Below are 55,599 nucleotides of genomic sequence, written 5' to 3' on the forward strand. Positions count from 1 at the left end.
GTTAAATCGGACGCAACAATTTTCAGCGAATCTTTTTTGAGGTCTCCAAACACGGTGACCCCTTTTCGTTTTAGCACATCAGTCAGCCATTTTTCCAGCCGGTCTCCTTTATAAAGACCAAGACGCCAGTAAATGGATACCCACCTAAGCATTTTGAACGGGATGAATTGACATCTTCTATCAAGCAATTGATGCTCATCCATTTCATCTAAAAGCTCCCGAATTTCCTGGCTTGTAAAACCTGCTGCGATGAGTGAAGCAATGATTGCTCCAGCACTTGTACCAGCAAGGCGGACAAATTGAAAACCTCTTGCTTCAAGCGCTTCATAGGCACCTAAAAGCGCTGCCCCCTTAATGCCTCCACCTGAGAACACACCATCTATTTTCATCAAGGAGCCCCCTTTGATTTCACGCTATTAATAGTGTAGGAGCATTTACTTTCAATTAGAACTTTAATCAAAAAGGACACCCATGCGCAGGGTGTCCTTTTTGATTAAGATTCTTGATTTGTTTGTTCGTTTTTCTTTTGAATCGCTTTCAGCTGAACAGAACGCTCATCGTTTTCTTCAAAAAATTGAACGAGATCACCGATGCGGTCAATGCTATTCCAGCTGAGATGATGTTCAATGCCTTCTACATCATCATAAATTTTCTCTTCATCTACACCAATGATTCTTAAAAATTGCTCTAGCAGTTCATGTCTGTATACGAGACGTTTTCCAATTTTTTTGCCTTTCGGGGTTAAAATTAGACCACGATACTTCTCATAAATGAGGTATTCATCTTTATCTAGCTTCTGAACCATTTTTGTTACAGAGGAGGGATGGACAGCGAGTGCTTCTGCAATATCAGAGACTCTGGCATATCCTTTTTCTTCTATCAGCATATAAATTTGTTCAATGTAATCTTCCATACTAGGTGTAGTCATAAAACCCCTCCATAATGCACCTTTACTTAATAATCATCCCAATTCTACACCATCGCTCATTAAAAAACAAGGAGTGTCCCTCGTCTTAACGCTTGTAATTCCAATCATCTGAGGCATATTTCGTTTTGGCGAGATGATGGACAAACGCTAATTCTTCATCTGTCAGCTCATAAGGTACAAGCTCAATATTTAACCCTTTTTCAAACCCTCTTTTAAACGCAGTACGTGCATCGTCAATTGTACATGTTCGGTCTGAGATTTCATTGATAGCGACCGCTTTGTTTTTAAAGCTTCGCTGCATCCGCTCTCTTACCCGGTCACTTGGATAAAGGAACAAATCGAACAATTTGTCCTCATCGAGGTCAATTAAAATAGAGCCATGCTGGAGGATGACACCTTTTTGTCTCGTCTGAGCACTGCCTGCTACCTTTCTGCCTTCAACAACAAGCTCGTACCACGAAGGGGCATCAAAGCATACAGATGATCTTGGATTTTTTAAGCTTTCCTTTTCTTTATCAGTACGAGGAATGGCAAAATATGCATCGAGTCCCAGCTCTTTAAAGCCCTCTAAAATACCTTCTGAAATGACGCGGTACGCTTCTGTCACCGTTGCAGGCATTTCTGGATGTTCCTCTGACACAATGACGCTGTAGGTCAGCTCCTGGTCATGAAGTACCCCCCGTCCTCCGGTTGGTCTGCGGACAAAACCAAGACCATAGCGTTTGACGGCTTCTAGGTTGATTTCTTTTTCAACGTTCTGAAAATACCCAACAGACAATGTCGCCGGATTCCATCCATAAAAGCGGATGACAGGTGGGATAAGCTTCTCGCTATGCCAATAAAGCAAAGCTTCGTCCATTGCCATGTTAAAGGCAGGGTCTTGGTTTCCTGAATCAATGAAACACCATTTCTCTTTTTGCATATAAAAATCCCTTCTCTTTTACGTAGTCAATGTTAGATGATGGTCGTGACCACCGGTTTTCTCTCTTCATCAGTCTATCAAATAGGGAAGGAATTGAAAATAATTCTTCCCATTTATGATGACAAGTTTCTTTTGCTTTACTATAATAGTATTTGTCTAAAACGTACCATCAGACAGGCTACTGTGCTGATGCTCAAGAAGGAGTCGAGTTGTATTGTCAATATTCAACTATATCGTCCTCTCACTTTGTGGACTTTTCGTTCTTTATTCCATCGGCAGCTACATTTATCAGCAGCGCATTATGAAAACGCTGACGGAAGCAGAATTTATTAAAGGTTACCGCAAAGCTCAACTCATTGATGTGAGAGAGCCAAATGAGTTTGAAGGCGGACATATTTTAGGGGCAAGAAATATCCCTCTTTCCCAACTAAAGCAGCGCAAAAATGAAATACGTCCTGACAAGCCTGTTTATCTCTATTGCCAAAACAACCTTAGAAGCGGTAAAGCAGCCCAAACTTTACGTAAAAACGGCTGCCGTGAGATTTATAATTTAAAAGGCGGCTTTAAAAAATGGGGCGGCCGCATTAAAACGAAGAACTAACAAAAAAGACTCTGGGAGCATCATTCCCCCTGAGTCTTTTTTCTTTATTTTCTTTCATAAACGAGAACAGGGTTCCGAGCGGCCTTTGTTTCGTCCATTCGTTTCACAACCGTTGTATGCGGCGCTTCCTGTACCACTTCAGGATTCTCTTCTGCTTCTTTGGCAATTTGAATCATTGCTTCAATGAATGCATCAAGCGTTTCTTTCGATTCTGTTTCAGTCGGTTCAATCATGATACATTCCTCTACATTAAGCGGGAAGTAGATTGTTGGCGGATGGTAGCCAAAATCAAGTAATCGTTTGGCAATATCCAGTGTCCGCACACCTAATTTTTTCTGACGTCTACCTGAAAGGACAAATTCATGCTTACAGTGACGATCAAACGGCAAATCGTAATGAGCACTTAAGCGGCGCATCATATAGTTCGCATTTAACACCGCATTATCAGTTACAGCCTTTAAGCCGTCTGGTCCCATAGAGCGGATATACGCATATGCTCTGACGTTGATGCCAAAGTTTCCGTAAAATGGCTTCACGCGTCCAATTGATTCTGGACGATCATCATCAAAGTAATAACGCCCTTCCTTCTTCACAAGCACCGGCTTTGGCAAGTAAGGAATCAAATCCTTTTTCACACCTACAGGACCTGAACCAGGACCTCCGCCTCCGTGTGGGCCTGTAAAGGTTTTATGAAGGTTCAAGTGAACGACATCAAACCCCATATCCCCCGGTCTTGCTCTGCTTAAAACGGCATTCAAGTTAGCTCCGTCATAATAAAGCTTACCGCCAGCTCCGTGAACAATTTCCGCCATTTCTAAAATATTTTCTTCAAATAGCCCAAGTGTATTTGGATTTGTAAGCATTAAAGCAGCTGTTTCTTCATTGACAACACGGCGTAAATCCTCTAAATCAACAAGCCCGTTTTCATCAGACGCAACCGTAATGGTTTCAAATCCAGCCACTGTCGCAGATGCCGGGTTCGTTCCATGAGCAGAATCAGGTACGATGACCTTCGTACGCTCATGATCTCCTCTTGCTTCATGGTACGCGCGGATCATCATAAGTCCCGTCCATTCGCCGTGTGCTCCTGCCGCAGGCTGCAAGGTCACAGCGTCCATTCCCGTAATTTCTTCTAGGTGATCACCTAGGTCATACAGCAATTCTAATGCCCCTTGCACAGTGTCTGCCTCCTGTAGCGGATGGACTTGCGAGAAGCCTGCAAGGCGTGCGACCTTTTCATTAATCTTCGGATTATATTTCATCGTACAAGAGCCAAGAGGGTAAAATCCGGAATCGACCCCATGATTGCGTCTTGATAATGCGGTATAATGACGCATGATATCAAGCTCAGAAACTTCAGGAAGCTCAGCATGCTCATGACGAATGTACGTTTCATCAAATAAAGACGGGATCTCCTGTTCAGGTACATCTAAATCAGGCAGGCTGTACCCAATTCTTCCTACTTTGGATAATTCAAAAATAAGCGGCTGATCTTGTTTATTCATGGCGATCCCCCAATTCCTTTATAAACGTATCAATTTCTTCCTTTGTTCTTAGCTCTGTCACAGCTACAAGCATGTGATGCTGAAGCTCTGGATAGTCCAGCCCTAAGTCGTATCCACCGATGATTCCTTTTTCAAGCAATCGTTTATTGGCCTCTTTCACAGGCTCCTGTAACTTGATCACAAATTCATTAAAATGGGCCCCTTCTACATCAGCCTTCAAACCATATTTTTCTGCCTGCGTTTTGGCATAGTGGGCTTTTTGTACGTTTTGATAGGCGATCTCTTTGATACCTGCTTTTCCAAGTGCAGTCATGGCTACAGAAGCGGCTAACGCATTTAATGCTTGGTTTGAGCAAATATTTGACGTCGCTTTATCTCTTCGAATATGCTGCTCACGTGCTTGAAGGGTCAGCACAAATCCACGAACCCCATTTTCGTCCTCTGTCTGTCCGACTAAACGACCTGGCACTTTTCTCATTAATTTTTTCGTCACGGCAAAATACCCGCAATGCGGTCCGCCAAAAGCTGCCGGAATACCGAACGGCTGTGCATCACCAACAACAATGTCTGCCCCAAGTTTTCCAGGTGGTGTTAATAGCCCGAGTGCGAGTGGATTACTAGAGACAATGAACAGGCTTTTTCCTTTATGTGCAATAGGTTCAATGTCTTTTAACGGCTCGACTACACCAAAGAAGCTTGGATATTGCACAAGAACTGCTGCAGTATCATCGCAGACAGCCTTTTCCAATGCAGCTAAATCGGTCTGCCCTTTTTTCGCAGGTACTTCAACAACTTCAATGTTTTGTCCTTTGGCGTATGTTTTCAGTACCGCTCTTGATTCAGGGTGAACCGTTTCAGAAACAACCACTTTTTTCTGCTTTGTGTGACCCGCAGCCAGCATCGCCGCTTCAGCTAGTGCCGTCCCGCCATCATACATCGAGGAGTTGGCAAGGTCCATACCAGTCAGCTCAGCAATCATTGTTTGAAATTCAAAGATGGCTTGCAGTTCACCTTGGGATATCTCAGGCTGATAAGGAGTATACGCTGTATAAAATTCAGAACGCGAGATGACATGATCGACAATGACAGGCTGATAATGATCATATACACCTGCACCAAGAAACGATGCATAGGAAACTGTATCCTTATTTTTTGCAGCTAATCGGGACAATTCTCTTAGAAGCTCTGTTTCCGATGCGGCTTCTTTGATGTTGTATGCTCCTTTGAATCTGACCTTCTCTGGGATATCTGAAAAAAGCTCATCAATCGACTGAACGCCGATGACATCCAGCATATCTTTTTGATCTTGCTCTGTTTGCGGCAAATACCTATGCTTCATCCTCTATTCCCCCTCGTTATTTGGCTCTTTTATAAAATGGTGTTGCGACGATTTTGGCTTTTAGACGTTTTTTGCGAACTTGAACTTCCACCTCTGCCCCAAGCTTTGCCTCTGAGGATTCGATTAAAGCAAGCCCGACATTTTTCTTTAATGTTGGGGATTGTGTGCCCGTTGTAACAACCCCGATCTGCTTTTCTCCTGCAAAGACCGGATAGTCAGTACGCGGAATTCCTTTATCGATCATTTCAATGCCGACAAGCTTTCGCTTCGGTCCCTCTTCTTTTTGTTTTTTGAGTGCGGCTTTTCCGATAAAATCAGCTTCTTTATCCGTTTTGACAGCAAAACCAATACCGCCTTCTAATGGAGAGATCTCCTTAGTCAGCTCCTGACCATAAAGCGGGAGTCTTGCTTCAAATCTCAAGGTGTCACGTGCACCGAGTCCGCACGGTATTAATCCTTTTGGCTGCCCTGCTTCTAATAAAGCTGACCAAAGATGGACGGCATCTTCTGACTGACAGTAGATTTCAAAACCGTCTTCTCCTGTGTAGCCTGTTCTGGAAACAAGCACTTCTTTATTTGCGATCACAGCTTTTGATAAAAACGTAAATGGCTTAAGGGATGTCACCTCTTCATCTGCCACCTCTTTGATGATGTCAGCAGCGAGAGGTCCTTGAAACGCTAGCAAGGCGGTTTGATCGGACATATTTTTGATCAATACGTCATCTTCACCTTGATGCTTAAAGAGCCAATCCACGTCTTTTTCGATATTTGATGCATTGATGACAAGCAAATAGTCATTCTTTTCTTTTTGATAGACGAGCAGGTCATCTACCGTTCCGCCATCTTCATAACACATGGCTGTATATAGTGCCTTACCGTCTGTCAGCTTAGACACATCATTGGTTAATAACCTTTGTAAAAAAGGAAGGGCATCTTGACCTTTAACCTCCACCTCACCCATGTGAGACACATCAAAAAGCCCAGCCTTTGTTCGAACAGCTTCATGTTCTTCTTTAATGGAAGAAAATTGGACAGGTAATTCCCAGCCCCCGAAGTCAATGGTTTTTGCGCCAAACGTTTCATACGCATGAAAAAGCGGTGTTCGTTTCAACATCAATCGTTTCCCCCTTTTTTCTTACAGTGCAGATGACAAGCTGAATTTTCAGAAAAAATCACAGCAAAAAAGGACAGAGCGCTCCCTTTTATCAAAAAGAAGTCTCTGTCCTTGCACCTGAAAGTTTACAGCACAATATCATTGTGCGCTTTCCCCTTTGGTGGTTTGCTAAAACCCTTGAGCAAACACTCTCCAGAGTTGCGTCCGGTAAGAGTACTTTTGCCTGAGAGATTCACTGAATCCATTCAGCTTGCTCCTTCGGCGCCTGTCAGTGCAAAATAACCGCCAAGTCTCTCCCCATACCATCATCCGCTCATATTCTTCACATTTATTGGACATACTATCAAAATGGGTGACTTATTCTCTAGATCACTTACCAACATCCTACCACTAGAAATGGATGAAGAGCAACATAAAAATCATTAACATTTTTAAAATAATCTTTCAATATCGTTCGCTTTTATTCATATATCTAGTCTTTTAAAGACCTATAAAAAAATGAAGCGTTTGAAAACAGAACAATTTCATTAGAACCCTACTAGAAAGGCAGGCGGTCACATTGAATATTCAAACGATTTTTGATCAGGAATGGGCAAGTGAATTTCAGCAGCGGCTTTCTGCAGACGGCCCTTGGGCGAACTGGGATATGTATCGTTTAGCGGCGCAGGTTCAAAACATCACAGCCATTGATTCATTTGAAGGGCTGCAAGCTCCCGCGCACCTACCTGCATTCACGCCTTTAAAGCACCAGCTCGAAGTAGCCAGAAGAGTCGTAGAAGAGATGAATGGGAAAGCCATTCTGGCTGATGAAGTGGGACTTGGGAAAACCGTAGAAGCAGGACTCATAATGAAAGAATACATGATTCGTGGACTTGCCAAAAAGATTCTCATTCTCGTCCCTGCCTCCCTTGTGTCTCAGTGGGTACAGGAGCTGCGGACGAAATTTTATATTGATGCTGTTGAACAAAAAAAGAGCTATGTGTGGGAGCAATGTGACGTTGTCGTTTCCTCCATTGATACAGCCAAAAGACAGCCGCATCGAGACACGATTTTATCGATTGCCTACGATATGGTTATTATCGATGAAGCACACAAACTGAAAAACAATAAAACGAAAAACTATGAATTTGTGAGAAACCTGAATAAGAAGTTCTGTCTGCTGCTGACAGCGACACCTATTCAAAACCGAATCGGGGAAATATTTAATCTCGTTTCCCTTCTGAAGCCAGGCCACCTGGGAAATGAACATCAGTTTAAAGATGCCTTTGCCAAAAAAGACTTGCAGCTTGAAGACCATGATCGATTAAAACAGCTAGTCAATAAAGTCATGATTCGTAACCGAAGAGAGGACACTGGCATCGAGTGGACAAAACGGCATGTCAAAACAATTTCCATTGATTTCTCTCCAACAGAACAAGCATTGTATGATGAAATCTGCAAGCTGAAAGAGAATCCGTCTTATACAAAGCACATGTTTTCCATTATGACCTTAGAACGAGAATGCTGTTCCAGCCGTGAGGCGGTGTATATGACAATTAAAAAAATGCAAGAAGAAGAAAAACATATTCTAGGATCTTCTGCTATAGCGCAAATCATGGAGAAAATCAACCAAGTTGAGCAAAACTCTAAGGCGCTTGAAGTGGTGAAGCTCATTCAGCAGTTAAATGAAAAGGTCATTATTTTCACCGAATACCGCGCGACACAAATTTATTTACAATGGTTTCTTCAGCAAAATGGCATCAGCTCCGTTCCTTTTCGGGGCGGCTTTAAGCGGGGCAAAAAAGATTGGATGAAAGATTTATTTAGAGAACGGGCGCAAGTGTTAATAGCGACAGAAGCTGGCGGCGAAGGAATTAACCTTCAGTTTTGTAACCAAATCATCAACTATGATCTTCCCTGGAACCCGATGCGTTTAGAACAGAGAATTGGACGTATCCACCGTCTTGGCCAAGAGCGGGATGTCCACATTTACAATATGGCAACGAACGGAACCGTTGAGGAACATATTTTAAAGCTTTTATATGAAAAAATTCAGCTGTTTGAAAACGTCATAGGCGATTTAGATGATATTTTAACAAAGATTGATATAAATGATGCCGAAACAGAATTGCATCAGATTCTCTTCCAGCATGAATCGGATGGAGACATGAAAAAGAAATTAACCCAGTTTGCTTCTTATTTAACAGAAGCTCAGACACCACTTTTAGAAAAAAGACAGCAAGGCTCATAAAGGAGAGTTGATCAATGGAGCAGCATGACATTCACACCTTTCTTCTCCGTTTCTTCCAGGCGAATCAATGCAGCATATTAGAAGAAAGTGCAGGACATATGACCGTACAGCTGACAACTGAAATGGATAAATTGATTATGAACCGCCCTTTTTACTGGCACTGGCTTGAAAAAACTGGCGGTATCCCTGAACCGCGGCAACTGACTTTCATCACAGATCAAAAAAAAGCTGGTGATGCGGCCAGTGGTGAATTTATTCACTTCGGCTCCCCTCGATTATTTCAAATATTTGAGGCAGTCAAACAACAGGGCCGTTTTATCCGGCTTTATGAACGAGTCAGCCCGCTCACAAACAACCAAATCGCACTTGAGCCGTGGCTGGGTCTCAATGTAAAAATTTCTTACCTTGCAGATCGGAAAAAGGATAAGCTTTTATCACTAGGCCTTCACCTCATACGCGGAGAAGTCATTGAACAATTTCAAGAAAAGCTGGAAACTCGTGAGCTGTCGTCTCAAATTCCCGATTATTGCTTTACGATGAGTACAATGATTAAACCAGAAAGCGGAGTCAAACGGCTCTATAGCCTAATGGAGCGTTATGCCTATGAGGAACCGAACGATTGGGCAGTGAGAGCTGTTCAAAAATGGAAAGAAGACTCCGAACTTTTAAACCAATTTTATGAAGGGACTTCAGACACATCTGTAGAATATGAAATAGAAAGACAAGCACTCAAAACTTTATACGAACCAAAAATCAGTCTTACGATTGAAAATGGGGGTCTTTTTTACTTACAGCAAAAAAGAGGAGGTTGACTCATGGTCCCTCCCTTTTATGTGACATACAATTTTCGATCAGTCTAAAGCACAGTTTGTCTGTTTGTATTGGGCGGAAACATGACGCAAGCAAACTATGAGGTCTTACCACCTTTGTCTTTCCATTTCATGCGTTAAGTGCCTGAAATACATCATTCAGTATTTTAGGAGGGTATTTGTATGGAAAAGAAAACGAACAAATTAGACAGTGAATGGGTTCAATTATTACGCAAAGCCCGCAATGCAGGACTAACAGTCGAAGAAGTCCGTCAATTCCTCAAATCAAATGAAAAGTCCTCTGAGTCAACCCCTCTGGTAAGAAGTCATTCTATCAAACCTTTCTGAATGTGCTATAATATCGAAAGGAAGGTGATGACATTGATTGGCCAGCGTATTAAACAATACCGCAATGAAAAAGGCTACTCACTATCAGAACTGGCCGAAAAGGCTGGGGTAGCGAAGTCTTATTTAAGCTCAATAGAAAGAAACTTGCAAACAAACCCCTCCATTCAATTTCTTGAAAAAGTCTCCGCTGTTCTGGACGTCTCGGTTCATACACTTTTAAACGAAAAAGATGAAACCGAATACGATGGTCAATTAGATAGTGAATGGGAAAAACTAGTTCGAGATGCAATGACATCAGGGGTTTCGAAAAAGCAATTTCGTGAATTTTTAGATTATCAAATCTGGAAAAAAAAGCAAGAAGAGGAGTAAAGCGCACGTTTTAGCGCATACTCCTCCAATTGCTATGCAGACCTTGATATCAGTCTAAAGACTGTCTTTATTTTTTATCTTCGCTGTGTGCTTTTTCGTTTTCTTTCACGTAGCCTTTTTCATCCGTATGCTTATTTGGATTGATCGTTAAACCATTCCACTGAGTCGCTTCGAAGGAAAGATCAATTTGAATCGCATCGCCTTGGTATTTATTTTGGATATATTGACCCGCTTTATCCTTCGTTTGGTCATTAACAAATTCAATGGTCATTTCCATTTTATCGTAATCAAACGGATTCTTTGGAATGCCGTCATACTCTGGAGCCACTGTTCCATCAACAGTTGCTACATTAATTTTTCCACTTTCATGTAAAAACTTCTCATCGACGGCATGACGAAGCTTATCAAATGCGGTCTGATCCTGTTTTGACGTTAATTGATGCAAGTCAAGCAGGTTTGCATCGTCTAAAATAATATTTTTTGGATAACCATTTCCACCTTCGGCTCCAACCGTCAGAACACTTACCTGAAATTGACTGAGAAATTCTTCAGCTGTATTATTACCGCCATTCTTTGCGGAACTTCCATCTGTAAACTGGCTATAATCAAGACTCATCAGCACTTGATTTATCGCAAGTGACCCCTTATTTTCAAAATGAAATTCTTTTTTGATTCGATCTCCAGGTTTTAAGTTCGCAAGGTTGATGGCGCCAGAGTTCTCTTTAGCAGATAAATCCAGCTCTCCTGTCGAGTAGACCGCGTTTGCCTTTTCAATATCATTAAACGCCGCCCATGTTCCCCCGCCGATTAATGCAAGACCTAAAGCCCCTGATAAAACACCTAAACGAATTGATTTTTTCATTGCCATGAATAAACCCCCTAATAAATTGTTTTATTGAAACCTAATTAGGTTACAAACGAGAATTTAAGCTTGTTCCTCTGACATATGTAAATCAGCTTTGTGTCTACGATGTTTTGCTGCGCCCACAAAATGAATTGTTGAATAAACGAGCAGCATCACACCTGGTATAATGAGCAGCAAAGCTGTTCCTGCTGATGTCCCTGCATACGAAAGAAGCTTTCCTGCATAAGGGATGTTCACTCCCATATACTGCGCAGTCACTTGATCCGCTTTTACGAGCGTACCGTCCTGATACATATTGTGGTCACCCTTGGTCTCAAAAGCTTTATTTGCTCCCTTTCCTTTTACTCCAATAATGCGGTGGGTCACAAAGGACTGTTCCTGCTTCGTTTGAAACGTGATAATATCACCTTTTTTGAGCTTCTCAGGCGAGGCCACCTGCTTTACGACAATCAGTGACCCAGCTGAAAATTCTGGTTCCATCGATCCAGATAATACTTCCTTCAATTGATAACCGAAAATTTGAGGATCTCCTCCTGTTGTTCTCGATGACAACACGACAATAATACAGGCAATCATCATCGTGAACACCAACACATAAAGAATACTCCCAGACATTTTCATCCATTTTTTCATGACTATTCTCCCCTTCGCCTATCATTTTTTCATCCAAAAGACGCTCTATTTAGGACGCCTTTTCTTCACACTTTGAGAGCTGCATCTGTTTAGACCAAAAGTAAGACTTATCAGATGCGCCAAATCCTTCAGGATAATAGATTTTAAAAGCATAGATTCCATTTGTTTTTGCTTTATCTGTCGTGACAGTTGTCGTTTCTTTCGACAAGAGGGACTGTATAGAGCCCTTTTCAAGAACATGACCATCTTGTAACGGCTTCTGATCACTTTCCAATTTATGTAATTCCCACTTCCATTCAGAGTGCGCGATAGGCTGTCCACTATTTTTTAGTGTCATGCTTAGCCTTTGAGGTGCGCAAACTGTTCCTTTGATTATCGTTTGATCGATGAGATCTAATTGACTTCGATCCCATTTTAGAGGCTGACAATGCTTGTCTGTCTGTTCAAATTGAGTACATGTTCTCATGACAAAGTTTGTGTGCTCAACATCGTTAAAAGAGGCGTTCGTCGGTGTCATGAGCAAAGACGTCAAAAGCAAACAAATGGTACAAAAGAGTACAAAGAGCGGCTGTTTCATTAATCCCTTCAACTCCTTGAACAGTTGTTCTTTAAAAAGAACGATTACATACAGTATAAGGAAATACCTATAAAACCCAAAACGCCAAATTAGTCCAATTTGTTCTTAAACAAGAACCATTACGAGAAAATTCTTCCATTTTCTCATTCTTTCGCCATATTCAATATTTTTTTGTGTGACATTTGTACTTCTTAAAAACTTACATAAAAATGGAGGATTTGGTCAGAATAATAATAGGTGAGGTGATGTGAAATGAAATATAGAACAATCATTATCATGCTCAGTTTACTGCTGGGCCCTTTGCTTCAAAACGTCAAACCTGCGGATGCGGATAGTTTCACTGTTGCCGCCGCAGATCAATGGGAAACTCGGGCAGTCAAAGAAGCAAAGAAGAGGTACCCGCTGGCACAAGTCCTATTTAAACAAAAAGTATGGGACCGGCATCGTGATAAGGAATCTGTGAAACAGTATCATATTACGTTAAAAGACAATACCAAGGAATTTGGGGTATTTGTCACCATTTCCTATAACCCTTACTCAAACAAGGTCAATAAAGTAATTGTTGTAGAGGAATACAGCTAAAGGTGCATAAAAAAACCGCCTGCTGGCGGCTTTTTACTTTCGTCGGTGTCGCTGACGTTTTTTTAGCATCATGGAGAAGCCAAACGGCAGAACCCCAAATAAACGCTGTGAAAATGGAGGTTTCGTTTCTATTTTTTCTTGTTTGTGTTCCTTCCGTTCGTCACGTGGGGTATTCATATATTTAATAATTTCCTGCGTCATATATTTTACATAGTCATTTGTTTTCAAGCACACTCACCTCTTCTTTCTTCAAGTGTTACCAGGAAGAGGATGATTTTATACACTAGCTAATCAGGGTTTGCCCATTTCATGATTTCACCAGTTCTCCAATCCAGCATCAGTTCCCTTTCATCCGATAAACCGTCCTTTGTTTTCACACTCACTAAAACGAAGACATGCTGTTTCTTTTGATCACAGTTCATCCGCTTCAGTGTCACACGACCTTCTTCAGTATCAATATGGATCTTCTGCTTTTCACAAATACGTTTGACTGTGCTGACAGCTTCACTTACACCCACCCTAAAAAGCTGCTGTTTTTGATAAAAAGAAATCGTTAGCTCTGCACTTTTCAGCTCTTTTTGAAACCCCATCGTTATCGATCCTAAAATTAAGAGGAAAAATAGAATCGCAGCAAGCACATGTGGATAGATAAACCCTTCCTCTCTTTTCACGATGTAGGAACCACCCCTTTATATGTGAAAAAAACGGCTTCATACACCTTACCAGATTCATCTGTGACTTTAAGGATAGTTCTATGCTGGCTCGTTCTCACACGGAATTGTGTCACCTTTTGCAGTAAAGGAAGATGTCCAGCTTGATCCGTTCGTTTTCGAAGCATCTCTTTGTATAGCTCAATGGTTACCACTCGCCCTTGATCGGACATATATTCTAACGCTTCTCCTCCTTTCACCGAATGAACAGCAGTTGCACGACTTAATTCCTCATCTAATTGCAGGACAGTCTGTTTCCACTCCATTTGTGAAAAGCGGTTGATGTCTTCAAATGGATGGGCTTTCTCTGCTGCTGAAAAGAGCAGCACACAGCCAAGAGAAAGAAACAGAAATAGCTTCAATTGCCACAAAGCTTGTACAAGAGTAAAAGCTTGTTCATCGTTCCACATGTTGAAAGCATATCGTCTGCTTTTTTTGTACTTTGTATGAAACACACCCCTTCTGATTACGCCAATTGAGTACATACGTGATCTCGCCTCTTTTCTTTTTGACAGAAGATGTTGTACCATCTATGAACGCTTCATTCATCTGTTCATGCAAGACCTGATAAGCTTCAAGCTTAGCTCTTATTTCCTTTTTCCCCATCATGAGTTTTTCATAGGCTGGCATGAGCACAAGGGCAGCAAATAGAAAGAGATGACAAGCAAACAGCGTCTCAAATGTACTAAACCCTCTATTGTTTTTGAACATGGATTCGCCCGCTTCCTAAATAAATGGTGAGTTTATACGTTTGACTGCCAAATTTGACAATGAGAGATCCGCCGCTGCTTGGATGTCCGTTTACATTAAAATAGATTCCTTGCGGAAATGTAGAAGCCTTGATGCTCCCCTTTTTATGCTGATAAGAAGCAAGGACTTCGCCACTCTTTTGATCGATTACCTGATAAGATACTTGTGGCGGATGGATCTCAACATGCACTCGTGTTTTTTTGATAAATGCTGCATAAGCAGCCAATTGGAGATCTTGTTTCATCATATTAACTTGTCTTTTGGCTTCAGTGCTTTCTATGATATTGGGAATTTTTCCTCCTATCATCGACAGTAAAGCTGATAAAACAAGGAGAATCATCAGCTGTTCAATGAGGGTAAAGCCCTTTTCATGCGAAAGCAATTTATTCATGTTTCACGTCGCCGTTTTGAATGACAATCGCTTTTCCATTAGGACAAGTTAATCCCTTTTTGACATAGCCTTCTTTTTCTAATTCAGCCAAAGATGGTGTCTTCCCATCATGCTCTAATTCATATGCCATCACTTGAGTGCTGACCATTGATTTAAGCCCTTCACAGCCCTTTGCTTGAATTGATTGGTGATGACGTGTGATATTCGGGATGGTAATGAGTAAAAGAATGGAAATCACGAGCATGACAATTAACATTTCTAGTAGGGTAAATCCTTTATCATTCATGTCTCTGTCCTCCTTCTTACACTTGCTCCATTAGTTGATACATTGGTAAAAGAATAGATAAATACACGATGAGTATAAGAAGTGCTGTCACACCATATATCACCGGCTGCAGCCAAGACATCCATTTTTCAATTTTCAGCTCTGCATTCTCTAAAAGGAATTGGCTATACGTGTACATTTCTCTTGCAAGCATTCCGCTGGCTTCACCATGCTTAATCACAGATGCAAAATGTTTTTCGAAAAAAGGAGATTCCTTTACTTGATGCGCCATGCTTTCTCCTTTTCTTAACTCTTCAATCATTTGTTCACCTATTTCTTGAAGAAAGGGTAAGTAGCTTTGCTGTTTAAAAGCCCGCAAACTTTCATACATCGATAATCCAGCATGGAGCAGCCCACTTAGCTGAAGAGAAAAAAGATACGTATGCATCATCTGCATCCCTTTGTATAAAAAGGGCAGTCTGCTCATCACCTTTAGTTTCTCAAGGGTCGACTTTTTCCTAAAAAAGAAAGCATAATACCCGATAAGACAGATGCACATACAGGCGATGATGAGCAGAAAAGCATGAAGAAATTGAAAAAGTCCAAACATCCCTTGAATCAGCCATGACATGCGGGTATCCATCGATGAGTATAAAACAGAAAATTGAGGAATGATCATTTGCTGAACGAGTATCAGCACGGTTAAAACCGTAAAGATGAGGAAGAGCGGGTAACGTAACATACGTTTAAATGTGTCTAGCTGTTTGATTTTTTTCTCTAAAAAACGGGCGCTTTGTTCTAGAGCACGGGCTAGACTCCCATGCTTCTCAGAAAAAGAAAGGATGGCGATCACTTCCCGCTGAAAATGGAGTCTCTCTAGTACCACATAAAAAGGCTCTCCTTTGAGCAGCCACTGAATACCTCGTGTTAATTGCTGCTGTTGTTGTTTCGATAACTGGATATTCACCATCGTTAATGCCTCAATTAATGTATATCCAGCCTGAATCAATTGAGCCAGTTTTGATAGACATTCGGCTTGGGCCTGTTTAGACCATACTTTAGAGGCTCGCTTCTTCATAAACCCAGCGATGATATGTGTTTTTCGATAGATAGCCGAGTGCCACTCCTTTACGAATTAATCTTTGCAGTGTTTCATATGACGAATGAATATATTCTCCTCTGGCCTCTTTTATACACTCCCCAAGCTCCTTTCCGAAAAGCAATTCAAATACATTTGTTCGTCTGACAGGCCGATTTAGTTTACAGTAAAGCTGACAGGTTTCCCCACAAAAAGGACATGTGAGCTCAATTAATCGCTGAGCAGCAATCGCAACCATGGTTTGTTCGAGTTCATTCATCGTGACACCAAATTCAAGCATGCGGTAAAGGGCTCCTTTTGCATTTTTTGCATGAAGCGTACTCAGCACTAAATGACCTGTCAGTGCTGCTCTAATCGCCGTTCTGGCCGTTTCAGCATCTCTTATTTCTCCAAGCACAATCATATCTGGATCATGCCTCAAAATAGCGCGTAACCCTGCGGCATACGTGATGCCGGCTTTTTCATTTACTTGAACCTGTAACACTTCTTCATTTCTTGTTTCTACAGGATCTTCAAGGGTAATAATGTTTCGGTTAAAATTCTTTTTTGCAAACTGAATCAATGAATATAATGTTGTTGTTTTTCCTGAATTTGTTGGCCCAGTAAATAAAATGAGTCCATGTGAGTGATTCAAAAATGATAATAATCTGGCAGAGGCTTTCGGAAATAATGACAAATGTTTTATTTTTGGAACATGATCCTGCGGTAAAATTCTAATCACTAAGCTCTCATCATTCACAGTCGGCAAGGTTGACATCCGAATAAACACTTGACAGCTTCTTAATTTCACAGCCAGTGAGCCATTTTGCGGTCTCCTTTTTTCCCCGATATCCATAGAAGATAAAAATTTAAAATGGGCAATGAGCCGCTCCCCTCTCTTTTTATCAATGGTACGCTGCTGGATTAAATCAGAGTCTACACGGAAAGAGACCGAAGCTTCCTTTTCTTTTGGCACAATATGCACATCTGATGCCCTCATGCGGCACGCTTCTTCTAGTAGCTCTTGTCCCAAATATTCAATACCATACAAGTGGTTCACTCCTTTCTCTGACCACATTGTAAGATGGAGAAACCAAAATCACAAAAGAGCATTTTATTATTTTCATGACTAATCAAGCACGAAAACAATCAACTCACGATGTATCACAGCATTTTTTAGTAAAGAGCATACAAAAAAACCTGACTTTTACAAGTACAGGTTTTTTGATCATGATGTGGCTTCTTGCGGCTGCTCTTCAAAGATACGAAATCCTCTTTTTTCTAACGCTTTTGCAAGACTATGCTCAGTATTTACTTTTGAGAAATCAATGCCCAATTTCACGACCGTTTGAGCAATTTCTGGGCGGATGCCTGAAATAATTGTCTCAATTCCTAAAAGCTTCGCACTATCCACCACTTTAAATAGCTGATAAGCCACCATCGTATCAACAACTGGTACGCCTGATATATCAATGAATAAGTGCGTCAGACGCAGTCTCGATGCCTGTTCTAATACGGATTCCAGAATGATTTTGGCCCGGTATGTATCAATCTCGCCGATCAGCGGCAAAATCCCGATTTCCTTTGATACTGGAATAACAGGAGCACTCAGTTCTTGAATCATCTCTCTTTGTGCATTGAGCTGACTGAGTGTTACTCGATCATATTCTTCTGATAAACGTTCAATCATATCATCAAATGTGGCGTGAAAATGCTGATTCCATCCACACACATCTTGCAGCGTCACTACAAGCTCTGTTTCTTGTGTGAATTTCTCAATTCTCGAACAGAAAATCTGGCGGAATATCTTAAATTGTCCAATGATTTCATATAAAGGAACCTCGTGCACTGCTCGATCACGCGCAATATCAACTGACCACTTTTTCAAATGGTTTTCTACTTTGTCTGATAGCGTCACAAGCGTTGCTGCAATGGTTTGAATAAACGCTGTGTTCTGTTCCTTCAGCTTCTTTTCCGTTTCCTCTGAAGCATGTATAGAATATAATGAGCCTTTTTCAGTTCTTGTCTTTAGCCATTCTTCGGTCATGACAGGGGCTTCTTTTAGGATAAATTCGTATAATTGCTTTGATTTCTCATTTTTCATTTACTTCTTTCGCTCCTTTTTCACTACTAGTGACATATAACTTTTATGTATAAATGACCGCAGATGGTAAACAATATCATTATACGTTTGATATTGGGCTATAGCCAAGTGGTAAGGCAATGGACTTTGACTCCGTGATCGTTGGTTCGAACCCAGCTAGCCCAGTTCAGCACAAAAACGAAGACGGCTGAAGCATGTTTCAGCTGATCTTCGTTTTTTATTAGGATACCGATTGATGAATTGCTTTTTTCTTTGATATTTTCATGAGTTCCCCGGGATTATAGCCAACCACTAATTTATTTCCATCAATGATGATTGGTCTTCGGAGCAGCTTTGGTTTTTCAATGAGAAGCTGAAGAACCTCATTTACTTTTAAGTCGTTAATATTTAAATTTAAGCTTTTAAAAGCTTGACTTCGTGTCGCTAAAATTTCATCCATTCCTTCTGTTGTTAGAGAAAGAATCTTTTTTAATTCATCTAGAGTTGGTGTTTCTCTGAAAAGGTGACGCTCTTTAAAATCAATTTGATTCGCCTTTAACCAATGTTTTGTTTTGCGGCAAGACGTGCAGCTTGGGTATGAATAAAAAGTAATGTCACTCATTAGTCTTCCTCCTTAGGTCGTTAACCTTTTCTCTTATGGAGTAAGTACCCTCATGTATTTCGGCATAAACACTTTTTCATCTTTTTTTCAAAAAATTTTTTTCTACATTCAAAAAAATGTTCACACGTTGTCAAAAATGTAAATGTTTACATAACAAGTAATGATCGGCTATAATATGAATCAAAGGGGTTTTTTTAAGGGGAGGGAAAGAAATGAATCGCATGTTCCGCGTGCTTGGCTTTTGGACGGGTATTTTTGCTGTCATGTTCTATTTAGGACATATGAAAGATGCATCGCTGCTGTTCTTCGGTCAAACCGTTCTTTTTGTATTTTTATCCTACTTGAATTTATCCGAAAGAATGTATATTTACATTTTCGGAGCGTACTTGACGATTTTCTTTGCCGGATTTACATATTACTCGATTTTCATCATGGTTCCCGGTACCGGACATTAATTGAAAAAAGCATCTCTTTAGAAGAGATGCTCCGATTGTTGACAAAGGGCTAAAATGTTTTTTATTTTAGCCCTTTGTCTTCCTTTTTTTCAGCGTGATAGAAAACCTTTGAAGTCGAGGAAGGACGAGCACTGGCGCGGAGCGAATATAAGATTCGTGAGCACCAGCGCGCAAGACTGACAAAGAATGCGAGGGTTTGTCTACACGCTGATCATCTCTTTAGAAGAGATGCTTTTTTTATGCCTTGTTTAAAGAGAAAATCCATTAATAAACGGATTTTGTTCCTGCTCCGTAAGCACAGTGGTTTCCCCGCCATGTCCGCTTAAAACAAGCGTGGATTCTGGCAATGACAATAATTTGTTATGGATTGATTGAAGCAGCACTTCCTGACTGCCGCCTGCTAAATCTGTTCTCCCTATGCCACCTGCAAATAGCGTGTCACCAGAAATAACAAATCCCTCTTCGGCAGAGTAGTAAGACACACTGCCGGGCGAATGCCCAGGTGTATGGAACATGTCTAATGTAAATGATCCAATTTGAAGCGTTCCTTCTTGCGTAATCAATTTTTCAGCTTCTTTGACCGTAATGCCATTCCCAATCAATCGAGCTGAACCGTTTAATTCAGCGTTCGTAAGCCATTCTTTTTCATTTTCGTGTACGTATAGCGGAATTCCCCACTCTTCGCGCACCTCATCTGCCGCACCAATATGATCAAAATGAGCATGTGTTAATAAGACAGCAAGCGGTGTGAGCTGTTTTTCTTTTATATATGAAATCAGCTTTTGTGCTTCACCGCCTGGATCAAAAATTAAGCATTCTCCTTGCTCATTCTTCCAAATATATGCATTTGCTTGTACATAGCCAAGTGGCATTCTTCTCCAATTCATTTTCATCACCTACTTTATTCATTCTTTTTTATTATGAAGGCTATTCAAAAAAAATTCAAACAATCGTCAACTGGAATCTACTCGACAAGCTTTATGAAAACGGTTAAAATGAAAAGAAAGGAAATCAAGGGGATTGATGACAAAGGGGGACGTTCATATGATGCTCGTCATTATTTTTGGTCTAGTCACGATTTTAGCTGCGCTCGGCATCTATCGCTCACTTAAAAAAGTGAACGTACTTGCCATCGCTTTTGCTGGCGCTACATTTTTGGTTTTTGGATGGTTCACTGTCATGACCATCATCTATAGCGGTTATCCAACAGCACATTAAAAGCCTGCATATAGCAGGCTTTTTTTATTGATTCAAATGCTTATTGACGCTTTCTAATTTGCTTGTAAGTGTTGTGGTTTGATCACGTCTGTCATCGATGCGGATATTGGTTGCTACCCGGTGCAGTCCCTTTTCAAAAGGAGCTTTATGAATGCGCTGAATGACCTCAAATAAAACGGATAATTCGCCCTCAATTAACGTATTCATCGGTGTTAATTGATATTTGATTTTCCCTTCTTGTTGAAAGCCCTCTAAAATTCGTTGTACATCTGCTACATAAGCACTGACACTTGGTGTTTCAGTACCTATTGGAATGATCGTGACGTCTGCTATAGCCAAAGTTTCTTGCCCCTTTCAATCGAATTCTCATGTTTTCTCGTCCTCATTGTAACCTATTCCCATTCCATCACGCTATGCTTACGTTGCGTTTAACGAAGGTTTGTCTCGTTCTATCGTCAAGTCCGCTCTCTCTACCTTTCCAATCTTTGTGAACAGAAGCAGACATATACCTGAAACAGCTTCAATGATGCCGCCCGCCGCAATGACATACCCAGACCCAAATCGTGTTGCCATATAGCCGCCTAAGAGGGCGCCTAACGGAATCATTAAGTAGGATATCATGTTGATGATCGCATACACCTGCGGCTGATCCTCTGCCTTTACTGACAATTGAATCATCGTATGTTCGGGTACGTTGACTGCACTAATGGCTGCCCCTAAAGCAAAAGCTGATATAAATACAAGTGGCAATAATGCGTTCATGCCTGTGATGAAGAAGGCGATTCCATCAACAATTCCAGCACCTATAAACAGCAATCCATACCGATTCACTTTTACCTTTGTCAAAACAAATCCCATCAAAAATGCGCCTAATGCCGTTGTGACTTTAATGAAAGAATAAACGACCGGCCCGCTATGTAAGTCTTCTGTTAAATAAATAACAGACAATGCTTCCCATGGTGCCGCAGCAAAGTTTGAGCAGACACAAAAAATCGCTAATGGAAACAAAATATGATGACCTCTCACAAGTGAAAAGCCCCGAATTAACCTTTTCCCGTAAGATAATCCTTTTTTGGCTGTATTCATAATAGCTTCTGTTTGATAGGTAATCATGAAAACCAATAAAGCAGACAAGAGGTAAAGCGGAATAATCACAAGCATTGTATACCCTACCCCTACAAATGCAATCATCACACCACAAATGGTTACCGTCACAAGTCTTACCACATGGCTTGCTGATTGGATGGTTGCATTCGCTTTTTGTATGAGATCCTCATGAACAAGCTTTGGAATAATGGAAACGGATGCCGGTTCATAAGAGCCGCCAGTCGCCGAATGCAGCAGCATACAGCCAATGATGAGGACTAGCGGTGTGAAGCCATAAAAGTAACCGACTACGATCACAAGGATAATCGCTCCTCGTGTTAAATCAGCAAAACACATCCAAAATTTCAATTGATGCGGCTTCATCATGGGCGTAATAAATGGCCCAACAATCGCTTGAGGCACAAAGCTGACCGCAATAAAAAAAGCTGTCCCTATAGCGCCTTTCCCGCCTAATACCAACAACCACAAGATAGAGTTGAAAGATAAACTATCCGCTGTGATTTTACACATTTTAGAAACAAATAAGTAAGTAAAATTCCTTTTCCACAGGCTTTGAGCATTCAATGATCGACATCTCCCCAAAACATATCCTTTTTTTTACACCCATATCTTTCACAATAGCTCACAAGCAAGTCTTCGTCAATTCCTTCAACACTGTTTTTATTGACAATAAGCAATTGATTGTTTTTCAAATATGAAAAAGCACCTGTTCGGTGCTTTTTTTAACATTTACACGCTTCCCATAAAAGACGCTTTGTTTTTTCATAGATCGTATCAAATTGATTCATGGAAAGAGGATTTTTCCCTAGACCAAGCTCGACTGTATAACCCTCATTATGACATTGATAAATAAACCAATCACGGTAGCCGGCATAGCTGTCGAGGTATTGGACCGGTTTGTAGCCGCTCACTTGTTCGAGTCGTTTGACGGTTTCTTTTGAGATGGCTGGCTCGTGACCAAGAAAGCCCCAATATATCTCTTCTCCTTGTGTATGAAGGGCAATCAGCCGGTCAAATCGTTTTCGTAACGCTAGATTTGCCATCGCTTTCGCTTCTGGTTCTGTTAACGGTTGATAACCAGGAAAATCCCGGTAGGAAGGCGCTTTTCGCTGATGACGATAGTACTCAATCTCCCAATAAGCAGGGAATTGATTGTTTAAATCCACCCCCCGAATATTTGCTTTCCATTCCCGATAATCGGAATTCCCACCATTTAGCGGTGCGAATTCTTCAGTTCTGAGACCTAATGACTCTGGACCATTCCGAACCAAATCCACTCCATCTGGATTAACCATTGGCACAATAGATAAAGCGGTGGTTTGCAGGATATGAACCGCTTCATAATGTTTTGCTTGCACCGGGTCAGACGCTGCTAAGCAAAGCGATTTCAGCCATTTTAATAAAACAGACGTCGTAATCCATTCATTTGCATGAAAAGAGGCATTGAGATGAATAGAATGTAAATGCTGAACAGGCTCTGTTCGGATTTCATAAATAGGTGTATCAAGCACTGAATGGCCAATAACGCTGATATGAAGGAAAGGAAATGCCGCTTTCAAACATCTCAGCTCTTCTTCTAATTGAGCACTGTCATATTCAAAGGTCCCACTGATCCAATCATCGGATTGCTGCAGCCTGTAAGGTGCAATGAATCTCTGCACATCACCTATAGAATCAAATACATGGACTCCTTCTGGAAGTCTATATCCCGGTAAAACAAGGTCATCAGTGCTTGCTTGATTAGATAAATGAAAAGCCGCTTTACCTATGCCAAGCCGCTTTGCCACACCATCCCTCCCCGCTTCATCCAGCTCCCATGCAATTTTTCCAAACGACGTTGTCTTCATCTACATCCCTCCTCTCATACTATATGAGCCGGCACATAAAAAAAGAAAACCTCTGCTTCTAAAATAGCAGAGGTTTTCTCATATATTAGGACGCCTTTTTCAGCTCCGTTTTATCTTCTTTTTTGGATGGTGAATGGTCCGGGCTGTTTCTGTCATAAAATCTAAGGAGGTCCCCATAGATGATTTGATCAGAGAATTGAAGCTCCTGCTTCGCCTTTTCTTCATAAGACTGACAAACAGCTTTATCATCTGCTGGCTCGCCCGTCTCTTTATTGTAGCAAACACCATCTGTAAAGATGCTGTCCTTCGTAATAAAGCTTCCATCACGGAGGACTGTAAAGTCATTCGTATCTTTCGATAAAAGGTCATGACCAAATTGAATTTGTTTACTTGTATCTATTCCTAGAAGGTTCAGTACTGTTGGACGGATATCGACTTGACCGCCTACCGTATCAATTTCTTGTGGATGTTGATCAGTTACCCCTGGAATGTGTACAACAAACGGGACTTTTTGAAGCTGCACTTCTTCAAACGGCGTAATCTCTTTATTTAAAAATTGTCCCATCGCTTCGTTATGGTTTTCAGAAATTCCGTAGTGATCCCCATACAAAACAAAAATGGAGTTATCGTATAACCCAGCTTCCTTCATCTTTTTGAAGAAAAGCTTAAGTGCTTCATCTTGATAACGCACTGTAGGGAAATACTTGTTTAGCGTTTTGCTCTTTGAATCATATTCATCAATAAGCTTATCTTCTTCATCTAAATCAAATGGAAAATGGTTCGTTAATGTAATTAATCTCGTATAGAAAGGCTGTGGGATTGATTTCATTAATTCAGCGGACTGCTCAAAGAACGGACCATCTTTCAGTCCCCAGCCAACTGAGTTCTCTTCATTCACATCAAATGATTTAATATCGAAGAACTTGTCATAGCCAAAACTATCGTAGATAAGGTCGCGGTTCCAAAAGCTTTTGTTATTCGCATGAATAACAGAAGAGTGATAACCTTCATCCTTTAACAGCTCAGGTGTCGCTGTAAATTCATTGCTTGGATTTGTAAAGAACACAGCGCCTCTTCCAAGTGGATAAAGAGAATTATCTACAATAAACTCTGAATCAGAAGTTTTCCCTTGACCTGTTTGATGGTAAAAATTTGTAAAGTTATAGCTTTTCTTGATCAATTTGTTTAAAAACGGGGTAATTTCTTTCCCATTTAATTTTTCATTGATCACGAAACTCTGTGTAGACTCAAGTGATACTAAAATGACATTTCGTCCTTTTGCTTGACCAAATGTCTTTTCATTACGGTCGGTTTGATTTGCGCTTACATAGTTTTCAATTTCCGTTAAGCTATTGCTGTCAGCAAGGGCTCTTTGAGCGGACTGCTTCGATTGCAATACCCCATCATAAATATGGAAGTTATATAAGCTGATATTTTTCACCAGCATCTCACGGTCAAATGAGCGAGTAAGCAGTTCTGGTCTTTCTGTTTCAGCTAAACCAAGGTTAAAGAAGAAAGTGGCTGCCACAAATAAGTAATATGCTGCTCGTTCTTTTCGTGAAACTGTGACATCTGTTCTAAAGGAAGGCTGTTTTTTATAGAGCCAAATTAAAATGATGATATCAACGAACATCAGAAAATCGACTGGTTCAATCAAAGAGGTAATACTTGACCCGAGGTCACCCATATTGTTTGTTTGAAATAGGACGGGGATGGTTAGAAAGTCACTATAGAATCGATAAAACACAATGTTGGCTAACAAAATGAATGTCAGGATAAAGCTCGTCACGATGATATATCGATTGCGATTTTTTTCTTTTAGAAATAAACCGATACCGAAGATAAACAAGAGAAAGCTAAGCGGATTAATAAACAGGATAAACTCCTGCATGAAATTTTCAATTTTTATATTGAAGCTAGATTTATAGATAACGTAGGTTTTGACCCACATTAGCAATGTCGCAATCAGTAAAAATGAAATCGCCTTTAATCTTTTCTTTCGCATTGTAACCTCCTTATGCTAAGCACGCACCTTCTCTGGGGATACACCCCAATTATTGGTGCTTCTGCAAAAATAACTAAAGTATATCTTATCCTGTATATGCTGGAAAATCAATGTCTTTTTCCTCATGACAAACTTATGAATATGCTAAACTTTTAAATTCATGCCCATCTATCGGTTTTTTTAATAAAAATGACATCATTATGACTTTTTTGTTCAAGACAGCCATTTGTTTTTTGCCATCCATGCACCGCCGATGACACCCGCATCGTTTCCGAGTGATGCAATGACTACTTCGACATCGTCCGCGCAAGGCGGGAATGCATGGTGTTTGACAACACGCTCTACTTTACACCGAAGAAGCTCACCTGCTTTTGAAACACCGCCGCCAATCACAATTTTTGTTGGGTTTAAAGCACTGGCAAGATTGGCTAGGACAAGTCCAAGATGTGTCGTTACTTCTTCTACGACACGCATTGCAAGATCATCTCCGTTTTCTGCCGCCTCAAACACATCCTTTGCAGACAGCCGCGTGAGCGGACGAAGTGAAGATGTCTGCTGCTCGGCTGCTAATCGATCCTTTGCAAGCCTGACGATGCCAGTCGCAGATGCGATCGTTTCAATACAGCCTGTTCTCCCGCAGTTACACGGTGCTCCTTGGAATGGAACGGCACAAATATGACCAATTTCACCGCCAGCACCTGTCTCCCCTTGAATAACTTCACCGTTTACGATGATGCCGCCGCCAACACCCGTTCCAAGTGTCACCATCAGGATATTTTTTGCACCATCTCCTGCACCCTTCCACATTTCACCGAGTGCGGCAATATTCGCATCATTTTCAATGACAGATGGAAGTCCCGTCTCTGCCTCTAGGTGATCCTTCAAGGGATAGTTGGTCCAGCCCAGATTCGTTGTTTTATAGACAATTCCAGATACTTTATCTACAGGTCCAGGTGCACCCATTCCGATCCCAATAAGTGTTGATTTTGGCATACTGATCTCAACCAGTTTATGGTCAATTGATTTGGCAATATCGACTGTAATCGTCTGCCCAGATTTATCCGTAGGAATCTCCCACTTATGCTGAATTTCTCCATATAAATTAATGAACGCAAGCTTGATTGTCGTACCGCCAAGATCAATCCCTACAAACCAATCCCCTGTCATATGCCCTCCACCTTCACATTGTTTTTCGATTTAATTTGGCTAGTTCCATTTGAAGGATGGTCATTGCGTTTGACAATTCGGTTCGGTCAATGACGCCCGATGTATACATTTCCTTCAATTCGTCTGCCATAAATTCTAATTCTACTTCACGATCTCCGAAATATACATAATTTCCAAATCTCATGAGCAGCTGCTGTACATCATATAACGTTTTCATTGTTTCCACCATTTCTTCTCATCACCAGATAGGATAAGCGTATTCATAAATGCGCTTTCAGTCAAGTCATTCAACGTGTTTGACTATTTTCGATATATTGTTTCAGCTTTAAAAATTGATCATTTTGAGGATCCTGTTTTAACGCTTTCTCTAATAGTTCCTCTGCTTTCGCTGTGTCCCCTTTTTCTACGAACAACAACGATAAATGATACAGTTTATTTGGTTCATCTGGATCTTTTTCAAGCGACTTTTGCAAAAATTGAATGGCTTTATCAAGGCGCCCCTGCTGCGCTTCTGATAGTGCATAGATATGAAGCGCCTCCGCTGATGCATCCTTTTCGTGCACATATTCCTCTAAACGTTTACTTGCTTCGTTATAATTCTTCTCATCAAATAAACTCGCTGCCTCACTTACTGCCGCTGCTTCCTTTTGATCGTCTGAATGAAACCCTGTATACAATCCAAAGCCTCCAATCAAGAGCAGAACAGCACTCGCAAGAAGCATTTTGACTGGCTGCACCTGTTTAGGCAGCCGGACAGCTAAAGCGGTGAAAAATCCGCCAACAAGGCCGCCAAGATGACCTGCATTGTCAATACCTGACACGGTGAAGCCAATCCCTAAGTTGATGAGGATAATTACAATAATATTTGTTCCCATCGTCCGAAAGAAAAGCTTTCGGTTAGAAATTGCTAAATATAACAGTGCACCTAAACAGCCAAAGATCGCACCTGATGCACCTGCTGCAATCGCCGTATTAAACACAAAGCTCGCAATCGAGCCAAAAATACCGGAGATCAAATAGATAAGCAAAAATCGCCCCGAACCATAAATTCTCTCAACGGCCGCTCCGACGGACCAAAGAGCAAATGTATTAAAGAGTAAATGTGTCAAGCCAATGTGTAAAAACATTGGTGTAATGAGGCGCCACCATTCTCCATCTAAGATTAGCGCATTATTTTTCGCACCAAACGCAGTTAAAGTCGCCGTATTGGTACTTCCACCAGACAGCTCAAGTAAAAGAAACATCACCACTTGAACAGCGATCAGCAAATATGTAAAGATGGGTCTGCCATTTTGAAAAACGGCCCGTTCTCGTTCACGCTGCTTTTCCTGATCATGAAAGGCTCGAAGCACGTTCATTTTAAGCTGCATTGTATCCTCAAGTGTGTCTCTCTTCGCTTCTTCTACATCAACTGTAAGCGATGTATTCAACCATTTTTGCAGTTCGTTTACATCGTTTTGAAGAGCATCTGCGCTCAGTAATACAGGGGTAACTGTCACCTTTTTCTCTTTTTGCGGGTGACCGTTTAGGTCTTCCCAATCATCTACTGGAACATCAGTTGTAAATTGCAGCTGTAAGAGATGAAGAGATCGTTTACGCATAGCTTCTCTCAGCTGATCGATCCGATACGTTTGCTCCTCTATATCTCGAACGATCTCCTGTCTAAAATTCACATCTTTTCTATATAGACGGATGAGATCATACCCTGAGTTTCGTGGTGCTTCAAAAAAGATTTCATCTTCTGGATACGGACTTTGAATCATCTCGTATCCTTTTCGTCTTAGTTCATCAACAACTCGCCAAAATAGACTATCTATGACATTCATTCATTCGCGCTCCATTTTTTACATTATTATAACAAGAATCGTTCTGATCCGCATTTCTAAACAAAAAAATCCCGGCGTTTGCGGGATTAGAATGCTTGGCGAATAAATTTCGTCCGAAAATATGGAATTTTCATCAGCCATTTAATAAAAAAGTGACGCACTTGATTTTGACCTAAAATCAAATTCATCAGCCGATAACGATTTTGCACGAGTACGAATGCAAAAAGTGTGAACACAATGCTCCAAATCATTTTATTCATCATATTCCCTCCTATGTTCGTATCGTGGCTTAAATAGGATTTGTTTATGCATGAACCAGTGTTTTTATCGCTTGCAATGGTTCCATTCGTTAGCCAGCCTTCACAAACTAATCCCTTGTTCTTTTGATTGAATATAATAGACCTCTTCACACTCTGATCGATAACAGGAAACATCAAATTGATGAAGGTCCACTAAATCCTTGAACGTATGAGGCAGCTTACAATTCGGGTCTAACTCTTCAAGCTTGTGCGGGAAGTCATCATCATTTGGATTTGGTGAATGGACATACACAGCATCTAACATTGGATCTTGTTCGTGAATACAGATCCATGTTTGGTATGGCTTTTCAAATGCTTCAAGCTGCTTTAGCAGTCTATTGTATAAAGAGATATGAGCTTTAATATGCTCTCTTCTTATTTTCAAACTATTTTTCCCAACACCAAAAAAATCAAGATGGGTATGAAAAAAATCGAACCAATAATCATGATCCAGCTGTAAGTCAAAAGTATTAACTTCCTTCCACAAATTACGGAAGTATCTTTTCTTTCCTCGAAATTTTTTCAATATATGCCTCCTAATAGCTAAAAAGTCATTAAATGAATAAACGCAAACTATTATTAAAATCGGTTAAATTACAGACAAGTGAAGCCGCAACTTAAATTTAAAGAGATATCAACTCAACATTCACTTCGACCAACTCATAAATCAAACCAAACGGTCTCAACACAAAAAAGCCCGTTCTTACGCATAAGCAGCGGACTTTTACTTTTGATAAAATGCGCCTTTCTCACTGACCATTATAGATACTGGTATGTCATGCGGTTCAGCTGGAAGATGGTCTACTTGCTGTACAGACAAACAAAGAGCAAGCGTGGCGCCGTGATAATCAGCTAAATAGCGGTCATAATAGCCGCCTCCGTAACCGATACGGTAGCCGTGCTGATCGAAGCACACCCCAGGAACAATGATCAGATCGATCGCTTTTTTATGTACAGCTGACGATGACGCAGGATCGGGTTCCAACAGCCCAAAGTAGCGGGATATCATCTTCGTTTCCGGTGTATATTCATAAAACGTCATCTCTTTTGTTTCCGGGAAACAGGTCGGTACACATACTGTTTTCCCCTCCTGCCATGCTTTTTCAATCAGAGGCATTGTCGGTATCTCTTTTCCTCTAGACATGGTGAGTGCAATCGTATTTGCATGTTTCCATGCTGGCAGCTGAAACAAGTGCTCATGAAGGAAAGCGGTGCTTCGCTCAAATTCCTCATCAGTCATCTGATCAAGCTTAGCTAATGTTTGAAGGCGAAGCTCTTTTTTCACACAGTTCATCTCCCATCATAAAAAAACAGCAGGAAAATTCCCTGCTGCTTACTTTGTTTCACGATGTAAAGTTTGTTTTTTATCACGTGAGCAATACTTTTTGAATTCAACGCGATCTGGATTGTTTCGCTTATTCTTTTTAGTAATATAGTTACGCTCACCGCATTCAGTGCAAGCTAGAGTAATATTTACGCGCATGTTTTTCCCTCCAAACTAAAATCAATTCACATTCAGACCTAACTATAATACCACTTATAGCTTAGGAATGCTAGAATGTTTTTTCACCAATTTCATTTTCAGTGCAATCTGTCCGCCTTCTTATCCATATCGCACAGTCATTTCATGAAAAATGGCCTGCTCCCCTATAAAACCTCAACCTTTGTCGTACTGTATACATGAGAATCCCTCTTTAACCCCACTTTTATTTTGACAGCGGGCAAGGTTTTCATACTCGTTTTACATATAAAAAGAAAAAAGATGAAAAAAAGGTGATTTTTTCACCAATTCCTTTTGAAACTAGCTTTTTTATGGTATAAAAAAGAAGGGTCGAAAACTGTCTGAAACAATCATGAAAGCCTTTTATGGCTTTCCGCATTAAAATATGAATAAAAGGTGATGAAACATGGAAATTGCAATTATCGGATTGCTTGTTGTCAGTATCGTACTGATCGCATTCTCATATTTTCAAAGAGAGCCAATTAAAGAAGTCGAGCAGGAACTTGAAACACTTCAACTATCTGCAATGCAAGAAATCTATAAACTGAAAAAGAAAATGAAGGTTCTTGAAGAAGAATTGCTTGAAACAAACATCGTCGTCCGCAAACATTCAGAAATTGATCCATCTATTGCAAGACAAATCATTTCAAAGCACCAAAATGGCATGTCTCCTGAAGCCATTGCGCGTGCTGAGCATGTATCTGTAGAAGAGGTCAACATGATCATTAAAGACAACGAGAAGGTGCTTGTATGACGAAAAAAAGCATCCAAACGTTTGCAGCAGGTATGATTCTTGCAACTGGTGTTCTGGCGATCGTCTTTTTCCTCACTGGGAAAGATGAAGCGGAAGCTGATACAACAACAAAAGAAACCCTTGCAGCAAAAGTTACAGACACTGACGTGAAGAACTATTTAGACTCTAAAAAAGAAGTCTCCGTCAGCCGTGAAACATATCAGCAGCTTCTTGATTATAAAGAAAAAGCACTGAAGGCAAATGAAGACGGCGATTCAACGAATGATAAACAAGCATCGGACAAGCCTAAAGGCAAATCGATCAAATTCGTGATTAAAAACGGGATGAGCACAAGTGATGTTTCAGACATGCTTGAAAAGGACGGAATCATCAATTCGTCTAAAGATTTTAATGATTACGTGATTGACGCCGGCTATCATAAAGAAATTCGTGCAGGCAAGTTCAATTTAAAAACAGGGATGACGTTTAAACAAATCGTCAAAGCCTTAACAAAATAACAACAAAACCCTCTGGCGGCGCGGACCTCCAGAGGGTTTTTTATTATCCAAATCGACCAGATATATAATCATTCGTTCTTTGATCGTTTGGCTCAGAGAACATCACATTCGTATCATTGGTCTCAACAAGCTCCCCCATTAAGAAGAAAGCCGTTCGGTCTGATACCCTAGCCGCTTGCTGCATGTTATGCGTCACAATGGCAATCGTGTATTTCTCTTTTAATTTCATAATCAGTTCTTCAATCTTTAATGTTGAGACAGGATCAAGCGCTGATGTTGGTTCATCCATTAATAAGATGTCTGGGCTTGTGGCAATCGCTCTTGCAATGCAAAGCCGCTGCTGCTGACCGCCGGAAAGACCTAGTGCAGGCGCACTTAATCGATCCTTCACTTCATCCCAAAGCGCAACATCACGTAGCGCTTTTTCAGCGATTTCTTTCAATTGCTGCTTGCTCTTTACTCCATGAATTCTTGGTCCGTAGACGACATTATCAAAGATAGATTGAGGGAATGGGTTTCCTTTTTGAAAGACCATCCCGACGTTTTTACGCAGTTCCACTAAGTCAACACGGCCTTTTAAAATGTTGTCGCCGTTATACATCATATCCCCAGTGATTTTCACACCTGGCACTGTTTTGACCATGAGATTTAAGGTCTTAATAAATGTTGATTTTCCGCAGCCAGACGGGCCGATAATCGCTGTGACTTCATGCTCTCTAATGTCTAAATCAATATGTTTCAGTGCGTGATGCTGCCCGTACCATAGGTTCATATCATTCACACGAAACACTTCTTTTTTAGCTGTTTCAGTTGCTACTGCATTCATCAAAATCACCCGCCTTATCCAAATCGACCATTGATATAGTCTTCTGTTTTTTGCTGCGCAGGACGTGTAAAAATACGTTCTGTAGCATCATATTCCACTAGATCACCGTTTAAGAAAAAGGCTGTACGGTCAGATACACGAAGCGCCTGCTGCATGTTGTGCGTCACAATGACGATTGAATAATCATTTTTTAATTGTGTAAGCAGTTCTTCAATTTTTGCATTTGAGATCGGGTCTAAGGCAGAAGCAGGTTCGTCTAATAGAAGCACACTAGGTTTCATCGCAAGTGTACGCGCAATACAAAGGCGCTGCTGCTGACCGCCTGATAATGACAAAGCAGAGCGGTGCAGACGGTCTTTCACCTCATCCCATAGCGCCGCCTTTGTTAAGCTTTCCTCCACCGCATCATCAAGTACAGATTTTCTTTTTTCACCCGCATATTTTAACGCATGTGTAATGTTGTTGTAGATTGATTTAGGAAATGGATTTGGCTTTTGGAAGACCATGCCGATTTCTCTTCTTAAATTCACCACATTGATACGGTCATCTAAAATATTTAACCCTTCGTACATAATTGCCCCTTCACTTCTCGCACCTGGAATCAAGTCATTCATGCGGTTAATGCTTCGTAAAAAGGTTGATTTCCCGCAGCCTGATGGGCCAATCAATGCTGTAATAGCGTTCTTCTCAATTTCAAATGATATTTGATTAACCGCTCTTTTTTCACCATAATAAATGCTTAAATCCTGCACCTGTAAAATCTGTTCTGATTGAAGTGGAGCCTTTTTTGCTGCAATCTCTTTTTTTTCTGCTAGCATTTGAACCATATCCCCTTCACACCTCTCTCACATTATTTTGACGTAAGCTTTTTATGAATAAATGAACCAAGCCATCTAGCTGCTAAGTTGAATACTAAAACGGAAAGCACAAGTACGGCTGATGCACCATTTGCAATGGCCTCTGCATCTGGAATAATTCCTTGTGTATTGACGTTCCATATATGAACGGCTAATGTTTCTGCCGGTCTGAAAATATTCAGCGGTGACGTATCAGAAAATGGGCTCCAGTTTGTAAAATCAAGACGCGGTGTCGTGAGACCTGCTGTGAAAAGAAGCGCAGCCGCCTCCCCGAAGACTCTTCCTGATGCTAATATCGCACCGGTAATAATAGAAGGAATCGCACCTGGAATGAGGACTGTCTTCACTGTATGCCATTTCGTCACACCAAGCGCAAGTGATGCTTCTTTTTGATCCTTCGGTACAGAGCGAAGCGCATCTTCTGTCACCCTGACCATCACCGGCAGGTTAAACACCGTGAGCGCAAGAGCTCCTCCGATGATCCTATAGCCCCAGCCTGTTAAATTAACAAACATGAGTAAACCAAACATACCAATGACAATGGAAGGAAGTGAAGACAGCACTTCAATACATGTACGAATAAAATCAGTGACTTTGTTTTGAGGTGCATACTCTGCCATATACACTCCACCGCCGACACCGAGTGGCACTGTAATCAGCATTGTAATAAACAAAATGTAAAACGAGTTAAACAGCTGATCCCTAATGCCACCGCCAGAGCCAATCGCACTTGAGCGAGTTGTCAAAAAGTCAAAGTTTAATTCTTTTGCACCGTTGAAAATGATATAAGAAAACAAACCAACTAGGATCGCCGTAATAATGGCGGCGCATAGCCCAAAAACAAATGTGGCAAAACGATCGGTCATTTTGCTATTCATTAAATCTTCCTCCTAGACGACAAGTATCTGATAATGAGTATGAACATAAACGATACAACTAGAAGGACAAGACCCATTGACCAAAGTGTATTGTTTTCAACACTTCCATACGTTGTGTGACCCATGTTTAACGTAATAATGGTTGTTAATGTACCAGCTGTATCCATAATGCTCTCTGGTAAATTACGCGTATTTCCAATGACCATTTGAACGGCAAGGGCTTCTCCAAACGCTCTTGCCATTCCAAGAACGACTGCTGTCATTAATGTTGGAAGAGCTGCCGGTACAAGCACACGTCTAATCGTTTGCCATCTTGTTGCCCCTAGTGCATAAGAGCCCTCACGTAAACTTTTTGGAAGAGAGGCCATTGCATCTGTTGCAATAGATGTAACGGTCGGCAGAATCATAATAGAGAGGACAATCGTTCCTGCTAACACGCTATGTCCTGAGCCGCTTGACTTGAAATGTCCGATAAACGGCACCAATACTGTAAGACCTATGAATCCGTAAACAACGGATGGAATCCCTACAAGCAATTCAATGACTGGCTGGAGAATTTTCCGGCCCCATGCAGGTGCAATTTCTGTCATAAAGATCGCTCCTGCTATGCCTAGCGGCGCTGCAATGAGTGCCGATAGAAGCGTGACGGCGATTGATCCAAAGATAAAAGGAAATGCGCCGTACTCCGGATTTTCTGCTGTGGGGTTCCAATTGATACTGGTTAAGAACTCAATTGGGCTTACACCATTTACGATGAAAGATTGTAAACCCTTAATGCTAAGGAAGATCGTGATGGCGATGGATACTGCAATCATTAAGAATGCGCAGAACCTGACCAAAATACTTCCTCTTACTTCATCCATTTGCCTATTTTTCTTCGAGCTGATCAGTCGATCGCTCGCTTCTGTCTGTTCTATCTGCTTCATCTTTTTCTACACTCCTATGAATGTCATAAAAGGAAAAGTGAAAAGCTCCACTTTTCCTTCATCAGCAATTCAAGACCTCTTACTTATCTGATTGTTTGCCTGCTGCGTCTCTTTCTACTTTCATATTAGAGACTGAGATGTAGCCTTGATCTTTGACGATTTCTTTTTGTACTTCGTCACTCATGAGGTAATCTAAAAATTGTTTTGCTAGACCTTCTGGCTCACCTTTTGTATAAGAGTGCTCGTATGCCCAAATTTTATATTTACCGCTTTCTACATTGCTTTCTTCTGGCTTCACACCATCAATGCTAAGCGGTGTAATTTTGTCATCTGTTAAATAAGAGAATGCTAGGTATCCAATCGCACCTGGTGTTTCTGCAATCAGTTTTTTCACTGTGTTTGAAGAATCTTCTGTGATTCCTTCTGCAGGTGTTGCACCATCAAGTGCATATTTCACAAATGTTGCACGAGTTCCTGAAGAATCAGGTCTGTTTACAAGCGTGATTTTTTGGTCTTTCCCGCCAAGCTCTTTCCAGTTCTTGATTTTACCAGTGAAGATTTTTTTCAATTCGTCCTTTGTGATGTCTTTGACACCAACTTCAGGGTTTACAGCTGCTGCCATTCCAACAACTGCTACTTTGTGGTCTTTTAAAGCTTTTGCGTCGATTCCGTCTTTCTCTTCTGCGAATACATCTGAGTTACCAATTTGTACAGATCCTTCTGAAACTTGAGAAAGTCCTGTTCCTGAACCGCCGGCTTGTACTTGAATATCGGCTTTTGGATGTTTATCCATGAATTTTTCTGCTGCCGCAAGAACTAAAGGCTGCATCGCAGATGATCCTGAGATGGTAATGGAACCTGATGCCTCATCTTTGTTTGAAGCATTTCCTTTACTGTCTTTTGAATCTCCGCTTGAGCTGCTGTTTCCGCATGCTGTGACGAATGCTAACAATGCGATAGTAAGGAAAGTAAGCAGCCATAATTTGTTCTTTTTCATTTCAAGAATACCCCCTGAATAATTTGTCCTACGAGTAATACATTAAAGGTTCTTTATTAATTTCGTTTAAATGGAATGTTAAGGTTTTGTAAATGTCGAAGTTTTGTAGAGATCTTGCGGCGTTTTTTATGAATTTTGTCAATTTATATCGGAATTTTTGAAGATAACGTAAAAAAACGCCCACAAAAAGTGAGCGTTTTTACCTAGTAAAGGTCTAGTTATTTGTTTCTGCTTCATTTTCAATTTTGTTTTTATTTTTCTCCTGTGTATCATTGCTTTCCTGTTTTGATTTCAGTTCAAAGTATTTGTCTAATACTTGTTCACCAATATCGTTTGTAATCGGATAGCGCTGGTTGTAGTCTTGATACACCCATGGTACAACAACAGAAATGGCCACTTCTGGATTATCGGCAGGCGCATACGCAACAAGAGTTGTGTTATACGTCGGGGTTCCACGTTTGCTTTTAATTGGGCCGTCATAGAATGATTGAGCAGTCCCTGTTTTGCCAGCTGGATTGTACTTTTTGTTGCCAAAGTTTGAATAGGCTGTCCCTCTTGGATTCTGCATCACAAGCTTGAAGCCTTGCTGGACACGCTTGATTTGATCACTTGTCATGTCTAGCTTATTCAATACATCCGGTTTGACTGATTCTGTCACAGCTCCAATGCCGCGCTGCGGGTCTGGCTCTCTTACTTCCTTGACAAGCTGCGGACGTAAACGATATCCGCCATTTGCAATCGTTGAAACGTACTGCGCCATTTGCAGCGGTGTAAACGTATCATACTGACCAATTGCATAGTCAAGTAAGAGACCCGATTGTGTAGACGTTCCCCGGTAGCCTGTTGCTTCGTTTGGCAGGTCAATACCTGTTTTGATTCCAAGACCAAATTTACTGAAATTGTAGCGGAACGTATCAAATGCTTTCGTATCAATTGGGAGCGCCTGGTTCTTACGGTATTCCCCTTTTCCGATAGCGATCGCTGTTTTGAACATATACACGTTTGATGAACGCTCTAGCGCTGTTAAATCATTAATGAGTCCCATATTGGCATAGGATTTCTTTGGCGGTGACTGCGCGATATAGAGCGGTTCATCGTATTGTGTACTTCCGATGTGAATAGCCCCTGTTTTATATCCTGTCAGTACAGTTGCCCCTTTTACAGCTGATCCCATCGCATATGAGGATGTCATTGTTCCTAATGCGTAGTCATCGAATTTGTATTTTCCGTTTTTATTTGAGATCTGTTTACCCGCTACAGAGAGAACCTCTCCATTTCTCGGGTCCATCATGACCACAAAGGCGCGATCAAGTAGCTCGGTTCCCCCTCTTTGTTTCGCACTTCTCAAGTTCTTCTCAATAATTTTTTCAACCGCTTTTTGCAGCTGAATATCAATTGTAAGTACAAGGTCTTTTCCGCTCTTTCCTTCTGTTAACACTTTAGAGCTTGTAACATTGCCTTGTTTATCAGTTGTACTTTGTTCTTTTTCCTTTTGGCCCTGCAGGACATCTTCATATTGATATTCAAGATAACTTTTTCCTACACGGTCATTTCGGCTGTAGCCGAGTGATAGATAATGCTCAAGAAGTGACTGCGGAAGACCTTCATCACTTGAAGACACACTGCCGAGCATACTGCGGAGCAGTCCTTTATAAGGATAGCTGCGGGACCAATCTGTCGTCACATCTACACCTGGCAGCTCGTCCAAATGCTCAGAGACGTAAGCAATTTCGCTTGGCTTTACATCTTCATTTTTAATGAATTGAGGCGTAAGTGCATAGCCTCCGTCCATCTGTCTTTTAATCGCAAGCACTTGTAAGTCTTTTTTCGTCAGTTGATTTAATTCCTTGTCTGTGATGCGTTTCAGCTGAAGCGCATATAGTTTATCATCAGAGACCTTATTGTCACCCTTTAAATCTGATTCCTTTTGAACAAGCTTTTTCGCTTCATTCGGATGCGTTAAGATCCAGAAATCTTTTTTGTCGCGATCTGTGATTTTTTTCGTACTCACATGAATCATATCCGCTAATTTTGATGCCACTTTGAGCCGCTCTTCTTGTGAAGTCGTCGAGGTTCTCGTATATGTAATGGCATTTAGCGCTTTATTGCTGACAATCGTATTGTAGTTTCGATCGTAAATTTTTCCGCGTGGAGCAGATGAGCTGACATTTACATCCTCTTGTTTTTCTGCCTGCTTTTTATAATCTTCTCCATTGACAATTTGCACAAACCCGAGTCTAACGACAACACCAGTAAAAATAATAAACGCAGCTAAAAATAACAAATTCAGCCGGATCGGAAGTGTTTTGCGCCCTTCCTTCGCGTCTTTTTTGTTTTTCTTGTTTCTCATCACATCACCTTTTCTATCAAGAAAGAAATGGCACCCCTTTTTCTGTATAAAAGGTGCCATCATCATTTTAGCGGTTTTTCTATTATTTATCTAGAAATTTGATGTTCCATTGGTAAGAAATTTTACCTTTCTCCCTTAATAAGGTTCGTGTGAGATACTGGCTTTTGACCGTCAGCCTCTTTCATATCAGCTGTTTTTTCTTTTAAATGAATATCTTTTACAAAATAATAAATGAGGGTATGTCCCGCCCCGAGCACAACAAGAGATGCCGGAATTCCGATCTCATCACCTAGTAAGGTGACAGACAGCAGGAACAAAACAATCGAACTAATACGGCCAGCATTTAAAAATAACTCTCTGACCACAATGTATTCAATTCGGGCTTTTCTAGCATACCTTGCATGTCCGATGACATCATATGTTAGGGATACATAAGGAACAAGCAGGAGCGGATATCCTATCGCAATCGCTACCGCATACATGAGAAGTGATACATAGGACAAGTGAAAGACGATTAAAAACAAGGCGCCATATAAAATCAGCCCACCTAGCATAATGGCCTTCTTCCGCCATTTTTTCTTAATCAAACGTGTTGCGAAGAAATATGCAAAAAAGGCAACACCAGAGTTCACTAAACCAAACGTCCCGAGAGCAAGCTCACTGTTTGTTGCAATAAACACAAAGACACTGATTAAGAACACAAAGACCCCTTCGCGAAGCCCTTGAAAGAAGTGAGCAGTGGTAATTTTACGCCAATTCTCGTCTGCATGGCGTTCTTTCCAAATTTGTTTAATGATAAATTTGCCTTTTGACTGCCTTCTCTTGAGAAAAAAGCTCATCACAACCGCTAGTGAAAACAAGAAAAGCGATAACGTGAAAATCACTGTATAGCCTGTATCATCCGTTAATTGAGAAATAACAATTCCCGCAATGAGAGGACCGATCATACCAGCAGTTGAAGTAAGCACCCCGAGAAATCCATTAAAGAAATCTCTTGTTTCAGGCTCGGTGATCTCAAAGGTGAGTACGTTAAAAGCAAGCCAGTAAAAACCATAGCCGATCCCAAGCACACTTCCCAATAAAACAAGGCGCGCGGCCGCTTGCTCTCCTGCCATTAAGACGATTAAGTAAAAAGCGGCTAAGAAGATGACTCCGAAACGGAGGACAAACGCCCGGTCTATTTTTTTAGCGAGCCGGCCAGCGAATAAAAACGTAATGGGCTGGAGCACCACAATGGCCAAGTTATAAATCGCAAGGTCTGTGAATTTTCCAGACTGTTTCCATAAGTACACATTTACAAATGTATTCGAAAGCGCAATGGCAAGTGCGTATAATCCACCAATCGTGAGGAGGAGCAATAAATCTCTTGTGACATCCATGTCCCCGAACATTTTCTTTAATTTGCTCATACAATTCATTCTCCTTTTCTACACAATAGTCTGTCTCATCAAAAGGCAGATATGTAAAAAAAGGAGGGGAAAATATAAAAAGACCTGCTTCTCTTGAAAGCAGGTCTCAGCGTGTAGACAAACCCTTGCATTCGTTGTCAGGTCTGTGCGCTGGTGCTCACGAATGTTCAATTCGCTCCGCTCCAGTGCTCGTCCTTCCTAGACTTCAAAGGTTTTCTATCACGCTGAAAAAGAAGACAAAGGGCTAAAATAAAAATCATTTTAGCCCTTTGTCAAAAATCTGAAGACCTGCTTCTCTTGAAAGCAGGTCTTTTCGACTCAAATCATTATTTTGCTTCGCTGTAAAGGCGAGCTACTTCATCCCAGTTTACAACATTCCAGAATGCTGAAATGTAATCAGGACGACGGTTTTGGTAGTTTAGGTAGTATGCATGCTCCCAAACGTCTAGTCCTAGGATTGGCGTTTTTCCTTCAGTTAAAGGAGAATCTTGGTTTGGCGTGCTTGTGACTTCAAGTTTTCCGTTGTTCACAACTAGCCATGCCCAACCAGAACCAAAGCGTCCTGCAGCTGCTGCAGCGAAATCAGATTTGAATTTTTCAAATCCGCCTAATTCTTTTTCGATTGCATCTGCAAGTTCACCAGTTGGTGCGCCGCCACCGTTTGGTGAAAGAAGCGTCCAGAATAATGAGTGGTTCGCATGTCCTCCGCCATTGTTACGTACAGCTGTACGGATGTTTTCTGGTACAGAGTTTAAGTTAGCCACTAACTCTTCAATTGATTGATCTTCAAGAGCTGATACACCTTCGATTGCTTTGTTTAAGTTTGTTACATATGTGTTGTGGTGTTTTGTGTGGTGAATCGTCATTGTTTCCTTGTCGATATGTGGTTCTAATGCATCGTAAGCATATGGTAATTCTGGAAGTTTAAAAGCCATGGTTAATTTCCTCCTTAAAATGTATGTACTGAAATGCTTCCTTTGTAAGTCAGCAATTCACCCTACTCAAAGAGTATCAAAAGAAACAGCTTGTTTCAACGTTATTGCTCATGTTCTGAAACATTTCAGTGTTTATTTTGTATTTATCCCTTTAGAAAAAGTTTTAAACACCCTTTTTCAACTTAGCGAAGGACATAAAATAAAAAGATACCCAGCATCAGCGCTTGAATCAATCCTTTTGCAAAGACACCTGATACAAAACCAATTAAAGAGCCTAATCCTACTTTCACACTCGTTTTCAGATCTTTTTGATGAACAAGGAGCTCAGCAATGACACTGCCGATAAATGGACCAATGATAATTCCTGCAATGGGAATCACAAAAGGACCAGCTAATAACCCAATGGTGCTTCCCCAAATTGCTGCCCGGCTGCCGCCAAAGCGCTTTACTCCAATGAGGTTTGAAACATAATCTGCCGCAAATAATACCGCAGTAAACATGGCTTGAATGAGCCAGAACGTCAGTGTAAGCGGCTCGAAGCTGAAAAAGAAACCATATAGAATAAATCCGAGAACCATAAAAACCACGCTAGGGATGATTGGATAAACAAGTCCAACAAACGCAATGATAAATGCACAGCCAATCAATATCCAATACAGCACGTCCAAGACCTTGCCGCCTCCTTTTTATATGCTGTATACATTATGCCTCATTCCTTCTTTCTTAACCAGCGATGAAGGCCATACTTGTACTGGATGGATAGACATTGATACAATATGAGAAATAGAAAAGAATGTAGGAAGTGAATGGGTATTGAACGTATTTAATCTATTGATAAAAGGAATTTACTCACCAAAAGATATTGCAAAAGCAAGATTTACAGGGATCGGAAAAGCGATTTTATTCATTTTTATCCTTTCGATCATCGCAGCAGTTCCTCAGGGGTATCATATGAGTCAGGAGATCTCGAATGCGATGTCAGGATTTCAGCACGTGATCAAAAAAGATTTACCCGAATTTTCAATTGAAAAAGGAAAGCTACAGGCCGATCAAAGTACACCGATAGAAAAAGAAGAAAACGGCATCACCATCATCTTTGATCCTGCTGAAAAAATAAAAGCAAGTGAGCTTGAATCAAAGCAAACCGCCATCGCTTTATTAAAGGAAAAAGCAGTGATTGCCATTGATGGGCAAATGACAGATATTCCATACCAGCTCCTTGGTGGAACACTGACAAAAGACGAGCTCGCTCGCGTCACAAATCAGAACCAAGCAATTATTATCCCGGTCATCTGTGTACTGCTATATCTATCAACTGCGGCTCTCATGTTTATCAGCGCAACATTCCTTGCGATGCTAGGTACATTTATTAAACGAATGCAGCAAAAAGAGCTGTCCTTCCAAATGCTTTGGAAGCTCTCTGCTTATTCACTCACATTAACAACGGTCTTTTTCGCGATCATGAGTGCATTAAACACGCCTGTTGCAAACTCATTTTTATTAAATTGGGTCATTAACTTTATCTTCTTATATCTTGTGGTAAAAGAAATACCTGCAAAAAAATAAACCGCTTGTCGAATTCAACAAGGGTTTGTCTACACATTGAAAGCTCCTCCGACTTGGAGGAGCTTTTTATGTATGCTCATGCTCTATAACTCGTCTGGATGGATGATGGCAAACAAATAGTGATCCTCCCACACTCCATTAATCTTTACTTTTTTACGATTCAGTCCCTCATTTTCAAAACCTGTCTTTTCAAGCACTCGAATGGAACCCATGTTATCCGGCTTCACTCCTGCCTCAATTCGATGGAGATTCAATTCAAAAAAGGCATAATCAATGATTAAACGGATTGCCTCGGTCATATATCCATTTCCACCTTGCTTTTGATCGAGGACATACCCGAGCAAAGCTCCTTCTATCGGGCCTCTTACGACTGAACTTAATGAAATCGTCCCAATTAAAGCATCTGTTTCATTTAAGAAAATACCGTGCATGTAAGCTTCATCTTGTGCACTTCTATGTACGCTGCGCTGAATACGTTCAATTTGACGAGGTAACGTGAAGAAATCATCGTTGACCAAAGGTGTAAATTGCTGAAAATATGAACGATTCTCAAGCTCTAATGTTAATAGTGATTCTGCATCATGTTCTGTTAATGTTCTCACATATATATGCTGACTAACTTTCTTCATAAGATCTCCCCCTTTTTTTATTTTATCATAATAGCCCTATGAGGATGCTCACCTGTTGCTTCAGCCTCCAGATGACATTCACAAACTGGCATCTGTTATCTAACTGTTTTTTTATTACAAGACGAACTAGAGCGAACTAGAACCCCTCTTTCCAGCTTTTCTCCTCTTTTTGGTTCTATCATTTCAGGACATGCATAGACTGAAGTAAACTCTTAAAAGCGGTGAGTAAAATGCGGCGAATTCTTTTTTTACTAATCAGTTTGTTTGTCCTCTTCATTATCTTTTTTGATTTAAAGAATGGAACCATTCCTGTTGAGGAAAATCAAGCCGTCCCAGCAAGTGCTTTTCAAACAGCTGAGAAAAAGACATATAAGAACGTCACTGTTAAACAAGGTGAAACGGTCCTCTCCATTGTCCATACAAGCAAGCCCCTCGATGATGTCATTAAGGATTTTGAAGAGCTGAATCAAGGGGTTAAAGCGAACGAAATCCGAGCAGGCAGCACATATAAGTTTCCGGTCTATAAGAGATAAAACGTTAATTCCTTGTCATTCATACAAAGAGACTGTTACAATATGAACTGTAAAACAAGACGTACATAGCAAATGATTGCGTGTACACTAAGGAGCGATTGACAAGTGAGTGAAGTCACACATCGTACTAAAACGCGTCCCGTCAAAGTGGGACCTTTAACTATAGGTGGAAATAATGAGGTTGTCATTCAAAGTATGGCAACAACCAAAACACATGATGTCGAAGCGACAGTCGCTGAAATTAAACGTTTAGAAGAGGCAGGCTGTCAAATCGTACGTGTCGCATGTCCAGATGAGCGTGCAGCAAATGCGATTGCGGACATAAAAAAACAAATCAACATCCCGCTTGTTGTGGATATCCATTTTGACTACAAGCTTGCACTGAAAGCGATTGAAGCAGGAGCAGACAAAATCCGAATCAATCCAGGAAACATCGGAAGAAGAGAAAAAGTCGAAGCAGTTGTCAAAGCAGCAAAAGAAAAAGGCATTCCGATTCGTATCGGGGTAAATGCCGGCTCATTAGAGAAAAAGATTCTTGATAAATACGGCTACCCAACAGCAGATGGTATGGTCGAAAGTGCACTGCATCACATTAAAATTCTAGAAGACCTAGACTTTCATGATATCATCGTCAGTATGAAAGCATCTGATGTCAACCTTGCAATTGAGGCATACGAAAAAGCGGCGAAAGCCTTTGATTATCCTCTTCACCTTGGGATTACAGAATCAGGTACGTTATTTGCAGGTACAGTGAAAAGTGCAGCTGGACTTGGCGCTATTTTGAATATGGGAATTGGGAACACACTCCGTATCTCATTAAGTGCTGACCCTGTTGAGGAAGTAAAAGTAGCACGTGAATTGTTGAAGTCATTTGGTCTTGCAGCAAATGCAGCAACACTGATTTCCTGCCCAACTTGTGGACGAATTGAAATCGACCTCATCAGCATTGCAAATGAAGTTGAAGAATATATCTCCACCATTAAAGCACCGATTAAAGTAGCAGTTCTCGGCTGTGCTGTAAACGGTCCAGGTGAAGCCCGTGAAGCAGATATCGGCATCGCAGGCGCTAGAGGCGAAGGATTATTGTTCCGTAAAGGTGAAATTGTTCGTAAAGTACCGGAAGAAACAATGGTGGAAGAACTGAAAAAAGAAATCGATAAAATCGCTGAAGAACATTATGCGAAAATGGAAGCTGAAAAAGAAAAACAAGCGAATGCATAACAAAAAACGCCTGACGTCATTGTCAGGCGTTTTTCTGTTCTTGTTAAAAGAACGGGGTGATAAATATGCCTAGGATGACGGAAACAATTCCGATCCCGATTGACCACGCGCCAAGCGCATGTGCTCCTTTTCTTCTTGCAATATAACCAACGACGATTGCCGCTACTCCTAATAGCACCGGCAAGACAAATAATGAGATAATCGCAATCGCGAGTGCTGTATAGCCTATCCCCTTACTGCCTGAATCGTCACCTGCATGGTCTCGTTCTCGTCTGCCTTCTCGATCTCTTGATGCTTGATATGGCTCTGCAATTTCAGCAGCTGTTTCCTCTAAATAGCCATCATCATTACTAAAGTGTGTGTCGATTTCACGGTCATTTCTTCTGAAATCCTCGTCTCTTTCCATGATCAATTCCCCCTTTTGGTTAATAGAAAGGAGCTTTTTTAGTATGAGCAAAAATGTCTGTTTCATGTTTGCTAAAACTTGCTGGAATTGTGAATTGATTATGTTACACTTTAAGAGTATAAAAATGAGGAGTGTGGGCATGTTACGTTTAGGAATTGATATTGATGGTACAGTGACGGCGCAGGATACCTTTGTTCCCTACTTAAATGAGTCGTTCAAATGTGCCATGACACTAGATGATATGACAGAGTATGATTTGACGAAGCTTTTGAAGATTTCTCAAGAAGAGTTTTGGGGCTGGATGAATGAGCATGAGCCTCTTATTTATAAACAGGCAAAGCCTGCTGAGGGTGCAAAAGAGATCCTCGATCAATTGAAGCAGCAGCATAGGCTGATTTATATTACAGCAAGAAGACAGCAGCATGCAGATATCACCTACAAATGGTTTCAAGAACACCATGTGCACTATGATGACATTGAGCTCGTTGGCGGTCATCATAAGCTGGAAGCCGTTCAAAAGCACAAGATTGATGTATTTTTTGAGGATCATCATGGCAATGCCACAATGATTGCAAAAGAGGCTGACATTCCGGTTATTCTTTTTAACTCCCCTTATAATCAAATGCCTGTTGACGACAGGATTATTCGCGTCAAGAACTGGCAGGAAGCATCTCAATGGATCAAACAATACGAGCAGCGTCTGCAAACTGCTTATTAAGGTAGAAAAGCCGATACATTTAATGTATCGGCTTTATATTATTGACAAATGGCTAACATGATCTTGATTTTAGCCATTTGTCTTCTTTTCAGCGTGATAGAAAACCTTTGCAGTCTAGGAAGGGCGAGCACTGGCGCGGAGCGAATTTAGCATTCGTGAGCACCAGCGCGCAGACCTGGCAAAGAATGTGAGGGTTTGCCTACGCGCTGAAGCCGATTCATTTAATGTTTCGGCTTGTTTGATGGAGCAAGGTGTCCTTCTTTCATTAGAAAATGGTACAGTGCCCCCTTCATGCCTGCTTGATTCAAGTAGTAGCAGGTTTCCAGCTTCACCTGAATGTTCTTCCATGCATGCAGTGTATGTAAATGTTTTTCAATGTTTGATAATAAATCCGGCCTTGCACTGACGCCTCCGCCAATGAGAATTTTCTCTGGGTTAAGGACAGTTGCTACATTGTAAATGCCAATGGCAATTCGCTTGTACCACTGATTCACCAACTCTTCAATGACCGGATCACGCTTCGCCTTTTCAAAAATCTCTTGACCGTCTATTGGAGTACTTTGGGGAATTCCTTGCTTTTCTCTATAGCTTCGAATTAATCCAGCCGTTGATGCACTGCTATTTAGTGTAGTAAATTGTCCGTTTTCCGTTTCAGTCAGCATCATGCCAAATTCACCGCCGCGAAAGGAAGCCCCGCGTACAAGCTGACCGCCAGCGAAAATACCACCGCCAACACCTGTACCAAGCGTCATACAAATAAAGCTGTCACACTCTTTCGCATGGCCACTATATTTTTCTGCAAGAGCTGCACAGTTCGCATCATTTTCGACTTCCACACGAAGAGATGTTTTCGCTTCTAAAAGTGTTTTTACATTTTGACCATTTAAGGCAATAATAGCTCCTGCAAATTCTGTATAACCTGTATCACTGTCCACAAAGCCCGGAAGACTAATGGCAATTCCGCTGACATCCGACGTTCTCTGATATTGCTTGACCACATCCGCCATCGCTTCTAAAAACGGTTCAAGCTGCCGGCAGTTCGTTTCATAGTCACCGCTCGTGACAAGCTCCCCATCTTGATCCATTAATCCATATTTTGTTCTCGTCCCGCCTACATCGAACACGACATAATATGCCACTTTTGACCCCTCCCTTTACTTCAAAAGACACAAATTGCTTCAGTACCTTGTTCTCATTTTAATGAAACAGCCGTCCTTTGTAAAACGTTTTCAAAAAGACAAAAGAAAAAGCCAGCTCTGCGGCTGGCTTTTTTATGAGTGGACTTCCTTCGGTTCGCAGGAAGGACAAGTTCCGTATATTTCAAATTTATGTCCGCTAATATGATAATCCTCTAAATCAGCGTCTAGCTTGTCCATAGGACAGGCATCGATCTCCTTTGTTTTACCGCATGCAAGACAAATAAAGTGATGGTGATGATGGGAAAAAGAACATTTAAATCGAAATAGTTTCTCCCCTGATAATTCCGTTGTTTCTAATATTCCAAGGTCTTCATACAGTGACAGGTTTCGATAAATTGTATCAAAGCTGAGACCCGGATAGTCTTCACTTAGTGCCGTTAGCACATTTTTAGCGGTCAAGTATTTATCAGAATCAGAAAACAATTGAAGCATATCTTCACGTTTGCTTGTATATTTGTAGCCTTTTTCCTTTAATAAATCAAGCGCTTCTTGTACGTTCATGTTGATTCCCCCTTCTGAATTTCCCAATACTAATACACCCAATTAAAATCAAGATGGACAGTATCACAATCGTTCCGCCTGGCGCTAAATCAAGATAATAGCTCAAGATCAGTCCAGCCAATACAGACAATTCACCAAACAAGATCGAAAGGAAAATCGCCTGTTTGAATCCTTTGGCTATGCGGATACTTGCCGCAACAGGAAGCGTCATGAGCGCAGACACAAGCAGTGTACCGACGATACGCATGGATGCCGCAATGACAAGTGCGACGACTAATATAAAAATAAAATGAATCCATTTTGCTGAAATACCAGAAGCCTTTGCATGCTCTTCATCAAAAGAAAGCAAAAATAGTTCTTTATATAAAAGCACAACAACTAACACAACAACAAGTGAGATCCCCACAATAATCCAAAGATCAAGTCTTGAAACCGCACTGACACTTCCAAACAAATAACTAAACAAATCTGTATTAAAGCCATTGGCTAGTGAAATGAAGATGACGGAAATTCCAATACCACCTGATAAAATAATGGGAATAGCAAGCTCCTGATAATGCTTATACACAGAGCGCAGTCGTTCAATAAACAATGAGCCAGCAACAGAAAAAGCCATCCCTAAGTAAAGCGGGCTCACCCCTGTCAACAGGCCAAACTTCTTATCAAGGAATAGGCTTGCGGCAATACCGGCAAGTGATACGTGACTGAGGGCATCTGCAATGAGCGAGAGCCTTCTTACGACAATAAATACACCAAGTAAGGGCGCAATAAAACCGATCAGCATTCCTGCGATAAATGCATTTTGTAAAAATTCATAATGAAAAAATGGAAATAGCATTATTCATGTCCCCCATGATGGTGATGGTCGTGGTCGTGATGAATCACTTGAATGTCATGCCCGTAAAATTGAGATAACGCCTGATCATCCATTGAATCAAATGTTTCTGCATCTCCATGGAAATGCAGTCTCTGATTTAAACAAGCCACATGGGTGACTTTATCAGAAACGGTGCCGACGTCGTGTGTGACGAGAATTAAAGACATTCCTTTTTCTTTGTTCAACGTTTCTAAAAGCTGATAAAAGCTTTCTACAGTCCGCTGATCTACCCCAACCGTCGGCTCATCTAAAATGAGCAGCTTCGGCTGACTGACGAGCGCACGGGCAATAAATGCACGCTGCTGCTGACCACCTGAGAGCTCACCGATGTTTTGGTGCTTTAAATCTTGTATACCAACTGAGCGAATAGCATCTTCAACTTGCCATTTATCCTGCTTGCTCATTCGTTTGAATAAACCAATTTTCGCGGTTAGTCCGCTTGCAACGACCTCGTATACAGAAGCAGGGAAACCCGTATTAAAACTATTCGCCTTTTGAGAAACAAATCCAATTTGATCCCAGTCTCTAAATTTTGAAACAGGAGTGCCAAATAGCTTTAATTCACCTTGCTGTGGTTTAATAAGCCCAAGCAGGCACTTTAATAAGGTTGTTTTACCAGATCCATTCGGTCCAACAAGTGCTAGAAAGTTTCCTTCCTCTACTGTTAAATGAATGTGATCAATGACATTTCGCTGCCCATATGAGTAAGAAATGTCCTTCATTTCAATAATTGGCTTTGCCATGAATCTTTCCACCTTTATCAATATAAAAAGAATGATTACGATTTATACAACAAAAAGAAAATGGCTTTTGCCATTTTCTCTGTCCATACATACATTTCATTATATAAAAGAAAGATAAAAAAGTAAAATAAAAGCTAATGAATGGCTGTTTTGAACTTTCCGCCTTTTGTTTCATGCGTATCCATAATCGTAATAAATGCTTGACCATCAATTTCAAATACAATGGATTTCAGCTTTGTAATTTCAAGTCTTGTGACAACGGCATAGATGACATCTTTTTCTTCATCTGTATAGCCGCCTTTTCCTCTCAGCTTTGTCGTTCCCCTGCCAAGTCGATGCAGAATAGCATCTGAGATTTCATCATAATAATCTGATACGATAATGACAGCTTTTGTTTCATCAAGCCCTTGAATAACAGCATCAATTGTTTTCATTGCCAAATAATATGTCATGACAGAATACATTGCCTGCTCTGGTCCGAAGACAAAGCCCGCCCAAATAAAAATGAACACATTGACGATCATAACAAACTCACCGACGGAGAAAGGAATTTTTTTCGTCAGAAGAATTCCTAAGATCTCTGTTCCATCCATTGAGCCCCCATTACGAATGACAAGTCCAACACCAAAACCAAGTAATAGCCCGCCAAATACAGTGGCTAAGATCGGCTGCGTTGTAAATGCCTCTACATGATGAAGTGATGATTCCATCACGGCTAAGCTGACAATCCCAATCACAGTGGAAACAAGAAACGTTTTCCCAATATGCTTGTATCCTGATATCATAAATGGAATATTCAAAATGACAACAATCGTCGCAAAATTAATGAATGGGTTATCTGTAAAAAGATAATCCAAAATAAGCGAAATACCGATGATGCCTCCATCAATAATATTGTTTGGCACTAAAAATAATTCAATGCTGACTGCTGCACATGCAGCTCCTACTAGAATCAGAAAAATTCTCAAAATAAAATGAGGCACTGATTCCTTTCTATGCTGTTTACTATTTGCCATACGTTCTCCCTTCTACACATGTTAAATTTTCAATGAACATTTTATCCACTTTACTATTTTATCATTTAACAGAATAAAATAAAATTTTTTGCACATTTTCCGTTTTCGCCCATACATTGTTACAGAGGGGAGGAATGGAATTGATTTTAATTCAAAAAATTGTTCTGCAACGGCTCAATCAGATCACAGCAAATGATCTGTTAAGGTATGCGAAACAGTATGGTGTCAGTTTAACGTCTCATCAAGCTGCCGAGGTTGCCAAACTCATGAATGGGAAAAATGTCAATATTTTTAATGATTCAGAGCGTAACCGCCTTCTTAAACAAGTGGAAGCGATTACTTCTAAACAAACAGCACAGACTGTGAATGATCTGTTCAACCAGTTTACAGGTTAAGCAAAAAAAGGGCCGCATTTAGCGGCACCTCATCATGTTGCATGTTTTTTTACTGACCTGTAATTTTATCTAGTAAACCTTTATCAAATTGCTTTTCCTTCAACATGGCAATTTCGAATTTGTAAGGTGGTTTTTTGTTCTTTTTATCTTCACCTACATAAGGCGTTTCTAGAATTTTCGGCACATCTTGAAGCTGAGGGTGATGCACAATATAACTCAGTGCATCGAAGCCAATTTCACCAAAACCGATATTTTCATGTCGGTCTTTTCTTGCGCCTTGAACGTTTTTACTGTCATTAATATGAAGAACTTTGATTCGATCAATACCGACGATCCGGTCAAATTCTTCTAACACACCATCAAAGTCACTCACAATCGGGTAACCAGCATCGTGCGTGTGACACGTATCAAAGCAGACAGAAAGAGCTTCGTTATGTGTCACTCCATCGATAATTTGAGCAAGCTCTTCAAAGCTTCTCCCGCACTCTGATCCTTTTCCTGCCATTGTTTCAAGGGCAATTTGGACCTCTTGCCCTTTCACAATAACTTCGTTTAAACCTTCAATGATTTTTTGAATCCCTGCTTCTGCCCCTGCTCCAACATGCGCACCTGGGTGAAGAACAATTTGCCTTGCACCCAGCGCTTCCGTACGCTCGATCTCAGAGCGCAGGAAGTCTACGCCAAGCTCAAATGTCGCAGGATTCACAGTGTTTCCAATATTGATAATATACGGAGCATGAACGACGATATCTGTCATGCCATGCTCTTTCATATGTGCTTGGCCAGCTTCAATATTGAGATCTTCAATTTTTTTACGGCGCGTGTTTTGCGGTGCACCTGTATAAATCATAAACGTATTCGAACCATAAGAGGCAGCTTCTTGACTCGCTGCAAGAAGCATATGTTTTCCGCTCATGGATACATGTGAACCAATCTTCAACAATGTTTCCCCCTACTTTCCATTACGCTTTGACTTTCTACGTTCCTGTCTTTTGATTTTATCCATCTCACGTGTCATTTTCTTTTTATATCCAGGTTTGACGGCTTTCGGTTTTCTCACAAGACGTTTTGCTTTCTCTTCAATTTCATTTGGTGCCTTTTTACGTCTTTGACGCTTCAAACGGTCATCTGCATCTCGCCATTCGCCATGAACAATCGTTTTGTTTTCAAACACAACGCCCATTTTCTCAATTTGAATGAGTGCATCCTCATCCGCAAGCTCATAAATGGTCATGGCAATGCCAGATGAACCAGCACGAGCTGTTCTTCCTACGCGGTGAACATAAAAATCAAGATCAGATGGAAGTTCATAGTTAATCACATGACTGACGCCTTTAATATCAATCCCGCGTGCTGCAAGATCAGATGCCACAATATAAGTGAACTCCAGATCTTCAATTTGTTTCATGACTTTTTTACGTTCTCGCGGCGTTAATCCGCCATGAAGCACACCGATTTTCATTCCTTTTTCTTGTAGGAACGATGCGATTTCATCAACAGTTGTTTTTGTATTGGCAAAAATGATCCCTAAATAAGGCTGTACATTCGTCACCATTTCATGAAGCAATTTTAATTTATCACGCTGCTTAGACGGGACTAAAATATGCTGAATGTTTTCAGCTGTAATCCGTCTTGGCTCAACATGCGCATATTTAGGATTGTCCATATATTTTTTCAGGAAAGGCTTTAGTTTTTCTGGAATGGTTGCAGAGAAAACGAGCATTTGCAGCTGTTCTGGCATTTGGGCGCCAATACGATCCACGTCTTCTAAAAATCCCATATCCAGCATTAAATCCGCTTCATCAATGACAAGAGAGGTCGCTTTGTAAACATTCAGCGCCTGCTCATGAATGAGGTCAGCAATACGTCCAGGAGTGCCGACAACCAAATGCGGTTGGTTTTTTAGCTTTTGAATCGATTTCTGCTTGTCCGTTCCGCCAATGTAAAGCTTTGCTTTGATCTCTTCTTCTGGAGAGGCATTTTTTATAATGGTTTGGGCTTCTTTGAAAATTTGATTCGCTAATTCTCTTGTTGGTGCAGTAATCACCACTTGTACCTGTTCTTTGCTTGGATCAATTGAATGAATCAGCGGCAATAAGTACGCATGGGTTTTTCCTGTTCCAGTTTGTGACTGCCCAATTACACTTTCTCCTTTTAAAACAGCAGGGATAATTCTTTTTTGAATATCAGTCGGCTCATAAAAGCCCAGTTCATGAATAGCATCTATAATAAAAGGCTTTAATTCATATGTCGTAAATTTCGTTTCTTTCATGTTTTCACTCCTTAAGGCAATGCCTTTTTGCTCATCTCCTCATTATAGCTGATTTTCAGCAAAAAAACCATGTCCGCTTTTCTTACAGGAAACCAATTGTTGCTTCCTTGCATAACCTATGAAGAGAAAGAGAATGCAGTAAGGGAGGTACAAGTATGTTAGGGCAAAGGCCTATGGGCGATTTTCAACCGCGCCGTCCCTCACGCCGGCACCTTGGAAATGGCGGACAACCCGGAATGTTAAGGAGGCAGCAGGCTCCTATCGAACAGCCTTTTCAAGGGCAAGGGAATCCGTTTCAGCAAATGATGCCCCGCTCCCCGTCTGTGCAGGGAGGCGGTTTACGCGGAATGGGCGGAATTCCAGGAGGCGAGAGCCGTGCACTAGGCGGCGGAGCAGGAATTAAAGGCATGCTCTCTAAATTCCTTCCTGGCGCAGGAGGAGCAGGAGTCTCTGGAGGCGGTGCGGGATTACAAGGAATCCAGAGCTTCACAAATCCGGCGACCCTTTCAAGCATGTTAGGAAATGTGCAAAAAGTGCTCGGGATGGCGCAGCAATTTACGCCAATGATTCAGCAATACGGTCCTTTAGTGAGAAATTTGCCTGCGATGATTAAACTGTACAGTCAGCTCGGCAGTGCGGATGATGACGAAGCAAATGATGATGATGCAGAATCAAAAGAGATCAGTGCGGAAACGGAAGCGCCGCAAGAAGATGCATCAACTGACGAAATAGAAGAAAACGAAGAACCAGAAGACATCCTCGTCAAAAAAGCAGTCCCTCACACATCACCTGCTCCTAAAGCAAAACCGAAAAAAAGATCGGGCAGCTCTGTTCCAAAACTATATGTCTAGTGATCTTTTAACGGCGAAGTGTACACCGCGTATAACAATCTTTGATATATACGCTTACTTTGGCTATAATGGAAGCAAGAGAATGATAAAAAGCCGTTTTTTACGGCTTTTTATATTGTTCTTCTCTAGCAGCACTTCCCTACAGGAGGACGAATAAATGAATGTAATTAAAATATCGCCGCGTGGCTATTGCTATGGCGTTGTGGATGCAATGGTCATTGCTAAAAATGCCGCACTTGATAAAAACTTGCCACGCCCAATTTATATATTAGGTATGATTGTGCATAACAAGCATGTCACTGATGCCTTCGAAGAAGATGGGATTTACACACTGGACGGACCAAACCGCTTAGACATTTTAAAGCAGGTTGAAAGCGGAACAGTTATTTTCACGGCTCACGGTGTTTCTCCTGAGGTTCGTCAGATCGCAGAAGAAAAAGGCCTTGTTGCCATAGATGCGACCTGTCCCGATGTAACGAAAACTCATGAACTCATTTCAGAGAAAACAGCCGATGGTTATGACATTATTTATATTGGGAAAAAGGGTCATCCTGAGCCAGAAGGAGCTGTTGGAGTAGCCCCTGACAAGGTACATCTTGTCGAAACAGAAGCCGACATTGAGGCGCTTGATTTAACATCAGATAAACTGCTCATCACCAACCAGACAACCATGTCCCAATGGGATGTCCACGATCTGATGGAGCTTATTAAAGAAAAATACCCTCATGTCGAGTATCATCAAGAAATCTGTCTTGCCACACAGGTGCGCCAGGAAGCTGTTTCGCAGCAAGCTGGTCAAGCCGATTTAACCATTGTTGTCGGTGATCCAAAAAGCAACAACTCCAACCGTCTCGCACAAGTATCAATGGAGATTGCTGGAACGAAGGCTTACCGTATTGGTGACCTAAGTGAGCTTAAGCTGGAGTGGCTTCAGGACGTCAAAACCGTTGCGATTACTGCTGGTGCTTCAACACCAACACCTATTACAAAGGAAGTCATTCGTTTCTTAGAAAACTATGAACCAGATGATGAAACGACTTGGAAGATTGAACGGACGGTTCCTCTTTCTAAAATATTACCTCGCGTCAAAACAAAAAAATAAAAAAGCGTCAGAGTGAATATGCTCTGACGTTTTTTGTTTACATAAATTGAAATGGATTTGTGTTTGATTCAGAAATAAAGAGCTGTACGTCATATTTTTTATCCGCACATAACGATTGAAGCTTCGCCTTTACGCCCTCTTTCATGATCTTTTCTGCATAATGCCCTGGGTCCACTACGTTCAGTCCAAGCATCATGGCATCATGAGCGACATGAAAATAAAGATCTCCTGTCACATACACATCGGCGCCCATTCTTTTCGCTTGATGGATGTATTTATTTCCGTCTCCGCCAAGCACAGCCACTTTTTTCACAACAGCATCCTGATCCCCTACAAAACGAGCACCATTTACATCTAGCTTCGTTTTCACAAATTGCGTGAAATCTCTAAGTGTCATAGGCTCTTTTAGCTCTCCAATACGGCCAAGACCTTTTTGAATAGGTGCAAGATCTGTCGTATGTACACTATAGGCGACTTCTTCATAAGGATGTGCTTTGATCATTTCACGAATCACTTGTTTTTCTATACTTGCTGGGAAAATGGTTTCAATCCGCACTTCTTTCACAAATTCTAATTGGCCCGGCTCACCAATAAACGGCTCAGCTTCTTCTGATGGCAGAAAGCTGCCTGTCCCTTCATTTGAAAACGCACAATGGCTGTAATTGCCAATATGGCCGGCGCCCGCATTGCCTAAAGCTGTTCTGATGGCCTCCTCAAATTCATGCGGGACATAAAGAACAAGCTGTTTGATTTGATCTTCGTATGTCGGCACTAACACACTTGTTTCTTCAAGCTCTAAAGCCTCAGCAAGCAAGTCATTGACTCCTCCATCAGCTACGTCCAAATTCGTATGTGCCACATATACTGCAATATCATGCTTGATGCATTTCTCAATGATCCGTCCAGCTGGCTGATCTGTCGCTACATGTTTTAATGGACGGAAAATCGGCGGATGGTGAGCAATAATAAGATCCACTTTTCGCTCGATCGCCTCA

The 55,599-nt window shown here is 41.0% G+C and carries 67 protein-coding genes, 1 tRNA gene and 2 riboswitches (2 of these 70 running past the window's edge); of the genes, 18 read left to right on the top strand and 50 right to left on the bottom strand.

The window, feature by feature from the left end:
• The 3 genes from AKG37_RS01830 to AKG37_RS01840 form a co-directional block, all read right to left on the bottom strand.
• Positions 1–389 carry the start of a patatin-like phospholipase family protein gene (locus tag AKG37_RS01830; RefSeq protein WP_060697320.1) on the bottom strand. It extends 487 nt beyond the left edge of the window, so 389 of the gene's 876 nt are visible here — the first part of the coding sequence; its start codon is at positions 387–389; its stop codon lies off the left edge, out of view.
• Between the two features lie 104 nt (positions 390–493).
• Positions 494–928 (bottom strand): transcriptional regulator MntR, encoded by a 435-nt coding sequence (gene mntR, locus AKG37_RS01835; protein WP_003215946.1) that lies wholly within the window; start codon positions 926–928, stop codon positions 494–496.
• An 85-nt stretch (positions 929–1,013) separates the two neighbouring features.
• Positions 1,014–1,850, bottom strand: a complete 837-nt coding sequence (locus AKG37_RS01840; RefSeq protein WP_060697321.1) for a lipoate--protein ligase family protein — start codon at positions 1,848–1,850, stop codon at positions 1,014–1,016.
• A gap of 220 nt (positions 1,851–2,070) precedes the next feature.
• Between AKG37_RS01840 and AKG37_RS01845 the strand changes: the two genes are divergently transcribed.
• Complete coding sequence (locus AKG37_RS01845; RefSeq protein ID WP_024718853.1) at positions 2,071–2,451, top strand: rhodanese-like domain-containing protein; 381 nt, start codon at positions 2,071–2,073, stop codon at positions 2,449–2,451.
• A gap of 44 nt (positions 2,452–2,495) precedes the next feature.
• Here AKG37_RS01845 and gcvPB read toward each other — a convergent pair whose 3' ends face one another.
• Genes gcvPB through gcvT form a run of 3 tightly spaced genes read right to left on the bottom strand, consistent with a single transcriptional unit; the run spans position 2,496 to position 6,409 of the window.
• Positions 2,496–3,956, bottom strand: coding sequence for an aminomethyl-transferring glycine dehydrogenase subunit GcvPB (gcvPB, locus tag AKG37_RS01850; protein WP_060697322.1), 1,461 nt, complete (start codon positions 3,954–3,956; stop codon positions 2,496–2,498).
• Complete coding sequence (gene gcvPA, locus AKG37_RS01855) at positions 3,949–5,295, bottom strand: aminomethyl-transferring glycine dehydrogenase subunit GcvPA (protein WP_060697323.1); 1,347 nt, start codon at positions 5,293–5,295, stop codon at positions 3,949–3,951. The genes gcvPB and gcvPA overlap by 8 nt, the downstream gene beginning before the upstream one ends.
• Before the next feature lie 16 nt (positions 5,296–5,311).
• Positions 5,312–6,409, bottom strand: a complete 1,098-nt coding sequence (gene gcvT, locus AKG37_RS01860; protein WP_060697324.1) for a glycine cleavage system aminomethyltransferase GcvT — start codon at positions 6,407–6,409, stop codon at positions 5,312–5,314.
• A 103-nt stretch (positions 6,410–6,512) separates the two neighbouring features.
• Positions 6,513–6,607: riboswitch (glycine riboswitch) on the bottom strand.
• A 3-nt stretch (positions 6,608–6,610) separates the two neighbouring features.
• Positions 6,611–6,718, bottom strand: a riboswitch (glycine riboswitch).
• 250 nt (positions 6,719–6,968) lie between these two features.
• On the opposite strand from gcvT, the gene AKG37_RS01865 reads away from it, so the two are divergent.
• The 4 genes from AKG37_RS01865 (at position 6,969) to sinR (ending at position 10,165) form a co-directional block, all read left to right on the top strand.
• The gene (locus tag AKG37_RS01865) at positions 6,969–8,639 is read left to right on the top strand and encodes a DEAD/DEAH box helicase (RefSeq protein WP_060697325.1); all 1,671 of its coding nucleotides are present in this window, start codon (positions 6,969–6,971) and stop codon (positions 8,637–8,639) included.
• A gap of 14 nt (positions 8,640–8,653) precedes the next feature.
• Positions 8,654–9,451 (top strand): YqhG family protein, encoded by a 798-nt coding sequence (locus AKG37_RS01870; protein ID WP_060697326.1) that lies wholly within the window; start codon positions 8,654–8,656, stop codon positions 9,449–9,451.
• A 180-nt stretch (positions 9,452–9,631) separates the two neighbouring features.
• The gene (locus AKG37_RS18365) at positions 9,632–9,796 is read left to right on the top strand and encodes an anti-repressor SinI family protein (protein ID WP_077233674.1); all 165 of its coding nucleotides are present in this window, start codon (positions 9,632–9,634) and stop codon (positions 9,794–9,796) included.
• 33 nt (positions 9,797–9,829) lie between these two features.
• Positions 9,830–10,165: a transcriptional regulator SinR gene (gene sinR, locus AKG37_RS01875; protein WP_008360247.1), complete on the top strand. Its 336-nt coding sequence runs from the start codon at positions 9,830–9,832 to the stop codon at positions 10,163–10,165.
• Positions 10,166–10,232: 67 nt separating this feature from the next.
• Here sinR and tasA read toward each other — a convergent pair whose 3' ends face one another.
• The 3 genes from tasA to tapA are packed head-to-tail and all read right to left on the bottom strand — an operon-like array spanning position 10,233 to position 12,240.
• Positions 10,233–11,033, bottom strand: coding sequence for a biofilm matrix protein TasA (gene tasA, locus AKG37_RS01880; RefSeq protein WP_060697327.1), 801 nt, complete (start codon positions 11,031–11,033; stop codon positions 10,233–10,235).
• Positions 11,034–11,090: 57 nt separating this feature from the next.
• Positions 11,091–11,663, bottom strand: coding sequence for a signal peptidase I SipW (gene sipW / locus AKG37_RS01885; protein WP_060697328.1), 573 nt, complete (start codon positions 11,661–11,663; stop codon positions 11,091–11,093).
• A 49-nt stretch (positions 11,664–11,712) separates the two neighbouring features.
• Entirely contained in the window at positions 11,713–12,240 is a 528-nt protein-coding gene (gene tapA, locus AKG37_RS01890) for an amyloid fiber anchoring/assembly protein TapA (protein ID WP_060697329.1), read from the bottom strand.
• 252 nt (positions 12,241–12,492) lie between these two features.
• Here tapA and AKG37_RS01895 point away from each other — a divergent pair, with 252 nt between their 5' ends.
• Positions 12,493–12,822: a DUF3889 domain-containing protein gene (locus AKG37_RS01895; protein WP_060697330.1), complete on the top strand. Its 330-nt coding sequence runs from the start codon at positions 12,493–12,495 to the stop codon at positions 12,820–12,822.
• Positions 12,823–12,855: 33 nt separating this feature from the next.
• On the opposite strand, the gene AKG37_RS01900 is transcribed toward AKG37_RS01895, so the two are convergent.
• The 9 genes from AKG37_RS01900 to AKG37_RS01940 all read right to left on the bottom strand — a co-directional run bounded on the left by AKG37_RS01900 (position 12,856) and on the right by AKG37_RS01940 (position 18,120).
• A complete protein-coding gene (locus AKG37_RS01900; protein WP_060697331.1) occupies positions 12,856–13,050 on the bottom strand; it encodes a YqzE family protein in 195 nt (64 codons plus the stop codon).
• A 59-nt stretch (positions 13,051–13,109) separates the two neighbouring features.
• Positions 13,110–13,493 carry a competence type IV pilus minor pilin ComGG gene (locus tag AKG37_RS01905; RefSeq protein WP_060697332.1) on the bottom strand — a complete coding sequence of 128 codons (384 nt, stop codon included), beginning with the start codon at positions 13,491–13,493 and terminating at the stop codon, positions 13,110–13,112.
• Positions 13,490–13,942, bottom strand: coding sequence for a competence type IV pilus minor pilin ComGF (gene comGF / locus AKG37_RS01910; protein ID WP_193391687.1), 453 nt, complete (start codon positions 13,940–13,942; stop codon positions 13,490–13,492). The genes AKG37_RS01905 and comGF overlap by 4 nt, the downstream gene beginning before the upstream one ends.
• Complete coding sequence (gene comGE, locus AKG37_RS01915; RefSeq protein WP_060697334.1) at positions 13,929–14,243, bottom strand: competence type IV pilus minor pilin ComGE; 315 nt, start codon at positions 14,241–14,243, stop codon at positions 13,929–13,931. Before comGE ends, comGF begins: the two co-directional genes overlap by 14 nt.
• Positions 14,227–14,673 (bottom strand): competence type IV pilus minor pilin ComGD, encoded by a 447-nt coding sequence (gene comGD, locus AKG37_RS01920; RefSeq protein WP_060697335.1) that lies wholly within the window; start codon positions 14,671–14,673, stop codon positions 14,227–14,229. Before comGD ends, comGE begins: the two co-directional genes overlap by 17 nt.
• The gene (gene comGC, locus AKG37_RS01925; RefSeq protein ID WP_008360227.1) at positions 14,666–14,959 is read right to left on the bottom strand and encodes a competence type IV pilus major pilin ComGC; all 294 of its coding nucleotides are present in this window, start codon (positions 14,957–14,959) and stop codon (positions 14,666–14,668) included. The genes comGD and comGC overlap by 8 nt, the downstream gene beginning before the upstream one ends.
• A 16-nt stretch (positions 14,960–14,975) precedes the next feature.
• A complete protein-coding gene (gene comGB / locus AKG37_RS01930) occupies positions 14,976–16,016 on the bottom strand; it encodes a competence type IV pilus assembly protein ComGB (protein ID WP_060697336.1) in 1,041 nt (346 codons plus the stop codon).
• Positions 15,997–17,067, bottom strand: coding sequence for a competence type IV pilus ATPase ComGA (gene comGA, locus AKG37_RS01935; protein ID WP_078060957.1), 1,071 nt, complete (start codon positions 17,065–17,067; stop codon positions 15,997–15,999). The genes comGB and comGA overlap by 20 nt, the downstream gene beginning before the upstream one ends.
• 177 nt (positions 17,068–17,244) lie before the next feature.
• Positions 17,245–18,120, bottom strand: coding sequence for an STAS domain-containing protein (locus AKG37_RS01940; protein ID WP_060697338.1), 876 nt, complete (start codon positions 18,118–18,120; stop codon positions 17,245–17,247).
• A gap of 94 nt (positions 18,121–18,214) precedes the next feature.
• Between AKG37_RS01940 and AKG37_RS01945 the strand changes: the two genes are divergently transcribed.
• Positions 18,215–18,285 (top strand) — tRNA-Gln (locus AKG37_RS01945).
• A gap of 55 nt (positions 18,286–18,340) precedes the next feature.
• Here the strand turns inward: AKG37_RS01945 and AKG37_RS01950 are convergent.
• Positions 18,341–18,721 (bottom strand): Spx/MgsR family RNA polymerase-binding regulatory protein, encoded by a 381-nt coding sequence (locus AKG37_RS01950; RefSeq protein ID WP_007501232.1) that lies wholly within the window; start codon positions 18,719–18,721, stop codon positions 18,341–18,343.
• Between the two features lie 212 nt (positions 18,722–18,933).
• Here AKG37_RS01950 and AKG37_RS01955 point away from each other — a divergent pair, with 212 nt between their 5' ends.
• The gene (locus tag AKG37_RS01955; protein ID WP_003217440.1) at positions 18,934–19,176 is read left to right on the top strand and encodes a DUF2626 domain-containing protein; all 243 of its coding nucleotides are present in this window, start codon (positions 18,934–18,936) and stop codon (positions 19,174–19,176) included.
• Between the two features lie 248 nt (positions 19,177–19,424).
• On the opposite strand, the gene AKG37_RS01960 is transcribed toward AKG37_RS01955, so the two are convergent.
• Positions 19,425–20,063, bottom strand: coding sequence for an MBL fold metallo-hydrolase (locus AKG37_RS01960; RefSeq protein WP_060697339.1), 639 nt, complete (start codon positions 20,061–20,063; stop codon positions 19,425–19,427).
• 157 nt (positions 20,064–20,220) lie between these two features.
• Between AKG37_RS01960 and AKG37_RS18370 the strand changes: the two genes are divergently transcribed.
• Positions 20,221–20,394, top strand: coding sequence for a DUF2759 domain-containing protein (locus AKG37_RS18370; protein WP_003217333.1), 174 nt, complete (start codon positions 20,221–20,223; stop codon positions 20,392–20,394).
• A 24-nt stretch (positions 20,395–20,418) separates the two neighbouring features.
• Here the strand turns inward: AKG37_RS18370 and AKG37_RS01965 are convergent, their stop codons facing one another.
• The 11 genes from AKG37_RS01965 to rpmG all read right to left on the bottom strand — a co-directional run bounded on the left by AKG37_RS01965 (position 20,419) and on the right by rpmG (position 30,128).
• Positions 20,419–20,733 (bottom strand): MTH1187 family thiamine-binding protein, encoded by a 315-nt coding sequence (locus AKG37_RS01965; RefSeq protein WP_060697340.1) that lies wholly within the window; start codon positions 20,731–20,733, stop codon positions 20,419–20,421.
• Between the two features lie 78 nt (positions 20,734–20,811).
• Positions 20,812–22,065, bottom strand: coding sequence for an MFS transporter (locus AKG37_RS01970; protein WP_060697341.1), 1,254 nt, complete (start codon positions 22,063–22,065; stop codon positions 20,812–20,814).
• A gap of 158 nt (positions 22,066–22,223) precedes the next feature.
• Positions 22,224–23,348 (bottom strand): M14 family metallopeptidase, encoded by a 1,125-nt coding sequence (locus AKG37_RS01975; RefSeq protein ID WP_060697342.1) that lies wholly within the window; start codon positions 23,346–23,348, stop codon positions 22,224–22,226.
• Positions 23,349–23,433: 85 nt separating this feature from the next.
• Positions 23,434–25,353, bottom strand: a complete 1,920-nt coding sequence (locus AKG37_RS01980; protein ID WP_060697343.1) for an LTA synthase family protein — start codon at positions 25,351–25,353, stop codon at positions 23,434–23,436.
• Between the two features lie 213 nt (positions 25,354–25,566).
• A complete protein-coding gene (locus tag AKG37_RS01985) occupies positions 25,567–26,520 on the bottom strand; it encodes an ROK family glucokinase (RefSeq protein ID WP_060697344.1) in 954 nt (317 codons plus the stop codon).
• Between the two features lie 13 nt (positions 26,521–26,533).
• Positions 26,534–26,737: a YqgQ family protein gene (locus AKG37_RS01990; RefSeq protein WP_060697749.1), complete on the bottom strand. Its 204-nt coding sequence runs from the start codon at positions 26,735–26,737 to the stop codon at positions 26,534–26,536.
• 70 nt (positions 26,738–26,807) lie between these two features.
• Positions 26,808–28,346, bottom strand: coding sequence for a rhomboid family protein (locus AKG37_RS01995; RefSeq protein WP_060697345.1), 1,539 nt, complete (start codon positions 28,344–28,346; stop codon positions 26,808–26,810).
• An 86-nt stretch (positions 28,347–28,432) separates the two neighbouring features.
• Positions 28,433–28,606: a hypothetical protein gene (locus AKG37_RS18955; protein WP_017367602.1), complete on the bottom strand. Its 174-nt coding sequence runs from the start codon at positions 28,604–28,606 to the stop codon at positions 28,433–28,435.
• A 100-nt stretch (positions 28,607–28,706) separates the two neighbouring features.
• Positions 28,707–29,171, bottom strand: coding sequence for a hypothetical protein (locus AKG37_RS02000; protein WP_060697346.1), 465 nt, complete (start codon positions 29,169–29,171; stop codon positions 28,707–28,709).
• Between the two features lie 198 nt (positions 29,172–29,369).
• Positions 29,370–29,930 (bottom strand): 5-formyltetrahydrofolate cyclo-ligase, encoded by a 561-nt coding sequence (locus AKG37_RS02005; protein ID WP_060697347.1) that lies wholly within the window; start codon positions 29,928–29,930, stop codon positions 29,370–29,372.
• A 48-nt stretch (positions 29,931–29,978) separates the two neighbouring features.
• Positions 29,979–30,128: a 50S ribosomal protein L33 gene (gene rpmG, locus AKG37_RS02010; RefSeq protein WP_008360061.1), complete on the bottom strand. Its 150-nt coding sequence runs from the start codon at positions 30,126–30,128 to the stop codon at positions 29,979–29,981.
• A 424-nt stretch (positions 30,129–30,552) separates the two neighbouring features.
• Here rpmG and AKG37_RS02015 point away from each other — a divergent pair, with 424 nt between their 5' ends.
• Both AKG37_RS02015 and AKG37_RS02020 read left to right on the top strand, forming a co-directional pair.
• Positions 30,553–30,900, top strand: coding sequence for a hypothetical protein (locus AKG37_RS02015; protein WP_060697348.1), 348 nt, complete (start codon positions 30,553–30,555; stop codon positions 30,898–30,900).
• Positions 30,897–31,397 (top strand): endolytic transglycosylase MltG, encoded by a 501-nt coding sequence (locus tag AKG37_RS02020; RefSeq protein WP_060697349.1) that lies wholly within the window; start codon positions 30,897–30,899, stop codon positions 31,395–31,397. Before AKG37_RS02015 ends, AKG37_RS02020 begins: the two co-directional genes overlap by 4 nt.
• A gap of 43 nt (positions 31,398–31,440) precedes the next feature.
• On the opposite strand, the gene pstB (AKG37_RS02025) is transcribed toward AKG37_RS02020, so the two are convergent.
• The 9 genes from pstB (AKG37_RS02025) to AKG37_RS02065 all read right to left on the bottom strand — a co-directional run bounded on the left by pstB (AKG37_RS02025) (position 31,441) and on the right by AKG37_RS02065 (position 41,243).
• Positions 31,441–32,223, bottom strand: a complete 783-nt coding sequence (gene pstB, locus AKG37_RS02025) for a phosphate ABC transporter ATP-binding protein PstB (protein ID WP_060697350.1) — start codon at positions 32,221–32,223, stop codon at positions 31,441–31,443.
• 14 nt (positions 32,224–32,237) lie between these two features.
• A complete protein-coding gene (pstB, locus tag AKG37_RS02030; RefSeq protein WP_060697351.1) occupies positions 32,238–33,050 on the bottom strand; it encodes a phosphate ABC transporter ATP-binding protein PstB in 813 nt (270 codons plus the stop codon).
• A 23-nt stretch (positions 33,051–33,073) separates the two neighbouring features.
• Positions 33,074–33,958, bottom strand: coding sequence for a phosphate ABC transporter permease PstA (gene pstA / locus AKG37_RS02035; protein WP_060697352.1), 885 nt, complete (start codon positions 33,956–33,958; stop codon positions 33,074–33,076).
• Positions 33,958–34,884, bottom strand: coding sequence for a phosphate ABC transporter permease subunit PstC (pstC, locus tag AKG37_RS02040; protein ID WP_060697353.1), 927 nt, complete (start codon positions 34,882–34,884; stop codon positions 33,958–33,960). The genes pstA and pstC overlap by 1 nt, the downstream gene beginning before the upstream one ends.
• 79 nt (positions 34,885–34,963) lie before the next feature.
• A complete protein-coding gene (locus tag AKG37_RS02045) occupies positions 34,964–35,881 on the bottom strand; it encodes a phosphate ABC transporter substrate-binding protein (RefSeq protein ID WP_060697354.1) in 918 nt (305 codons plus the stop codon).
• 214 nt (positions 35,882–36,095) lie between these two features.
• Positions 36,096–38,231, bottom strand: coding sequence for a peptidoglycan D,D-transpeptidase FtsI family protein (locus tag AKG37_RS02050; RefSeq protein WP_060697750.1), 2,136 nt, complete (start codon positions 38,229–38,231; stop codon positions 36,096–36,098).
• 122 nt (positions 38,232–38,353) lie between these two features.
• A complete protein-coding gene (locus AKG37_RS02055) occupies positions 38,354–39,640 on the bottom strand; it encodes an MFS transporter (RefSeq protein WP_060697355.1) in 1,287 nt (428 codons plus the stop codon).
• Between the two features lie 326 nt (positions 39,641–39,966).
• Positions 39,967–40,575 carry a superoxide dismutase SodA gene (gene sodA / locus AKG37_RS02060; RefSeq protein ID WP_060697356.1) on the bottom strand — a complete coding sequence of 203 codons (609 nt, stop codon included), beginning with the start codon at positions 40,573–40,575 and terminating at the stop codon, positions 39,967–39,969.
• A gap of 182 nt (positions 40,576–40,757) precedes the next feature.
• Positions 40,758–41,243 carry a DUF456 domain-containing protein gene (locus AKG37_RS02065; RefSeq protein WP_060697357.1) on the bottom strand — a complete coding sequence of 162 codons (486 nt, stop codon included), beginning with the start codon at positions 41,241–41,243 and terminating at the stop codon, positions 40,758–40,760.
• A 145-nt stretch (positions 41,244–41,388) separates the two neighbouring features.
• On the opposite strand from AKG37_RS02065, the gene AKG37_RS02070 reads away from it, so the two are divergent.
• Positions 41,389–42,141: a DUF1189 domain-containing protein gene (locus tag AKG37_RS02070; protein WP_060697358.1), complete on the top strand. Its 753-nt coding sequence runs from the start codon at positions 41,389–41,391 to the stop codon at positions 42,139–42,141.
• Positions 42,142–42,224: 83 nt separating this feature from the next.
• Here the strand turns inward: AKG37_RS02070 and AKG37_RS02075 are convergent, their stop codons facing one another.
• Positions 42,225–42,770, bottom strand: coding sequence for a GNAT family N-acetyltransferase (locus AKG37_RS02075; protein ID WP_060697359.1), 546 nt, complete (start codon positions 42,768–42,770; stop codon positions 42,225–42,227).
• Positions 42,771–43,000: 230 nt separating this feature from the next.
• On the opposite strand from AKG37_RS02075, the gene AKG37_RS02080 reads away from it, so the two are divergent.
• Both AKG37_RS02080 and ispG read left to right on the top strand, forming a co-directional pair.
• A complete protein-coding gene (locus tag AKG37_RS02080; protein WP_060697360.1) occupies positions 43,001–43,303 on the top strand; it encodes a hypothetical protein in 303 nt (100 codons plus the stop codon).
• A 105-nt stretch (positions 43,304–43,408) separates the two neighbouring features.
• A complete protein-coding gene (gene ispG / locus AKG37_RS02085) occupies positions 43,409–44,524 on the top strand; it encodes a flavodoxin-dependent (E)-4-hydroxy-3-methylbut-2-enyl-diphosphate synthase (protein ID WP_034319549.1) in 1,116 nt (371 codons plus the stop codon).
• A gap of 43 nt (positions 44,525–44,567) precedes the next feature.
• Here the strand turns inward: ispG and AKG37_RS02090 are convergent, their stop codons facing one another.
• On the bottom strand, positions 44,568–44,930 hold the full coding sequence (locus tag AKG37_RS02090; protein ID WP_060697361.1) for a DUF308 domain-containing protein: 363 nt from the start codon (positions 44,928–44,930) through the stop codon (positions 44,568–44,570).
• A 139-nt stretch (positions 44,931–45,069) separates the two neighbouring features.
• Between AKG37_RS02090 and AKG37_RS02095 the strand changes: the two genes are divergently transcribed.
• Positions 45,070–45,648, top strand: coding sequence for a 5' nucleotidase, NT5C type (locus AKG37_RS02095; protein WP_060697362.1), 579 nt, complete (start codon positions 45,070–45,072; stop codon positions 45,646–45,648).
• A 221-nt stretch (positions 45,649–45,869) separates the two neighbouring features.
• Here AKG37_RS02095 and AKG37_RS02100 read toward each other — a convergent pair whose 3' ends face one another.
• The 5 genes from AKG37_RS02100 to AKG37_RS02120 all read right to left on the bottom strand — a co-directional run bounded on the left by AKG37_RS02100 (position 45,870) and on the right by AKG37_RS02120 (position 49,984).
• Positions 45,870–46,787, bottom strand: a complete 918-nt coding sequence (locus AKG37_RS02100; protein ID WP_060697363.1) for an ROK family protein — start codon at positions 46,785–46,787, stop codon at positions 45,870–45,872.
• A gap of 132 nt (positions 46,788–46,919) precedes the next feature.
• Positions 46,920–47,348 carry a zinc uptake transcriptional repressor Zur gene (zur, locus tag AKG37_RS02105; protein ID WP_012010595.1) on the bottom strand — a complete coding sequence of 143 codons (429 nt, stop codon included), beginning with the start codon at positions 47,346–47,348 and terminating at the stop codon, positions 46,920–46,922.
• A complete protein-coding gene (locus AKG37_RS02110; protein WP_060697364.1) occupies positions 47,326–48,186 on the bottom strand; it encodes a metal ABC transporter permease in 861 nt (286 codons plus the stop codon). Before AKG37_RS02110 ends, zur begins: the two co-directional genes overlap by 23 nt.
• Positions 48,186–48,968: a metal ABC transporter ATP-binding protein gene (locus AKG37_RS02115; RefSeq protein WP_060697365.1), complete on the bottom strand. Its 783-nt coding sequence runs from the start codon at positions 48,966–48,968 to the stop codon at positions 48,186–48,188. Before AKG37_RS02115 ends, AKG37_RS02110 begins: the two co-directional genes overlap by 1 nt.
• Positions 48,969–49,102: 134 nt before the next feature.
• Positions 49,103–49,984 carry a YitT family protein gene (locus AKG37_RS02120; protein ID WP_060697366.1) on the bottom strand — a complete coding sequence of 294 codons (882 nt, stop codon included), beginning with the start codon at positions 49,982–49,984 and terminating at the stop codon, positions 49,103–49,105.
• A 140-nt stretch (positions 49,985–50,124) separates the two neighbouring features.
• Between AKG37_RS02120 and AKG37_RS02125 the strand changes: the two genes are divergently transcribed.
• The gene (locus AKG37_RS02125) at positions 50,125–50,379 is read left to right on the top strand and encodes a DUF2624 domain-containing protein (RefSeq protein WP_060697367.1); all 255 of its coding nucleotides are present in this window, start codon (positions 50,125–50,127) and stop codon (positions 50,377–50,379) included.
• Positions 50,380–50,428: 49 nt separating this feature from the next.
• On the opposite strand, the gene AKG37_RS02130 is transcribed toward AKG37_RS02125, so the two are convergent.
• Together AKG37_RS02130 and AKG37_RS02135 are read right to left on the bottom strand one after the other, a co-directional pair.
• Positions 50,429–51,322, bottom strand: a complete 894-nt coding sequence (locus tag AKG37_RS02130; protein WP_060697368.1) for a deoxyribonuclease IV — start codon at positions 51,320–51,322, stop codon at positions 50,429–50,431.
• Between the two features lie 9 nt (positions 51,323–51,331).
• Positions 51,332–52,651 carry a DEAD/DEAH box helicase gene (locus AKG37_RS02135; RefSeq protein ID WP_060697369.1) on the bottom strand — a complete coding sequence of 440 codons (1,320 nt, stop codon included), beginning with the start codon at positions 52,649–52,651 and terminating at the stop codon, positions 51,332–51,334.
• Between the two features lie 155 nt (positions 52,652–52,806).
• Here AKG37_RS02135 and vrrA point away from each other — a divergent pair, with 155 nt between their 5' ends.
• Positions 52,807–53,502, top strand: coding sequence for a VrrA/YqfQ family protein (gene vrrA / locus AKG37_RS02140; RefSeq protein WP_060697370.1), 696 nt, complete (start codon positions 52,807–52,809; stop codon positions 53,500–53,502).
• A 157-nt stretch (positions 53,503–53,659) separates the two neighbouring features.
• Positions 53,660–54,604, top strand: a complete 945-nt coding sequence (locus tag AKG37_RS02145) for a 4-hydroxy-3-methylbut-2-enyl diphosphate reductase (protein WP_060697371.1) — start codon at positions 53,660–53,662, stop codon at positions 54,602–54,604.
• Positions 54,605–54,641: 37 nt separating this feature from the next.
• Here AKG37_RS02145 and AKG37_RS02150 read toward each other — a convergent pair whose 3' ends face one another.
• Positions 54,642–55,599 carry the 3' portion of a Nif3-like dinuclear metal center hexameric protein gene (locus tag AKG37_RS02150; protein ID WP_060697372.1) on the bottom strand. The gene runs 164 nt beyond the window's last position, so only the last 958 of its 1,122 coding nucleotides appear in the window; the start codon falls outside the window, past its right edge; the stop codon is at positions 54,642–54,644.

It is taken from the genome of Bacillus australimaris (assembly GCF_001307105.1).
GTDB lineage: Bacteria > Bacillota > Bacilli > Bacillales > Bacillaceae > Bacillus > Bacillus australimaris.

Bases quoted from the DNA above. Each gene is read 5' to 3' on its own strand.
- AKG37_RS18955 (WP_017367602.1), bottom strand. From the start codon at position 28,606: ATGAATAAAATGATTTGGAGCATTGTGTTCACACTTTTTGCATTCGTA.
- AKG37_RS02095 (WP_060697362.1), top strand. From the start codon at position 45,070: ATGTTACGTTTAGGAATTGATATTGATGGTACAGTGACGGCGCAGGAT.
- AKG37_RS02145 (WP_060697371.1), top strand. From the start codon at position 53,660: ATGAATGTAATTAAAATATCGCCGCGTGGCTATTGCTATGGCGTTGTG.
- comGF (WP_193391687.1), bottom strand. From the start codon at position 13,942: ATGTGGAACGATGAACAAGCTTTTACTCTTGTACAAGCTTTGTGGCAA.
- pstA (WP_060697352.1), bottom strand. From the start codon at position 33,958: ATGAATAGCAAAATGACCGATCGTTTTGCCACATTTGTTTTTGGGCTA.
- mntR (WP_003215946.1), bottom strand. From the start codon at position 928: ATGACTACACCTAGTATGGAAGATTACATTGAACAAATTTATATGCTG.
- AKG37_RS01870 (WP_060697326.1), top strand. From the start codon at position 8,654: ATGGAGCAGCATGACATTCACACCTTTCTTCTCCGTTTCTTCCAGGCG.
- AKG37_RS18365 (WP_077233674.1), top strand. From the start codon at position 9,632: ATGGAAAAGAAAACGAACAAATTAGACAGTGAATGGGTTCAATTATTA.
- pstB (WP_060697350.1), bottom strand. From the start codon at position 32,223: ATGAATGCAGTAGCAACTGAAACAGCTAAAAAAGAAGTGTTTCGTGTG.
- tapA (WP_060697329.1), bottom strand. From the start codon at position 12,240: ATGAAACAGCCGCTCTTTGTACTCTTTTGTACCATTTGTTTGCTTTTG.
- AKG37_RS02120 (WP_060697366.1), bottom strand. From the start codon at position 49,984: ATGGCAAATAGTAAACAGCATAGAAAGGAATCAGTGCCTCATTTTATT.
- AKG37_RS02115 (WP_060697365.1), bottom strand. From the start codon at position 48,968: ATGGCAAAGCCAATTATTGAAATGAAGGACATTTCTTACTCATATGGG.
- comGD (WP_060697335.1), bottom strand. From the start codon at position 14,673: ATGAATAAATTGCTTTCGCATGAAAAGGGCTTTACCCTCATTGAACAG.
- vrrA (WP_060697370.1), top strand. From the start codon at position 52,807: ATGTTAGGGCAAAGGCCTATGGGCGATTTTCAACCGCGCCGTCCCTCA.
- AKG37_RS01950 (WP_007501232.1), bottom strand. From the start codon at position 18,721: ATGAGTGACATTACTTTTTATTCATACCCAAGCTGCACGTCTTGCCGC.
- AKG37_RS02080 (WP_060697360.1), top strand. From the start codon at position 43,001: ATGCGGCGAATTCTTTTTTTACTAATCAGTTTGTTTGTCCTCTTCATT.
- comGB (WP_060697336.1), bottom strand. From the start codon at position 16,016: ATGAAGAAGCGAGCCTCTAAAGTATGGTCTAAACAGGCCCAAGCCGAA.
- sodA (WP_060697356.1), bottom strand. From the start codon at position 40,575: ATGGCTTTTAAACTTCCAGAATTACCATATGCTTACGATGCATTAGAA.
- AKG37_RS02015 (WP_060697348.1), top strand. From the start codon at position 30,553: ATGGAAATTGCAATTATCGGATTGCTTGTTGTCAGTATCGTACTGATC.
- AKG37_RS01990 (WP_060697749.1), bottom strand. From the start codon at position 26,737: ATGAAAACGTTATATGATGTACAGCAGCTGCTCATGAGATTTGGAAAT.
- sipW (WP_060697328.1), bottom strand. From the start codon at position 11,663: ATGAAAAAATGGATGAAAATGTCTGGGAGTATTCTTTATGTGTTGGTG.
- AKG37_RS02045 (WP_060697354.1), bottom strand. From the start codon at position 35,881: ATGAAAAAGAACAAATTATGGCTGCTTACTTTCCTTACTATCGCATTG.
- pstC (WP_060697353.1), bottom strand. From the start codon at position 34,884: ATGAAGCAGATAGAACAGACAGAAGCGAGCGATCGACTGATCAGCTCG.
- rpmG (WP_008360061.1), bottom strand. From the start codon at position 30,128: ATGCGCGTAAATATTACTCTAGCTTGCACTGAATGCGGTGAGCGTAAC.
- comGE (WP_060697334.1), bottom strand. From the start codon at position 14,243: ATGTTCAAAAACAATAGAGGGTTTAGTACATTTGAGACGCTGTTTGCT.
- AKG37_RS01985 (WP_060697344.1), bottom strand. From the start codon at position 26,520: ATGACAGGGGATTGGTTTGTAGGGATTGATCTTGGCGGTACGACAATC.
- gcvPA (WP_060697323.1), bottom strand. From the start codon at position 5,295: ATGAAGCATAGGTATTTGCCGCAAACAGAGCAAGATCAAAAAGATATG.
- tasA (WP_060697327.1), bottom strand. From the start codon at position 11,033: ATGGCAATGAAAAAATCAATTCGTTTAGGTGTTTTATCAGGGGCTTTA.
- AKG37_RS02055 (WP_060697355.1), bottom strand. From the start codon at position 39,640: ATGAGCAAATTAAAGAAAATGTTCGGGGACATGGATGTCACAAGAGAT.
- AKG37_RS01895 (WP_060697330.1), top strand. From the start codon at position 12,493: ATGAAATATAGAACAATCATTATCATGCTCAGTTTACTGCTGGGCCCT.
- comGC (WP_008360227.1), bottom strand. From the start codon at position 14,959: ATGAATGATAAAGGATTTACCCTACTAGAAATGTTAATTGTCATGCTC.
- AKG37_RS02020 (WP_060697349.1), top strand. From the start codon at position 30,897: ATGACGAAAAAAAGCATCCAAACGTTTGCAGCAGGTATGATTCTTGCA.
- AKG37_RS01955 (WP_003217440.1), top strand. From the start codon at position 18,934: ATGAATCGCATGTTCCGCGTGCTTGGCTTTTGGACGGGTATTTTTGCT.
- gcvT (WP_060697324.1), bottom strand. From the start codon at position 6,409: ATGTTGAAACGAACACCGCTTTTTCATGCGTATGAAACGTTTGGCGCA.
- AKG37_RS01975 (WP_060697342.1), bottom strand. From the start codon at position 23,348: ATGAAGACAACGTCGTTTGGAAAAATTGCATGGGAGCTGGATGAAGCG.
- zur (WP_012010595.1), bottom strand. From the start codon at position 47,348: ATGAACGTACAAGAAGCGCTTGATTTATTAAAGGAAAAAGGCTACAAA.
- AKG37_RS01840 (WP_060697321.1), bottom strand. From the start codon at position 1,850: ATGCAAAAAGAGAAATGGTGTTTCATTGATTCAGGAAACCAAGACCCT.
- AKG37_RS02075 (WP_060697359.1), bottom strand. From the start codon at position 42,770: ATGAAGAAAGTTAGTCAGCATATATATGTGAGAACATTAACAGAACAT.
- AKG37_RS01995 (WP_060697345.1), bottom strand. From the start codon at position 28,346: ATGAATGTCATAGATAGTCTATTTTGGCGAGTTGTTGATGAACTAAGA.
- AKG37_RS02110 (WP_060697364.1), bottom strand. From the start codon at position 48,186: ATGCTATTTCCATTTTTTCATTATGAATTTTTACAAAATGCATTTATC.
- AKG37_RS02050 (WP_060697750.1), bottom strand. From the start codon at position 38,231: ATGAGAAACAAGAAAAACAAAAAAGACGCGAAGGAAGGGCGCAAAACA.
- pstB (WP_060697351.1), bottom strand. From the start codon at position 33,050: ATGGTTCAAATGCTAGCAGAAAAAAAAGAGATTGCAGCAAAAAAGGCT.
- AKG37_RS02135 (WP_060697369.1), bottom strand. From the start codon at position 52,651: ATGAAAGAAACGAAATTTACGACATATGAATTAAAGCCTTTTATTATA.
- AKG37_RS18370 (WP_003217333.1), top strand. From the start codon at position 20,221: ATGATGCTCGTCATTATTTTTGGTCTAGTCACGATTTTAGCTGCGCTC.
- gcvPB (WP_060697322.1), bottom strand. From the start codon at position 3,956: ATGAATAAACAAGATCAGCCGCTTATTTTTGAATTATCCAAAGTAGGA.
- AKG37_RS02090 (WP_060697361.1), bottom strand. From the start codon at position 44,930: ATGGAAAGAGACGAGGATTTCAGAAGAAATGACCGTGAAATCGACACA.
- AKG37_RS01980 (WP_060697343.1), bottom strand. From the start codon at position 25,353: ATGCGAAAGAAAAGATTAAAGGCGATTTCATTTTTACTGATTGCGACA.
- AKG37_RS01940 (WP_060697338.1), bottom strand. From the start codon at position 18,120: ATGAAAAATGAGAAATCAAAGCAATTATACGAATTTATCCTAAAAGAA.
- AKG37_RS01960 (WP_060697339.1), bottom strand. From the start codon at position 20,063: ATGAATTGGAGAAGAATGCCACTTGGCTATGTACAAGCAAATGCATAT.